The sequence below is a fragment of the Escherichia sp. WS1451 genome (assembly GCF_046487365.1).
GTDB classification, from domain to species: domain Bacteria; phylum Pseudomonadota; class Gammaproteobacteria; order Enterobacterales; family Enterobacteriaceae; genus Escherichia; species Escherichia coli.
Genome location: NZ_JBJQJP010000012.1, coordinates 113,358 through 171,028, shown reverse-complemented (window position 1 = coordinate 171,028; position 57,671 = coordinate 113,358). Strand labels below are relative to the sequence as shown.

General features: G+C 50.9%; 53 protein-coding genes, 4 tRNA genes and 1 pseudogene (1 of these 58 only partly in view). 32 read left to right on the top strand and 26 right to left on the bottom strand.

Annotation, left to right across the window (positions count from 1 at the left end; genetic code table 11):
• Positions 1-1,030, bottom strand: partial view of a sensor histidine kinase gene (locus ACJHX7_RS16555; RefSeq protein ID WP_094030451.1) — the 5' portion only. Its footprint begins 602 nt before the window's first position; the window shows 1,030 of its 1,632 coding nt (coding positions 1-1,030); it begins with the start codon at positions 1,028-1,030; its stop codon lies off the left edge, out of view.
• A 180-nt stretch (positions 1,031-1,210) separates the two neighbouring features.
• Between ACJHX7_RS16555 and yjdI the strand changes: the two genes are divergently transcribed.
• The 4 genes from yjdI to ghoT all read left to right on the top strand — a co-directional run bounded on the left by yjdI (position 1,211) and on the right by ghoT (position 2,450).
• Complete coding sequence (gene yjdI / locus ACJHX7_RS16550) at positions 1,211-1,441, top strand: 4Fe-4S mono-cluster protein YjdI (protein WP_094030452.1); 231 nt, start codon at positions 1,211-1,213, stop codon at positions 1,439-1,441.
• A gap of 11 nt (positions 1,442-1,452) precedes the next feature.
• Positions 1,453-1,725 (top strand): GNAT family N-acetyltransferase, encoded by a 273-nt coding sequence (locus ACJHX7_RS16545; RefSeq protein ID WP_000405647.1) that lies wholly within the window; start codon positions 1,453-1,455, stop codon positions 1,723-1,725.
• 227 nt (positions 1,726-1,952) lie between these two features.
• Positions 1,953-2,249 (top strand): type V toxin-antitoxin system endoribonuclease antitoxin GhoS, encoded by a 297-nt coding sequence (gene ghoS, locus ACJHX7_RS16540; protein ID WP_000398619.1) that lies wholly within the window; start codon positions 1,953-1,955, stop codon positions 2,247-2,249.
• 27 nt (positions 2,250-2,276) lie between these two features.
• Positions 2,277-2,450 (top strand): type V toxin-antitoxin system toxin GhoT, encoded by a 174-nt coding sequence (gene ghoT, locus ACJHX7_RS16535; RefSeq protein ID WP_001173343.1) that lies wholly within the window; start codon positions 2,277-2,279, stop codon positions 2,448-2,450.
• 118 nt (positions 2,451-2,568) lie between these two features.
• On the opposite strand, the gene lysS is transcribed toward ghoT, so the two are convergent.
• The 12 genes and pseudogenes from lysS to aspA all read right to left on the bottom strand — a co-directional run bounded on the left by lysS (position 2,569) and on the right by aspA (position 17,697).
• Positions 2,569-4,086 (bottom strand): lysine--tRNA ligase, encoded by a 1,518-nt coding sequence (gene lysS / locus ACJHX7_RS16530; protein ID WP_000003806.1) that lies wholly within the window; start codon positions 4,084-4,086, stop codon positions 2,569-2,571.
• Between the two features lie 236 nt (positions 4,087-4,322).
• Positions 4,323-5,780, bottom strand: coding sequence for a dipeptide/tripeptide permease DtpC (gene dtpC / locus ACJHX7_RS16525; RefSeq protein WP_094030453.1), 1,458 nt, complete (start codon positions 5,778-5,780; stop codon positions 4,323-4,325).
• Positions 5,781-5,838: 58 nt separating this feature from the next.
• Positions 5,839-7,986, bottom strand: coding sequence for a lysine decarboxylase CadA (gene cadA, locus ACJHX7_RS16520; RefSeq protein WP_001296667.1), 2,148 nt, complete (start codon positions 7,984-7,986; stop codon positions 5,839-5,841).
• 79 nt (positions 7,987-8,065) lie between these two features.
• Positions 8,066-9,400: a cadaverine/lysine antiporter gene (cadB, locus tag ACJHX7_RS16515; protein ID WP_000092909.1), complete on the bottom strand. Its 1,335-nt coding sequence runs from the start codon at positions 9,398-9,400 to the stop codon at positions 8,066-8,068.
• Between the two features lie 365 nt (positions 9,401-9,765).
• Positions 9,766-11,304 (bottom strand): lysine decarboxylation/transport transcriptional activator CadC, encoded by a 1,539-nt coding sequence (cadC, locus tag ACJHX7_RS16510; protein ID WP_094030454.1) that lies wholly within the window; start codon positions 11,302-11,304, stop codon positions 9,766-9,768.
• A 259-nt stretch (positions 11,305-11,563) separates the two neighbouring features.
• Positions 11,564-11,723 (bottom strand): annotated as a pseudogene (locus ACJHX7_RS16505) (integrase); the annotation flags it as partial.
• 197 nt (positions 11,724-11,920) lie between these two features.
• A tRNA-Phe gene (locus ACJHX7_RS16500) sits at positions 11,921-11,996 on the bottom strand.
• A 106-nt stretch (positions 11,997-12,102) separates the two neighbouring features.
• A complete protein-coding gene (locus ACJHX7_RS16495) occupies positions 12,103-12,678 on the bottom strand; it encodes a transcriptional regulator (RefSeq protein WP_001188520.1) in 576 nt (191 codons plus the stop codon).
• 36 nt (positions 12,679-12,714) lie between these two features.
• Positions 12,715-14,412 carry a protein-disulfide reductase DsbD gene (gene dsbD, locus ACJHX7_RS16490; RefSeq protein WP_000068927.1) on the bottom strand — a complete coding sequence of 566 codons (1,698 nt, stop codon included), beginning with the start codon at positions 14,410-14,412 and terminating at the stop codon, positions 12,715-12,717.
• On the bottom strand, positions 14,388-14,726 hold the full coding sequence (gene cutA, locus ACJHX7_RS16485; protein ID WP_000883400.1) for a divalent cation tolerance protein CutA: 339 nt from the start codon (positions 14,724-14,726) through the stop codon (positions 14,388-14,390). The genes dsbD and cutA overlap by 25 nt, the downstream gene beginning before the upstream one ends.
• A gap of 115 nt (positions 14,727-14,841) precedes the next feature.
• Positions 14,842-16,143 (bottom strand): anaerobic C4-dicarboxylate transporter DcuA, encoded by a 1,302-nt coding sequence (dcuA, locus tag ACJHX7_RS16480; RefSeq protein WP_410231661.1) that lies wholly within the window; start codon positions 16,141-16,143, stop codon positions 14,842-14,844.
• A gap of 117 nt (positions 16,144-16,260) precedes the next feature.
• On the bottom strand, positions 16,261-17,697 hold the full coding sequence (gene aspA, locus ACJHX7_RS16475; RefSeq protein WP_000069437.1) for an aspartate ammonia-lyase: 1,437 nt from the start codon (positions 17,695-17,697) through the stop codon (positions 16,261-16,263).
• Between the two features lie 336 nt (positions 17,698-18,033).
• Between aspA and ACJHX7_RS16470 the strand changes: the two genes are divergently transcribed.
• The gene (locus ACJHX7_RS16470) at positions 18,034-18,510 is read left to right on the top strand and encodes an FxsA family protein (protein ID WP_001558411.1); all 477 of its coding nucleotides are present in this window, start codon (positions 18,034-18,036) and stop codon (positions 18,508-18,510) included.
• Positions 18,511-18,525: 15 nt separating this feature from the next.
• On the opposite strand, the gene yjeH is transcribed toward ACJHX7_RS16470, so the two are convergent.
• A complete protein-coding gene (gene yjeH / locus ACJHX7_RS16465; RefSeq protein ID WP_000015844.1) occupies positions 18,526-19,782 on the bottom strand; it encodes an L-methionine/branched-chain amino acid transporter in 1,257 nt (418 codons plus the stop codon).
• Positions 19,783-20,057: 275 nt separating this feature from the next.
• On the opposite strand from yjeH, the gene ACJHX7_RS16460 reads away from it, so the two are divergent.
• The 3 genes from ACJHX7_RS16460 to ACJHX7_RS16450 all read left to right on the top strand — a co-directional run bounded on the left by ACJHX7_RS16460 (position 20,058) and on the right by ACJHX7_RS16450 (position 22,529).
• Entirely contained in the window at positions 20,058-20,351 is a 294-nt protein-coding gene (locus tag ACJHX7_RS16460; protein WP_001026276.1) for a co-chaperone GroES, read from the top strand.
• Between the two features lie 43 nt (positions 20,352-20,394).
• Positions 20,395-22,041: a chaperonin GroEL gene (gene groL, locus ACJHX7_RS16455; protein ID WP_000729117.1), complete on the top strand. Its 1,647-nt coding sequence runs from the start codon at positions 20,395-20,397 to the stop codon at positions 22,039-22,041.
• 134 nt (positions 22,042-22,175) lie between these two features.
• Entirely contained in the window at positions 22,176-22,529 is a 354-nt protein-coding gene (locus ACJHX7_RS16450) for a DUF4156 domain-containing protein (RefSeq protein ID WP_000558209.1), read from the top strand.
• A 49-nt stretch (positions 22,530-22,578) separates the two neighbouring features.
• On the opposite strand, the gene ACJHX7_RS16445 is transcribed toward ACJHX7_RS16450, so the two are convergent.
• Positions 22,579-23,448 (bottom strand): YjeJ family protein, encoded by an 870-nt coding sequence (locus ACJHX7_RS16445; protein WP_001008025.1) that lies wholly within the window; start codon positions 23,446-23,448, stop codon positions 22,579-22,581.
• 234 nt (positions 23,449-23,682) lie between these two features.
• On the bottom strand, positions 23,683-24,711 hold the full coding sequence (epmB, locus tag ACJHX7_RS16440; RefSeq protein ID WP_094030455.1) for an EF-P beta-lysylation protein EpmB: 1,029 nt from the start codon (positions 24,709-24,711) through the stop codon (positions 23,683-23,685).
• A gap of 41 nt (positions 24,712-24,752) precedes the next feature.
• On the opposite strand from epmB, the gene efp reads away from it, so the two are divergent.
• From efp to sugE, 4 genes are all read left to right on the top strand, one after another.
• Complete coding sequence (efp, locus tag ACJHX7_RS16435) at positions 24,753-25,319, top strand: elongation factor P (RefSeq protein WP_000257278.1); 567 nt, start codon at positions 24,753-24,755, stop codon at positions 25,317-25,319.
• 51 nt (positions 25,320-25,370) lie between these two features.
• The gene (ecnA, locus tag ACJHX7_RS16430) at positions 25,371-25,496 is read left to right on the top strand and encodes a lipoprotein antitoxin entericidin A (protein WP_000977754.1); all 126 of its coding nucleotides are present in this window, start codon (positions 25,371-25,373) and stop codon (positions 25,494-25,496) included.
• 110 nt (positions 25,497-25,606) lie between these two features.
• Positions 25,607-25,753: a lipoprotein toxin entericidin B gene (gene ecnB / locus ACJHX7_RS16425; RefSeq protein ID WP_000239596.1), complete on the top strand. Its 147-nt coding sequence runs from the start codon at positions 25,607-25,609 to the stop codon at positions 25,751-25,753.
• A 174-nt stretch (positions 25,754-25,927) separates the two neighbouring features.
• Positions 25,928-26,245 carry a quaternary ammonium compound efflux SMR transporter SugE gene (sugE, locus tag ACJHX7_RS16420; protein ID WP_000118475.1) on the top strand — a complete coding sequence of 106 codons (318 nt, stop codon included), beginning with the start codon at positions 25,928-25,930 and terminating at the stop codon, positions 26,243-26,245.
• Here the strand turns inward: sugE and blc are convergent.
• The 6 genes from blc to frdA all read right to left on the bottom strand — a co-directional run bounded on the left by blc (position 26,242) and on the right by frdA (position 31,371).
• Positions 26,242-26,775: a lipocalin Blc gene (gene blc, locus ACJHX7_RS16415; protein ID WP_094030456.1), complete on the bottom strand. Its 534-nt coding sequence runs from the start codon at positions 26,773-26,775 to the stop codon at positions 26,242-26,244. The two genes, sugE and blc, sit on opposite strands and share 4 nt — an antisense overlap.
• A gap of 88 nt (positions 26,776-26,863) precedes the next feature.
• Complete coding sequence (locus tag ACJHX7_RS16410) at positions 26,864-27,997, bottom strand: BlaEC family class C beta-lactamase (RefSeq protein WP_001361488.1); 1,134 nt, start codon at positions 27,995-27,997, stop codon at positions 26,864-26,866.
• A 62-nt stretch (positions 27,998-28,059) separates the two neighbouring features.
• Positions 28,060-28,419, bottom strand: a complete 360-nt coding sequence (gene frdD / locus ACJHX7_RS16405; RefSeq protein WP_000609663.1) for a fumarate reductase subunit FrdD — start codon at positions 28,417-28,419, stop codon at positions 28,060-28,062.
• 10 nt (positions 28,420-28,429) lie between these two features.
• Positions 28,430-28,825: a fumarate reductase subunit FrdC gene (frdC, locus tag ACJHX7_RS16400; protein WP_000208757.1), complete on the bottom strand. Its 396-nt coding sequence runs from the start codon at positions 28,823-28,825 to the stop codon at positions 28,430-28,432.
• Between the two features lie 10 nt (positions 28,826-28,835).
• Positions 28,836-29,570, bottom strand: coding sequence for a fumarate reductase iron-sulfur protein (frdB, locus tag ACJHX7_RS16395; protein WP_000829498.1), 735 nt, complete (start codon positions 29,568-29,570; stop codon positions 28,836-28,838).
• The gene (gene frdA, locus ACJHX7_RS16390) at positions 29,563-31,371 is read right to left on the bottom strand and encodes a fumarate reductase (quinol) flavoprotein subunit (protein ID WP_001192967.1); all 1,809 of its coding nucleotides are present in this window, start codon (positions 31,369-31,371) and stop codon (positions 29,563-29,565) included. The genes frdB and frdA overlap by 8 nt, the downstream gene beginning before the upstream one ends.
• A gap of 324 nt (positions 31,372-31,695) precedes the next feature.
• Here frdA and epmA point away from each other — a divergent pair, with 324 nt between their 5' ends.
• A complete protein-coding gene (gene epmA / locus ACJHX7_RS16385; RefSeq protein ID WP_094030457.1) occupies positions 31,696-32,673 on the top strand; it encodes an elongation factor P--(R)-beta-lysine ligase in 978 nt (325 codons plus the stop codon).
• A gap of 218 nt (positions 32,674-32,891) precedes the next feature.
• Positions 32,892-34,394: a glutamate/gamma-aminobutyrate family transporter YjeM gene (gene yjeM / locus ACJHX7_RS16380; RefSeq protein WP_001446769.1), complete on the top strand. Its 1,503-nt coding sequence runs from the start codon at positions 32,892-32,894 to the stop codon at positions 34,392-34,394.
• 150 nt (positions 34,395-34,544) lie between these two features.
• Here yjeM and mscM read toward each other — a convergent pair whose 3' ends face one another.
• The 3 genes from mscM to rsgA form a co-directional block, all read right to left on the bottom strand.
• Complete coding sequence (mscM, locus tag ACJHX7_RS16375; RefSeq protein ID WP_094030458.1) at positions 34,545-37,868, bottom strand: miniconductance mechanosensitive channel MscM; 3,324 nt, start codon at positions 37,866-37,868, stop codon at positions 34,545-34,547.
• Between the two features lie 21 nt (positions 37,869-37,889).
• Positions 37,890-38,858 carry an archaetidylserine decarboxylase gene (gene asd / locus ACJHX7_RS16370; RefSeq protein ID WP_000934927.1) on the bottom strand — a complete coding sequence of 323 codons (969 nt, stop codon included), beginning with the start codon at positions 38,856-38,858 and terminating at the stop codon, positions 37,890-37,892.
• A 95-nt stretch (positions 38,859-38,953) separates the two neighbouring features.
• Complete coding sequence (gene rsgA / locus ACJHX7_RS16365) at positions 38,954-40,006, bottom strand: small ribosomal subunit biogenesis GTPase RsgA (RefSeq protein WP_000041976.1); 1,053 nt, start codon at positions 40,004-40,006, stop codon at positions 38,954-38,956.
• Between the two features lie 94 nt (positions 40,007-40,100).
• On the opposite strand from rsgA, the gene orn reads away from it, so the two are divergent.
• The 5 genes from orn to ACJHX7_RS16340 all read left to right on the top strand — a co-directional run bounded on the left by orn (position 40,101) and on the right by ACJHX7_RS16340 (position 41,443).
• Positions 40,101-40,646: an oligoribonuclease gene (orn, locus tag ACJHX7_RS16360; protein ID WP_001295188.1), complete on the top strand. Its 546-nt coding sequence runs from the start codon at positions 40,101-40,103 to the stop codon at positions 40,644-40,646.
• A gap of 210 nt (positions 40,647-40,856) precedes the next feature.
• Positions 40,857-40,932: transfer RNA gene (locus ACJHX7_RS16355), tRNA-Gly, on the top strand.
• A 36-nt stretch (positions 40,933-40,968) separates the two neighbouring features.
• Positions 40,969-41,044, top strand: a tRNA-Gly gene (locus ACJHX7_RS16350).
• A gap of 35 nt (positions 41,045-41,079) precedes the next feature.
• Positions 41,080-41,155 (top strand) — tRNA-Gly (locus ACJHX7_RS16345).
• A 234-nt stretch (positions 41,156-41,389) separates the two neighbouring features.
• Positions 41,390-41,443: a hypothetical protein gene (locus tag ACJHX7_RS16340; protein WP_010723271.1), complete on the top strand. Its 54-nt coding sequence runs from the start codon at positions 41,390-41,392 to the stop codon at positions 41,441-41,443.
• Here the strand turns inward: ACJHX7_RS16340 and queG are convergent.
• Entirely contained in the window at positions 41,426-42,565 is a 1,140-nt protein-coding gene (gene queG, locus ACJHX7_RS16335; RefSeq protein ID WP_001294198.1) for a tRNA epoxyqueuosine(34) reductase QueG, read from the bottom strand. The genes ACJHX7_RS16340 and queG overlap by 18 nt on opposite strands.
• On the opposite strand from queG, the gene nnr reads away from it, so the two are divergent.
• From nnr to rnr, 13 genes are all read left to right on the top strand, one after another.
• Positions 42,564-44,111 carry a bifunctional ADP-dependent NAD(P)H-hydrate dehydratase/NAD(P)H-hydrate epimerase gene (nnr, locus tag ACJHX7_RS16330; protein ID WP_094030074.1) on the top strand — a complete coding sequence of 516 codons (1,548 nt, stop codon included), beginning with the start codon at positions 42,564-42,566 and terminating at the stop codon, positions 44,109-44,111. The genes queG and nnr overlap by 2 nt on opposite strands.
• Positions 44,083-44,544 carry a tRNA (adenosine(37)-N6)-threonylcarbamoyltransferase complex ATPase subunit type 1 TsaE gene (gene tsaE / locus ACJHX7_RS16325; RefSeq protein WP_000981977.1) on the top strand — a complete coding sequence of 154 codons (462 nt, stop codon included), beginning with the start codon at positions 44,083-44,085 and terminating at the stop codon, positions 44,542-44,544. Before nnr ends, tsaE begins: the two co-directional genes overlap by 29 nt.
• Positions 44,545-44,562: 18 nt before the next feature.
• Complete coding sequence (gene amiB, locus ACJHX7_RS16320) at positions 44,563-45,900, top strand: N-acetylmuramoyl-L-alanine amidase AmiB (protein ID WP_000990294.1); 1,338 nt, start codon at positions 44,563-44,565, stop codon at positions 45,898-45,900.
• Between the two features lie 9 nt (positions 45,901-45,909).
• Positions 45,910-47,757, top strand: a complete 1,848-nt coding sequence (gene mutL, locus ACJHX7_RS16315; RefSeq protein WP_094030075.1) for a DNA mismatch repair endonuclease MutL — start codon at positions 45,910-45,912, stop codon at positions 47,755-47,757.
• Positions 47,750-48,700, top strand: a complete 951-nt coding sequence (miaA, locus tag ACJHX7_RS16310; RefSeq protein ID WP_001280339.1) for a tRNA (adenosine(37)-N6)-dimethylallyltransferase MiaA — start codon at positions 47,750-47,752, stop codon at positions 48,698-48,700. The genes mutL and miaA overlap by 8 nt, the downstream gene beginning before the upstream one ends.
• Positions 48,701-48,785: 85 nt before the next feature.
• On the top strand, positions 48,786-49,094 hold the full coding sequence (gene hfq / locus ACJHX7_RS16305) for an RNA chaperone Hfq (RefSeq protein ID WP_001051883.1): 309 nt from the start codon (positions 48,786-48,788) through the stop codon (positions 49,092-49,094).
• Positions 49,095-49,170: 76 nt separating this feature from the next.
• A complete protein-coding gene (gene hflX / locus ACJHX7_RS16300; protein WP_000460360.1) occupies positions 49,171-50,451 on the top strand; it encodes a ribosome rescue GTPase HflX in 1,281 nt (426 codons plus the stop codon).
• 85 nt (positions 50,452-50,536) lie between these two features.
• Positions 50,537-51,796: an FtsH protease activity modulator HflK gene (gene hflK, locus ACJHX7_RS16295; RefSeq protein ID WP_000312479.1), complete on the top strand. Its 1,260-nt coding sequence runs from the start codon at positions 50,537-50,539 to the stop codon at positions 51,794-51,796.
• Between the two features lie 2 nt (positions 51,797-51,798).
• The gene (hflC, locus tag ACJHX7_RS16290; RefSeq protein ID WP_001232412.1) at positions 51,799-52,803 is read left to right on the top strand and encodes a protease modulator HflC; all 1,005 of its coding nucleotides are present in this window, start codon (positions 51,799-51,801) and stop codon (positions 52,801-52,803) included.
• An 81-nt stretch (positions 52,804-52,884) separates the two neighbouring features.
• Positions 52,885-53,082: a DUF2065 domain-containing protein gene (locus tag ACJHX7_RS16285; protein ID WP_001089295.1), complete on the top strand. Its 198-nt coding sequence runs from the start codon at positions 52,885-52,887 to the stop codon at positions 53,080-53,082.
• 103 nt (positions 53,083-53,185) lie between these two features.
• Positions 53,186-54,484, top strand: coding sequence for an adenylosuccinate synthase (gene purA / locus ACJHX7_RS16280; protein WP_000527968.1), 1,299 nt, complete (start codon positions 53,186-53,188; stop codon positions 54,482-54,484).
• Between the two features lie 204 nt (positions 54,485-54,688).
• The gene (gene nsrR, locus ACJHX7_RS16275) at positions 54,689-55,114 is read left to right on the top strand and encodes a nitric oxide-sensing transcriptional repressor NsrR (RefSeq protein WP_001177639.1); all 426 of its coding nucleotides are present in this window, start codon (positions 54,689-54,691) and stop codon (positions 55,112-55,114) included.
• 38 nt (positions 55,115-55,152) lie between these two features.
• Positions 55,153-57,594, top strand: coding sequence for a ribonuclease R (gene rnr, locus ACJHX7_RS16270; protein ID WP_094030076.1), 2,442 nt, complete (start codon positions 55,153-55,155; stop codon positions 57,592-57,594).
• Positions 57,595-57,671 lie beyond the last annotated feature (77 nt).

Sequence of the window (57,671 nt, the reverse complement as noted above, 5' to 3'; positions counted from 1 at the left end):
GTGCGTCAGCATAGTTGACCAGACCATCGAGTCGCTGCATCAGTTTACGTACTTCAGTTTTGTCCCTGAAGGTTGAAATGGCACCGATGATAACGCCATTACTGCGCACCGGAACGGTGTTGATCAGTAATAGTCGGTCCTTAATCGTAATCTCTTCGTCGCGGCGTGGGGTTCCGTCGCGTAACACTTCCGAGACATCTACCACCTGTGACCACGAGTGGCTTAGCGTCGACAGCTTCTCATCGTCCTGCGACTTACGGTAATTCAGCAATTCTTGTGCGGCATCGTTGATCAGCGTGACTTCACCGCGATCGTCCACGGCAACGACGCCTTCTTTGATGGACTGCAACATAGCCTGGCGTTGCTCAAACAGCGTGGAGATTTCGTAGGGTTCCAGGCCGAAAAGGATTTTTTTCAGTACCTTAACCAGAATGCAGGTGCCAATCAGCCCGACCAGCATGCCAAATAATACCGACCAGATAATGCTCCAGCGACTGTCATTGATCTGTTGGGTCACGCGACTTAACTCAAGGCCGATCGCCACCACGCCAATTTGTTTATGATTTTCATCGTAGATGGGGGTAAATACGCGTAAAGCCTGCGCCAGAAAACCGCGATTGATAGCGACATTTTCTTCGCCATTCAGCGCTTTAAGGATGTCATCACCTTTAAATGGCTGACCAATACGCTGGGCTTCAGGATGCGAGTAGCGGAGACTTTGCATATCGGTAACGACAATAAACAGCAGATCGTTGCGTTTGCGCACGGCTTCCGCGATGGCCTGGATTCCACTCTCCTGCGGTTTTTTCTGCAAGCCCTGACGGATTTCCGGCGAGTCGGCGAGGGTACGCGCTACTGCCAGTGCCTTGTTAGCTAGCCCGTCTCGCGTCATATCACTGATTTGCGAGAAGTAAATCAGATGCACCACCAATAGCACCGAGAACAGTACCGCGCTGACCATTAAGATCACAGTGGTACTCAATTTCATCGGACGTTTGCGTAATATGCGGTAGGGCAATGAATGTCTCATCAGCTTCCTTGTGTGACAAATTTCTTAAGCATTATCTCTGATGAGGCGGGTAATTCAAAGGGAGTAAGAATGATTGGCTATATAGGGGAAGAGACTCTGGCAACGGAAACTGCCAGTGCTGTATGAAGATTCCGGGGCTATGCTTATAGTGAAAACCATACTGATGAGAGAGGGAAGGTCATGGATCAGGCGCTACTGGACGGGGGTTATCGCTGTTATACCGGCGAAAATATCGATGTCTATTTTAACACTGCGATATGTCAGCATTCTGGCAATTGCGTACGTGGCAACGGCAAGTTATTTAATCTCAAACGTAAGCCGTGGATCATGCCGGATGAAGTCGACGTCGTCACTGTGGTTAAAGTGATTGATACGTGCCCGAGCGGCGCGCTGAAATACCGTCATAAATAAGCGAGGGTAAAATGGAAATACGCGAAGGCCACAATAAATTTTACATTAATGACGAACAGGGCAAGCAAATCGCTGAAATTGTCTTTGTGCCGACCGGAGAGAATTTAGCGATTATCGAACATACCGATGTCGATGAAAGCCTGAAAGGACAAGGGATTGGTAAACAGCTGGTTGCGAAAGTCGTGGAAAAAATGCGTCGGGAAAAACGAAAAATTATCCCACTATGCCCATTTGCGAAACACGAATTTGATAAAACACGGGAGTATGATGATATTCGCAGTTGATGGGAGAGTACAGAGTCACGATATTTTTCATGCTCTCCGCGGTGTGATGCAGGAGAGCATCTGAAGGGTAGGGGATGCACAAAGAATGGTCAGAGAGAGCGTTTTTTTGTCCCAAGTCATCCCCTTTACTGAGCAAAAAAAAAAGAATATCTCCTATATGAAAATCATCGATCGGGGTTAATAAGTTTTGCGTCCCCAGAGCGTTCAATATTGATAGGAGTCATATTATGGAAGGTAAAAACAAGTTCAATACTTATGTTGTTTCTTTTGATTATCCATCATCTTATTCCTCAGTGTTCTTAAGGTTAAGATCATTGATGTATGATATGAATTTCTCCTCTATCGTGGCTGATGAATATGGGATACCACGACAATTGAATGAAAATTCCTTCGCAATAACGACATCGTTAGCCGCAAGTGAAATCGAAGATTTAATCAGGCTTAAATGCTTAGACTTACCGGATATTGATTTTGACCTCAACATTATGACCGTTGATGACTATTTCCGTCAGTTTTACAAGTAGCCAGGAAGGATAAGAAGAACATAAAAAATGGCACTATTCTCTAAAATATTAATTTTTTATGTGATTGGTGTGAACATATCCTTTGTCATTATCTGGTTTATCTCACATGAGAAAACACATATTCGTTTACTTAGCGCATTCCTGGTCGGAATAACCTGGCCAATGAGTTTACCTGTGGCATTACTTTTTTCTCTCTTTTAGGAGTTGTAGTTGAGTGGACCCGCTGGTTATCTTGAAACGAAGCGTCTCTCCTCAAAACTGGATTTGCGGAACGACGAACGAAGCAGTCGCCTGACTGCTTCGTTCATTTAAGTGAAATTTATTTCTGTGGGCGCATCGCCGGGAAGAGAATAACGTCGCGAATAGTATGGCTGTTAGTAAACAGCATAATCATTCGGTCGATACCAATACCCAGACCAGCGGTTGGCGGCAGACCATATTCCAGCGCAGTCACGTAATCTTCGTCATAGAACATGGCTTCGTCGTCACCTGCAGCTTTAGCGTTAACCTGTTCCTGGAAACGTTCAGCCTGATCTTCTGCGTCGTTTAATTCGCTAAAACCATTACCAATTTCACGACCACCGATGAAGAATTCAAAACGGTCGGTGATTTCCGGGTTAACATCATTACGGCGCGCCAGCGGGGACACTTCTGCCGGATATTCCGTAATAAAGGTTGGCTGAATCAGATGTGCTTCTGCCACTTCATCAAAGATCTCCGTAACAATACGTCCCAGTCCCCAGCTTTTCTCTACCGTAATACCGATAGATTCAGCTAATGCTTTAGCAGCATCAAAATTATCCAGATCCGCCATATCGGTTTCTGGACGATATTTTTTGATTGCTTCGCGCATGGTGAGTTTTTCAAACGGTTTGCCGAAATCAAACACATGCTCGCCATAAGTGACTTTAGTGGTACCCAGTACCTCTTGTGCCAGGGTGCGGAACAGTGACTCCGTCAGTTCAATCAAATCATGGTAATCCGCATATGCCATGTAGAGTTCCATCATTGTGAACTCAGGATTATGGCGAACAGAAATACCTTCATTACGGAAGTTACGGTTGATTTCGAATACCCGTTCAAAACCGCCTACAACCAGACGTTTCAGATACAGCTCCGGCGCGATACGCAGGTACATATCTAAATCCAGAGCGTTATGATGGGTAATAAACGGGCGAGCAGATGCCCCACCTGGAATTACCTGCATCATCGGGGTTTCTACTTCCATAAAGCCGCGCGCGACCATGAACTGACGGATAGCGGCCAGAATTTTTGAACGGACAACAAACGTTTGACGGGATTTATCGTTAGCGATGAGGTCCAGATAACGTTGACGATAACGGACTTCCTGATCCTGTAAGCCATGGAATTTATCCGGCAATGGACGCAGTGCCTTAGTCAGCAGGCGTAACTCAGTACAGTGAATGGAAAGCTCACCCGTTTGCGTCTTAAACAGCGTACCGCGGGCACCGATAATGTCGCCGAGGTCCCATTTTTTAAACTGATCGTTATAAACACCTTCTGGCAGGCTATCTCTTGCAACGTACAGTTGAATACGGCCACCGACATCCTGCAACGTTACAAAGGAGGCTTTCCCCATAATACGACGGGTCATCATTCGGCCAGCAACCGAGACTTCAATGTTTAAGGATTCCAGTTCCTGGTTATCCTTCGCATCAAACTCTTCGTGCAACTGGTCAGAGGTATGGTCGCGGCGAAAATCATTGGGAAACGCCACACCTTGCTGACGTAGTGCCGCCAGTTTTTCGCGGCGATTTCTCAGTTCATCGTTAAAATCAATAGCCTCATTGGCTCCCCGTGTTTCTCGTTCAGACATTTTGGTTCCTCTAAATCCAGCTTTCAATTTAGCGTAGATAAAGAGACAGATCGGTACACTGTATTATCTGCCTCGACTATTAATAACTCAGTTTATCTTATCGAAACTAACGCTTACCTCAAGTTGATATCACTAATAAATAACCATAAAAATGGTTTAAATGACTTATTAATCTCGATTTGCTAGTGTGATAAACTGAAAGTTAATTTATTCATAACCAATTGTTTTTACGACAGTTAATCGTTGCTCTCCTGTATCATATTCGTCGGCGTGCTAAACAGAAAACGGGTAGCAAAGGCCAATACCACGATGATCGCGACACAAGCCAACGTCCACTCTCCCATCTGAGAAAAGAATCGCTGGTAAGCGGCAATTGCCATACCGCTAATTTGCGACTCTGTCGTCTGCTGTGCCACGACGCCTGCCAGCCAGTTGGCGACCGCGCCTGTTGCCAGCATATAAATACCGGTTAATACGCCAGACATTTTCAGACGCGTGATTTGCGCAATCGCCACCGGGTCAATAAAGAGTTCAGCAAAGCCCATTAGCGCCAGCCCGGATATCATCACGCCCATTGGCGCTTGACCGCTAGCCGCTGCATGTCGGGCATCAAATGCCAGCAACATAAAGCCACAAGCCATCAGCAGTAAGCCAAAAGCAAACTTCAGCCAGACGCGCAATGCTGAATTGCCGCGGCTTTCTGGCGACGCCAGCCAGGCCAGAACAACCCCAGCGAGCATCACCGCAATCGCATTCACCGACTGGAATAGTGCTGTAGGTACTTCAATATTGAATGCCTGACGATTCACAAAGCGATCGATAAACAAGCTGATGGTACTGCCGCCCTGTTGTGCCAGTACCCAGAACAACGTCCCGACAAACATCAACAATACAATTTGCCAAAGAGCACGGCGGTGTTCGGGGAATTTGATCATCATGCGGGCAATGATTTGTGCGGCAATGAGGCAAACGATCGCCAGCAAATATCCGGACCAGTCGTTCTCCAGCAGCAGGGTAAAAAATACTGGGGCTAAACAGAGCATCACCACTAACCAGCTCCATACTGGTAAGGCAAATTTCACGCTAGTGAGCGCTTTCTTATCCATACTACGCGTGGACTGGAAATGACGATGACCACTTAAGAAAATCAACAAACCGATAAACATGCCGCCTCCCGCAAGGGCAAAGCCAACATGCCATCCATACCACTGAGCAGCCAGGCCGCAGGCGATGGGGGCTGCGATAGAACCGATATTGCCCGCAGCATACAGCAGCGAAAAACCGCCATCACGTCGATGATCGTTCTCGTCGTAGAGCTCGCCAAGCAAACAGCTGATGTTTGATTTGAATAAACCGTAGCCACAAATAATGATTGCCAGCGCCAGATACAGGCTAAAGGTTGAATTTGTATCAATGCCCAGCACCACATGGCCAAGGGTCATTAACAGCGCGCCGGCAATCACTGCAGTGCGGTTGCCGAGCAGGCGGTCGGCAAGCCAGCCGCCGAGAATAGGGGTAACGTAAACCAGAGAAGCATATGCGCTGAACAGGCTGATGGCATGGTTATCATCAAAACCAAGCTGATGGGTGAGATAGAGAATGAGTAAGGCACGCATGCCGTAAAAACTGAAGTACTCCCAGATTTGGATCGCCACGATATAGTATATCGCGCGCGGCTGTGAGGGTGTTTTCATGTGTTCTCCTTATGAGCAAAAAAGGGAAGTGGCAAGCCACTTCCCTTGTACGAGCTAATTATTTTTTGCTTTCTTCTTTCAATACCTTAACGGTATAGCGGCCATCAGCCTGACGGTATGCACCGTGAATATCGGTTTCAAAGCCCGGATAGTGAGCGCCGATTTCACACAGCATCTGCAGGAACTCCAGAACCGGACGGCTTTCTTCGGTGATCATTTCACCCGGCATTACCAGAGGAACTCCCGGCGGATACGGAAGGATCATATTGGCGTTAATACGACCGACCATTTCGTCGAGGTAAACTTCTTCGGTCATACCGTGCAGCTCTTTCTGGAATGCAGCATACGGAGTCATTACCATCGTCGGCAGCACTTCAAATGCGCGATACATCAGATCCGGCAGATTGTGGTGAACAATCAGTTTGTGGATATTCTGAGCCAGTTCCTGAATACGCATGTTTTCATAGAATTCAGGATCTTCACGATACAGAGACGGCAGCATGTTTTTCACACGCAGGTTCAGGTCGAACGCACGTTTGAAGTCAGTCAGAGCACGCAGCAGGCTCAGTGCTTTGGTCTTATCGATACCGATGCTGAACAGGAACAGCAGGTTATACGGACCGGTTTTCTCAACAACGATGCCATGTTCGTCGAGGTATTTCGCCACGATGCTGGCCGGAATACCGAAGTCGCTCATGGTGCCGTCTTTTTCCATCCCCGGAGTCAGCAGGGTGACTTTGATCGGGTCAAGATACATGTGCTCGTTATCGATGTTTTTGAAGCCGTGCCAGGTGCTGTCAGAACGCAGCGGCCAGCATTCAGTGGTATCGATATGATCCGGCTGCCATACATCAAAGAACCAGCCATCAGATTCCGTTCTCAGACGTTTGATCTCTTTACGGAATTTGATCGCACGTTCAATGGAACCGTTGATCAGACGTTTACCTGCATTGCCTTTCATCATCGCCGCTGCGGTTTCAGTGGACGCCACGATACCGTAGTGCGGAGAGGTGGTGGTGTGCATCATGTAGGCTTCGTTAAAGGTTTCTTCGTTTACGTCACCTTTAACGTGGATCATGGAAGCCTGAGAGAACGCCGCCAGCAGTTTGTGAGTAGACTGGGTTTCGTAAATCACTTTCCCTTCTACACGGCCACCGCTCATACCGCATTTACCTTCGTAAATCGGTGAGAAGTTGGTGTAAGGCACCCACGCGGAGTCAAAGTGGATGGATTTTACATCCAGTGTTTTCTTGATGAAGTCGGTGTTGTACAGCAGACCATCATAGGTAGAGTTGGTAATTACGGCATGTACCGGCCAGGTCGCGTTTGGTGTTTCTTTCACGCGCTTAGCAATGGTAGCGTGCTGGAATTCACTCTGTGGGATACCACCAAGAATACCGTAAGCGTTACGGGTCGGGCGGAAATAGATTGGCGTAACATCGCTCATCATCATCAGGTGGGTCAGCGATTTGTGGCAGTTACGGTCAATCAGAATGGTGCTGCCTGCCGGAGCAGAGTACATACCAACAATTTTGTTCGCAGTGGAAGTACCGTTGGTCACCATGTAGCTGCGGTCTGCGTTAAATACGCGAGCGATATACTGTTCTGCTTCTTTGTGTGGACCACTGTGATCCAGCAGAGAACCCAGTTCAGATACTGAAATGGAAATATCAGATTTCATGGTGTTCGGACCAAAGAAATCATAGAACAGGCTACCTACCGGGCTTTTCTGGAATGCAGTACCGCCCATATGACCAGGAGTACAGAAAGTATATTTACCTTCACGAACATATTTAAACAGTGCTTTGGTCAGCGGAGGCAGAATAGTGTTGATATATTCGTCAGTGGTCTGCTTGATCTTGTTAGCAATATCATCAGCAGCACCCAGCGCATATTCAAAGAAGCTAATCTGTAAACGCAGGTCATTCAGGCTTACATCGAGAGTGGAATACGTATTAGCGAACGCGTACAACGGCAGGTTCTCGTTCATTTTGCTAATTTCTTCGCACAGCTCGAGATTATATTTATCCCAGTCAAAAATAACGCCGCACAGACGCGCATTGTTTTCGATCAGTTTTAATAAGTCGTCACGGTCGTTCGGGTAAACAATCTGGAAGTTCAGACGTTCAAGCGCGCGATGAAGTTCACGGATGGGTTCTTCTTTAAAATAAACCCCCATGTGATTCAATATTGCAATAACGTTCATAGTCATATCTCCAGGTAAAAAAGGCCCCTCCCAACACATGGGACAAAATGAAAGGAGGAGCCTCGGAAAATACTTTTAATTAATGTGCGTTAGACGCTGTGTGGTTATCCATTGAGTGGCTCTGGCGCTCGTGCATTTTGCGAGCGTAGAACATCAGGATAATCAGGCTGACGATGAAGGTACCTGCCAGCTCGAAGGAGCTTGCGCCCATCAGCGCGATGAAGCAGAACACGCAACCCAGTACAGAACAGATCAGGCTGACAAAGTTGCGGATGTTAACGCCTTCAAAACGAATCAGGTCAACGCAAGAGTAGAAGTACGGCAGCATAGTCAGCAGTACTGCGATACCGGTCAGTTCACCGAACAGGTCAGATGCTTTACCACCGGCAGAGTTCATCAGAGTGATGAGGATCATCAGGGCAGTCATTTTCACTGCAGCCAGCAGCAGACCTTTTTTCGGAATACCGTTGCTGTCGACTTCACCATAAACTTTCGGGAAGTTACCGTCGTTAGCGGCACGTACACCTGCCTGGCCTACCAACATCATCCAGGAGCCCAGAGAAGTCAGGCACGCAAAGGCGGTGAATGCAGAAACCAGCGGCGCAGCCCAGTTACCGAGGATAGTTGAAGCACTGATTGCAAACGGAGCACCGGAAGCTGCCATTACAGAAGACGGATACATACCGGAAAGCACCTGAGTCGCAGCGATATAAACAATACCTGCTAAACCAGTACCCAGCATGGTTGCCAGCGGAACGGTACGTTTCGGGTTTTTAACCATACCAGTACTTACAGCTGCGGATTCAACACCCACGAAGGCCCACAGGCAGAGCAGAATACTTTTAATGATCGCATGACCATCGGTGGTATCCGCAGTATTCCAGTTAGCAGCATAAGTCGCAGCATCAAACCAATGCCAGCCAACAATAGCTGTCATTACCACAGGAATAAGAACCAGCACCAGACCAATAGTGGTTAAACGGCTTACCCAGGTACCGCCGAGCATATTTACAAAGGTAAATACCCAGACGATAGCAATACAGGCGATACCCGCCGGAACAGGATCATTTAATACTGGGAAGAAGGTGGAAAGATAAGATACAGCGGTAATACCAATCGCCAGGTTACCAATCCAGTTAGCATGGTAATAAAGAACACCTGTCTGAAAACCAAATGCAGGGGAAATTTCTCCGGCATAAGCAATTGGGCCACCTTGTTGCGGGTTTTTTGTTGCCAGTCGGGCATATACATACGCCAGCGACATTGCACCAATAATAGAGATAATCCAACCCCAGATAGCAATACCACCGATACTTGCTAGGTTCGCAGGTAATAATGCAATACCGCTCCCCATCATATTACCGGCAACAACACCGGTACAGGCAAATAGCCCGATCTTCTTGGCAGAACTCATGCTCTTCTCCTAATTTCATTTTTGAATTTGGAGTCCGGGTCATGATGTATAACTATTTCCTGACCAGACCAAACTGGCGCTAAGAATACTCACGAAAAAAGGATTAGTCCTAAAGATTAGGTGAAATAACACAAAAGTTTCTGTAAGTGAGAACTTGAGGTTTTTTATTAACACATCAGGATCGCAAGTTGATATCATGAAAAGATAAACATTCAATGTTTACAATGGATTGCGGGACATTTTCTGGTTAAATTTATGTAATAAAAATTATGCGGCAAATAAATTACCGCAACATATTATACCAACAGAAACATACAAAAACTCAACAATAAATATTCCCGAGTATGAATCAACCTGGGAGTCACTTATTCTGAAGCGAGAAATTTGTCGAGATAAGGTACAACATAAGGAACAGAAGTCTGGAATATACCATTTTCAATCCAGTAAAGGGTGTTTGCCCCTGGGCGTAAATTAAAGGCGGTGAGATATGCATCAGCTGCTTCCCGGTTCATCCCCTTCATTTCATAAACCTTGCCAAGCAACACATAATTTAGCCAGGACATTTCAAGATCAATGCCAGTATTTATCGCCTGGTAAGACTCATCTGTTTTACCTTTTACCAGAGCACTGACCGCTTTTATTTGATATATAATGGACAGGTTATTCAATTCCGGCAGTGTAACAATGTTATCTATTTCTGTATTCAGTGCTGCTAATTGTTTTTCATCTAAAGGATGTTGAGAATGGCGCACGATATCAACTAATGCTTTTTCTGCTCTCGCGTAGGTAAATTCTGGGGATGATTGAACAATCTCACCTAATAATTCACTGGCACGATTCAATGATTTATCATCGCCATGCAGTAAATAATCATGAGCCTGATAAAAATTAGTTAATAACGCACCACGATGCGGCAAAATTTGCTGGAGCGTCTCCTGCATTCGTTGTGGCCACGGTTGGTTTAACGCTTTTGATAAACTCTCCAGTAAATCATTTTGAATCGCCAGCTGATTACCGTTAGTGATGACATAACGTTTATCCAGCATGGTTGAACCATCTGCATTGTCTACCAATTTTACCGACATAAAGCATTGTTGAGCACGGTATTGGCGCTGATTAACAAACGCAATAGATAATGTTTTACCGGAACTGCTCGGTTCATCAATGTTGTAGTTGATTTTGTCATGCACCATAAAGGTAGAGAAGGTGTTAAGTGATGTCGCCACCAAATCACCCACGCCTATCGCGTAAGAGAGCTGATACGGAGAACTCCAGCTGTTACAACTCTTATTAACCATATTAATGTCAATATCGCGTGGATTGAGCAAAATGCGCGATTTACTCATAGGAAGACGTGTTTCAAGACTTGAAAACGCTACCAGTGCTACACAGATACCTAACGACAACAGGAAAAAAAACCATACCCAAAAGGTAGTGAATCGTTTGCTTTTAACTGGGGATTGTTCAGGTGGCGCTGTGGTGTTTTGAATGTTAAGACTGTGGGAGGGAGAATCTGTGGCAGGAACCGCCTCTGGTATAGGGGGAGGCGAAGATAGCATTATTTCCTCTCCCTCTTCTTCGCTGTACCAGATAACCGGCACCATTAATTTATAGCCGCGCTTTGGTACAGTAGCGATATAGACAGGACTATCTTCATCATTATCTTTTAATGACTTACGTAGTTCTGAGATACTCTGCGTCACAACGTGATTGGTGACAATACTTCTCTTCCAGACATTATCGATAAGTTCATCCCTGCTAAGTACTTCGCCACTGTGTTGAGCAAAGAAAACCAGAAGATCGATTAATCTCGGCTCAAGGGTAAGTTGACGCCCATTGCGGCTAATTTGGTTTATGGACGGAGTAACAAGCCATTCGCCAACGCGAACTACAGGTTGTTGCATAATAGAAACTCATTCGAAAAGGGAATGATGCAATGATAATTGCCATAACCTATTTTTTCCATCTATAGATGGGTTTATTTACATATTATTGGTGAATGCAAGACGTTATTTTTACCCGCCATAAACTTCTTGATTACATAGTATTACGAAAGGATTTTACTGAGAACCAGAAGTAATATTCCTTATCATCAAAATTCATCATCTTTGCCAAAGAAAAATGTTCAGAAAATAATCCATGAAAAATTGTCCGGAGCGCTTACTATTTTAATGGATTGTTAGTCTTTGCATGAGCAAGTGGACCGATACATTTCTCTTTGTTCTCATTCAGAAAATCTTATCAGTCGGCGTTCAGACCGATGTTGTGCTTTATGGATGCGTTACGCTCCTGATGACGTCATTTGACGTTCAACAGCATCACGGGGCCGCACGACATTTCACGTCAGTCAGTGCTATAGCTCAGAAACAAATTTTCCCGAATTGGGATATGCCCGCAAATTGCTGGTGATGTGGGGAGAATCTGGTTGAGTTCGGTAGAATTGATTTGGAGGCAGAACGCTTAAATCGTGGCGTCCTGAAACGAAAAACGGACCTCCGTGGAGGTCCGTTTATATGAATTTGGTGCCCGGACTCGGAATCGAACCAAGGACACGGGGATTTTCAATCCCCTGCTCTACCGACTGAGCTATCCGGGCAACGGGGCGCATTAAACCGTAATCTGCACATCTCGTCAACCTAATTTCAGTAAAAGCGATTCAACTGCTTAAGATTGCGGCAAATCGCTTCTTTTCTGTGTTTCTGTCAGGTCAGTGCACCACCCTGACGGCAGCGGGCGAAGCGCAGGATATCTTCCGCCAGCCGATGTGCGGTGTCGACATCCGCCTGGCTACGATTCACCAGCATTCGGCTTAAACAGCCTTCCAGCACCAGTTCCATCTGCTTTGCTACCATCGCCGGATCGTCAACTTCCAGCGTGGTTAACAGTTCGTGGGTGAAATCGTAGGCCGCGCTTTTTTGCTGATCGGCCAGTTGATGAATAGGGTGGCCAGGATCGGGATAAAACGTACAGGCAGCGATAAACAGACAGCCCGGATAGCGGTTGTTTTTAACGCACTCCGATAACGCCTGATAACGTGCCAGCAACTTTTGTTCGGCGGTTTGCGTTTCGTCCAGCATCAGCTGACGACGCCAGACATCTATCTGTTGGCTAAGATAACGCAGCGCATCGTAGAGGATTGCCTCTTTGTCTGGCCAGAAGCGGCGTAGCTCGTCCAGTGGATAATCCACACGTTCAGCAACCATCTCCAGCGTGGTGTTGGCAATCCCTTGTAATTCTAATAATTTCAGGGCTTCTCCCAGTACATCTTCACGTTGCACGCTATTTTCCTCCGTCTTTCCCACTGCAAGTGTCGTTCACGGTTGGCGATCGCGCAAATGTGCGCTGAAGGTTTCAGCATCCATAAAGCCCGTGACGCGTTCTTGTGGATGCTCCTGGCCTTGTCCGTCAAAAAAGAGAATTGTCGGTAGGCCAAGGACATTAAGATGCTTTAACAGCGCCACATCTTGGGCGTCGTTGGCAGTGACGTTAGCCTGAAGTAAGACCGTGTCTGCTAACGCTTTTTGCACCTGCGGGTCGCTGAAGGTGTATTTCTCAAACTCTTTACAGGCGACGCACCAGTCGGCATAGAGATCTAACATCACTGGTTTGCCTTTGGCTTCAACGAGCGCCTGATTTAACTCATCTACCGTTTTGATTTGTGTAAAGTTGAGATGCGTCTGAGTTTGCACGGTATGCGTCGCACCAAATGCCCAATCCTGAAGTGGGCGCACGCTAACCAATGCCGCTGCCAGCAGGATTATTTGCACCACGCGCATCCAGCCGCGTTTGGCCTGTAGGCTGGTGATAAAGGCCCAGCCAAAGAATGCGACACCAAGCGCCGACCACAAGCGTAATCCCCATATATCACCAATCACTCGCTCCAGCAGGAAGACCGGCAGTGCGAGGATCACAAAACCAAACGCGGTTTTGACTTGTTCCATCCACGGGCCGCTTTTCGGCAGCAGGCGGTTACCAAAGACGGTTATTAGCATCAGCGGCAGGCCCATGCCCAACGCATAGAGATAAAGCGTGCCGCCCCCCAGCCACATGTTCCCGCTTTGGGCGATATACAACAGAATCGCGCTAAGCGGTGCGGTGGTGCATGGTGAACAGATCAGTCCGGCAATCGCTCCCATAACAAACACACCGCCAGGTGAGCCGCCCTGTTGGCGATTGCTCATCAGCGTGAGGCGCGTTTGCAGCGAAGAGGGGAGTTGCAGGGTAAACAAACCAAACATTGACATCGCCAGCAAGGTAAAGACGATAGCGAGGCCAATGAGCACGTATGGGTGCTGTAGCGCCGCCTGGAACTGTAACCCTGCGGCGGCAACTACCAGACCCAGCGCCGTGTAAGTCAGTGCCATCCCCTGCACATAAATAAAGGTCAGCAACAATGCTCTGGCAGTGGAGAGCCGCTGTTTACCACCCAGCACGATGCCAGAAATCAGTGGGTACATTGGCAGCACGCATGGCGTAAAGGCGATACCAATACCGATCAACAACGCCCAGAGCGCGGAAAAGGGCAATTGCGCGGTGTGCTGCTCTTGCTGCGGAACAGACACAGGCTGTGACGCTGCGTTGTTGGCGACCACTTCGCTTAACGGAACGGTTTTGGTTTCTGGCGGATAACAGAAACCGGCATCAGCACAGCCCTGGTAGGTGACAGTTAACGTCGCTCCCGCACTCGCCTGGTTGATGGTTACGGGAAGCGTCAGCCGATCGCGGTAAATCTCGCTTTTGCCGTAAAACTCATCTTCATGCCAGACGCCTTGTGGCAGCTGCACGTCGGCAATTTTCGCGTGTTCCGGCGTAATGCGGATCTGTTTACGGTAGAGGTAGTAACCGTCTTTGATCTGCCAGGTCAGATTCAGATCATGTTGGTTTTGCTGAAAATCAAAAGCAAAGGCTTGATCCGCGGGGACAAATTGTGAACGTCCCGGCGCGTCGAATAATCCGGCAAAAACGGAAGTGCTGCAAAGTAGCAGGATCAGCGTAAAGATGCGTTGAGCCATGAGAGGTAATCTGTGTCTCCGTGTGTAACAGGTAAAACCAGAAGTTCCGGGGTTTGATATGGATGATGAGACTTCAGGCATTCCAGCAGTGCCTGCTGGTGAGATACGGTAGTTTTTAAAATCATCTGCACTTCGTATTCTTGCTCCAGCTTACCTTCCCAGTAATAGAGAGAGGTAGCGCCGGGGATCAAGGTCGCGCAGGCCGCCAGTTTTTCCGCCAGCACTTTGGCGGCTAAATCCTGGGCTGTCGCTTCATCCGGTGCGGTACATAGCACCACGACAGACGCGGTATTCGAACTTTTTTCATCAAGCATAAACACCTCGCAAGAACAGATGGAACCGCAAGAGAGAGGTCACTATACAACGGACGGGGGAAGGATGTTAGTCGGCGGGAAAGAAAGCGGGGCGTGAACGCCCCGCGATTGATCATTACAGCATGAAGCTACCCAGCACGAAGCCGAAGCAAACGGCCAGGGCAACACCCAGAGTACCCGGGATGAAGAACGGATGGTTGAAGACGAATTTACCGATACGGGTAGTACCCGTGTCATCCATCTGTACCGCAGCAACCAGCGTCGGGTAGGTCGGCAGAATGAACAGACCAGACACCGCAGCGAAAGAAGCAACAGCGGTCAGCGGAGAAACGTTCAGTGCCAGAGCCATCGGCATCAGTGCTTTTGCGGTTGCAGCCTGAGAGTACAGCAGAGCAGAAGCAAAGAAGAAGATGACGGCCAGCAGCCACGGATGACCCTGAATCACTTCACCAGCGGTATCTTTGATCCAGTCGATGTTGTTGGAAACGAAAGTATCGCCCAGCCACGCAACACCCAGGATACAAATACAGGCGCTCATACCTGCTTTGAAGGTGCTGGAGTTGAGGATGTTGTCGGTATCGACTTTACAGATAACGGTGGTCAGAGTTGCAACGCTGAGCATGATGATCAGGATTGCGTTGGTGGTGTTCATCAGCGGTTTTTCAACCAGACCCATGCTTGGGCTGTTGATGATTGCATAGATAACCACGCCAACTACGCCCAGCAGGAACAGCCAGACGGACGTTTTTGCACCGGATTTGATTTCAATCTGCTTTTCACCGCGCAGTTCAACCAGGCCCTCTTCCAGACGCTTGCGATAAATCGGATCGTCAGAGAGTTTGGAGTTGAACAGCATAGTGACCAGGAAGGACATCACCAGAACCGCCAGCAGGGTGGACGGGATGACCACGGAGAGCAGATGGAGGTAGCTGATGCCATGACCTTCCATCACGGAAGACATGTAAACCTCTGCTGCTGAGATTGGCGATGCGGTGATCGCAATCTGCGCGGATACCACTGCAGTAGACAGCGGACGGCAAGGTTTAACGCCTTGTTCCTTCGCAACTTCAGCGATAACTGGCAGTGTCGCCAGAGAGATGTTGCCAGTACCAGCAAAGATAGTCAGGAAATAGGTCACGATCGGTGCGAGGATCGTGATGTATTTCGGGTTACGGCGCAGCAGCTTTTCTGTCTGATGAACCAGATAGTCCAGACCGCCAGCAACCTGCATGGCAGAAATAGCGGCGATAACCGCCATGATAATGGAAATGACATCGAACGGGATGTTACCGGGTTTAACGCCAATAGCGGCAAGAACCAGCACCCCCAATCCGCCTGCAAAACCAATACCTATTCCCCCCAATCTGGCGCCCAAGAAGATCGCCAGCAAAACTATGATGAGTTCTACAACTAGCATATTAGCCTTCCTTGTTTTTTAACAAGTTGATATTAGATTGTTATTTTTAAGTTACTGCTCACAAGAAAAAAGGCACGTCATCTGACGTGCCTTCTTTATTTGTACTACCCTGTACGATTACTGTTCGCTTTCATCAGTATAGCGTTTTGCTTTGTAAGCCGGGTGCATCAGATTCTGTACGGAGAAAATATCGTCAAGTTCCGCTTCAGTCAACAGACCGCGTTCCAGAACGACTTCACGTACACTCTTACCGGTTTCGGCACAGATTTTACCCACGATGTCACCGTTGTGGTGACCGATGAACGGGTTCAGGTAAGTAACGATACCGATAGAGTTGTAAACGTAACCTTCGCACACTTCTTTGTTAGCAGTGATGCCGTTAATGCATTTTTCCAGCAGGTTGTAGCAAGCGTTGGTCAGAATGTGAACGGATTCAAACATGGCCTGGCCAATGACCGGCTCCATAACGTTCAACTGCAGCTGACCTGCTTCTGCTGCCATGGTAACAGTGGTGTCGTTACCGATGACTTTGAAGCATACCTGGTTAACCACTTCCGGAACAACCGGGTTTACTTTAGCTGGCATGATGGAAGAGCCCGCCTGCAGTTCCGGCAGGTTGATCTCGTTCAGGCCGGCACGTGGGCCAGAAGAGAGCAAGCGCAGGTCGTTACAGATTTTGGACATCTTCACAGCCAGGCGTTTCAGCGCGCCGTGAACCATAACATAAGCGCCGCAGTCAGAGGTCGCTTCGATCAGGTCTTCAGCCGGTACGCATGGGAAGCCAGTGACTTCAGCCAGTTTTTTCACTGCCAGCGGAGAGTACTCTTTCGGCGTGTTCAGACCAGTACCGATTGCTGTTGCGCCAAGGTTAACTTCCAGCAGCAGTTCAGCGGTACGTTGGATGTTTTTAACTTCTTCTTTCAGCAGGATGCTGAAAGCGCGGAATTCCTGGCCGAGGGTCATCGGTACTGCGTCCTGCAGCTGTGTACGACCCATTTTCAGGATGTCCTGGAATTCGACAGCTTTACGTTCAAAGCCTTCACGCAGTTGGTTAATCGCATCTACCAGCTTAATCAGGGAAGAGTAAACTGCGATACGGAAACCGGTCGGGTAGGCGTCGTTAGTGGACTGACATTTGTTAACATGGTCGTTCGGGTTCAGGTACTGATATTCACCTTTCTGGTGACCCATCAGTTCCAGACCGATATTGGCCAGCACTTCGTTGGTGTTCATGTTTACGGAAGTACCTGCGCCGCCCTGGTAGACGTCTACCGGGAACTGATCCATGCATTTTCCGTTGTTCAGGACTTCATCACATGCGGCAATGATGGCATTCGCTACACTTTTAGGAATGGTTTGCAGCTCTTTGTTTGCCATAGCTGCGGCTTTTTTAACCATTACCATACCGCGAACAAATTCAGGAATATCACTGATTTTGTTGTTGCTGATATAGAAGTTTTCAATCGCTCTCAGAGTGTGAACACCATAGTAGGCATCAGCTGGAACTTCCCTGGTACCCAACAGATCTTCTTCGATACGAATGTTGTTTGACATGTGAACCTTCTTTTTCAAGCTGCCAATGATTTGCTTTAAACACACAGAATATATGTGGTTTCGAATGTTTTTCGACCGACGATTATCCCCTGCATCGACCGAATACCCGAGATCATATGCTGCTTGAGGATTTCTACCGTAATCTGGATCACTTTAAGTGTCGGTTTTTACCCCTTAATTATTAATTTGTGAAATAGATCACCGCTTTGGGATTACTACCAAAAATAGTTGCGCAAACATCTTGAAATTTTGCTAATGACCACAATATAAGCTGAACGCGATTCGCAACCCATTCAGGTAGCCGGGGTTAACCGGCTGCTATTACAGGAGAAACCTTTGCGCTGGTTACCTTTTATTGCCATTTTCCTTTATGTCTATATTGAGATTTCAATCTTTATTCAGGTTGCCCATGTATTGGGGGTATTGCTGACCCTCGTGCTGGTTATATTCACGTCAGTTATCGGTATGTCACTGGTACGCAACCAGGGCTTTAAGAATTTCGTGCTGATGCAGCAAAAAATGGCGGCGGGTGAAAACCCAGCGGCGGAGATGATTAAAAGTGTTTCGCTGATCATTGCCGGTTTGCTGCTTTTATTACCTGGCTTTTTCACCGACTTCCTCGGTCTTCTGCTTTTATTGCCGCCGGTGCAAAAGCATCTGACAGTGAAGTTGATGCCGCATTTGCGCTTTTCTCGCATGCCAGGCGGCGGTTTTAGCGCCGGGACCGGTGGCGGTAATACTTTTGAGGGTGAGTACCAGCGAAAGGATGATGACCGCGACCGCCTTGATCATAAAGACGATCGCCAGGATTAATGTCGAAACGCCGGATTATGTGGTTATGCCATTTTCCGGCGTTTTTCGTTTTGGCAGAAACAGCCATAACCCCGCCAGCATAATCAGCGCATAGAGACTTTTCCAGCCGACCATTGCCAGTAACAGAACGCATAACAGCCCGCCAACCACCGCCAGTAGTCGATAACGTCCTTGCAATAATTTACAACCTGCCAGCATGCATAACAGATAAATCATAATAAAGATGCCATTGGCATAGATGATAAGTGCGTCCAGATTGATCCCTAAAGCATGAATCACCAGCGTGCTCACCACGCAGCAGCCGAGCACCGCATTGAGGGCATTATTCGGGATATGACGAGAAGAGAGGCGTGCCAGGTAGTGGTCAGGATTATGTTGCGCCTGCGACCAGACCAGGCGGGCGAAGCTCTGTATATAAATGTTGAGACTGGCAAAGCAGGCCAGATAGCCAATCACGCAGGCAATCCATAACGCTCCTACACCGAACAGTTGCACTACAATTTTTGGAAGCGATGCTGCCGCGGCCATTTGTTCACCATAGGCGTCGAAGTGTAAGACGACTACCGTACAGCCCCAGTAGACTAATCCTGCCAGCAGCAGACCAATCATCAAAGCACGAGGAAAATCACGCTCTGGATTTTTAAATTCCGAGGCAAGATGGGCAAATGCCTCCAGACCGACAAAGCACCAGAACATCACTGATAACGCAGCAAATAACCCGGTAAGTTCGATATTACCAGGTGCAGGGAAGGGGATATTCGCAGGTTTGATATCGCCCGCCCACCAGATAGCGACAATCAGCGCGACGATAAGTCCGGCAATAACTGTTTGTAGATTAGCACTGGAACTAGCACCGCGAGTACCGATATACCACACCAGCGCCAGCGTACCGAGTTCTGCCAACAACAGTTGCCAGCTATGCCAGCCAAACATTGCCTGGCCGAACCCGGCGGCAATTTGTAGCGCGGCAGGCAAACCCACGGGAATGACCGATAAAAACAACCAGCCGGTGACTCGCTCAAGCCGCGAACCAAACGCCATACCGACGAAGTGCGCGACACCGCCTGCGCTGGGATAGTGGCGACCCAGAATCGCAAACACAATCGCAATCGGGAACACTAAGATAATCAAAACGGGCCACGCCCACAGGCTGTTATTGCCCGCTACCAGCGCAGCTAACGCAGGAACGGCAAACACGCCAGTGCCTAATAATGACGTCGATAGCAGGCCAATGCCCTGGGCCAGCCCCAGTTCTTGTTTGAGTCCACTCATGGGTTGATGTCCGATTGCGCCCAAATTATGGGCAACTGCGTAGATTTTCGATGGTAGCACAATCAGATTCGCTTATGACGGTGATGAAGAAATTGCGATGAAATGTGAGGTGAATCAGGGTTTTCACCCGATTTTGTGCTGATCAGAATTTTTTTTCTTTTTCCCCCTTGAAGGGGCGAAGCCTCATCCCCATTTCTCTGGTCACCAGCCGGGAAACCACGTAAGCTCCGGCGTCACCCATAACAGATACGGACTTTCTCAAAGGAGAGTTATCAATGAATATTCGTCCATTGCATGATCGCGTGATCGTCAAGCGTAAAGAAGTTGAAACTAAATCTGCTGGCGGCATCGTTCTGACCGGCTCTGCAGCGGCTAAATCCACCCGCGGCGAAGTGCTGGCTGTCGGCAATGGCCGTATCCTTGAAAATGGCGAAGTGAAGCCGCTGGATGTGAAAGTTGGCGACATCGTTATTTTCAACGATGGCTACGGTGTGAAATCTGAGAAGATCGACAATGAAGAAGTGTTGATCATGTCCGAAAGCGACATTCTGGCAATTGTTGAAGCGTAATCCGCGCACGACACTGAACATACGAATTTAAGGAATAAAGATAATGGCAGCTAAAGACGTAAAATTCGGTAACGACGCTCGTGTGAAAATGCTGCGCGGCGTAAACGTACTGGCAGATGCAGTGAAAGTTACCCTCGGTCCGAAAGGCCGTAACGTAGTTCTGGATAAATCTTTCGGTGCACCGACCATCACCAAAGATGGTGTTTCCGTTGCTCGTGAAATCGAACTGGAAGACAAGTTCGAAAATATGGGTGCGCAGATGGTGAAAGAAGTTGCCTCTAAAGCGAACGACGCTGCAGGCGACGGTACCACCACTGCAACCGTACTGGCTCAGGCTATCATCACTGAAGGTCTGAAAGCTGTTGCTGCGGGCATGAACCCGATGGACCTGAAACGTGGTATCGACAAAGCTGTTACCGCTGCAGTTGAAGAACTGAAAGCGCTGTCCGTACCGTGCTCTGACTCTAAAGCGATTGCTCAGGTTGGTACCATCTCCGCTAACTCCGACGAAACCGTAGGTAAACTGATCGCTGAAGCGATGGACAAAGTCGGTAAAGAAGGTGTTATCACCGTTGAAGACGGTACCGGTCTGCAGGACGAACTGGACGTGGTTGAAGGTATGCAGTTCGACCGTGGCTACCTGTCTCCTTACTTCATCAACAAGCCGGAAACTGGCGCAGTAGAACTGGAAAGCCCGTTCATCCTGCTGGCTGACAAGAAAATCTCCAACATCCGCGAAATGCTGCCGGTTCTGGAAGCTGTTGCCAAAGCAGGCAAACCGCTGCTGATCATCGCTGAAGATGTTGAAGGCGAAGCGCTGGCAACTCTGGTTGTTAACACCATGCGTGGCATCGTGAAAGTTGCTGCGGTTAAAGCTCCGGGCTTCGGCGATCGTCGTAAAGCTATGCTGCAGGATATCGCAACCCTGACTGGCGGTACCGTAATCTCTGAAGAGATCGGTATGGAGCTGGAAAAAGCAACCCTGGAAGACCTGGGTCAGGCTAAACGTGTTGTGATCAACAAAGACACTACCACCATCATCGATGGCGTGGGTGAAGAAGCTGCAATCCAGGGCCGTGTTGCTCAGATCCGTCAGCAGATTGAAGAAGCAACTTCTGACTACGACCGTGAAAAACTGCAGGAGCGCGTAGCGAAACTGGCAGGCGGCGTTGCAGTTATCAAAGTAGGTGCTGCTACCGAAGTTGAAATGAAAGAGAAAAAAGCACGCGTTGAAGACGCCCTGCACGCGACCCGTGCTGCGGTAGAAGAAGGCGTGGTTGCTGGTGGTGGTGTTGCGCTGATCCGCGTAGCGTCTAAACTGGCTGACCTGCGTGGTCAGAACGAAGACCAGAACGTGGGTATCAAAGTTGCACTGCGTGCAATGGAAGCTCCGCTGCGTCAGATCGTCCTGAACTGCGGCGAAGAACCGTCTGTTGTTGCTAACACCGTTAAAGGCGGCGACGGCAACTACGGTTACAACGCAGCAACCGAAGAATACGGCAACATGATCGACATGGGTATCCTGGATCCAACTAAAGTAACCCGTTCTGCTCTGCAGTACGCGGCTTCTGTGGCTGGCCTGATGATCACCACCGAGTGCATGGTTACCGACCTGCCGAAAAACGATGCAGCTGACTTAGGCGCTGCTGGCGGTATGGGCGGCATGGGTGGCATGGGCGGCATGATGTAATTGCCCTGCACCTCGCAGAAATAAACAAACCCCCGGGCAGAAATGTCTGGGGGTTTTTCTTTTAGTCATCTTTTTAGTATAAGATTCACACACAGACGCGAGTGGCGTCCAGCTCATTGATTATGGGGAATAACATGCACGTAAAATACTTAGCAGGGATTGTCGGTGCCGCGCTACTGATGGCGGGTTGTAGCTCCAGCAACGAATTGAGTGCTGCCGGTCAGAGTGTACGCATTGTGGACGAGCAGCCAGGCGCAGAGTGCCAGCTGATTGGTACTGCGACAGGTAAGCAAAGCAACTGGCTTTCCGGGCAACACGGTGAAGAAGGCGGTTCTATGCGCGGCGCAGCAAACGATCTGCGCAACCAGGCGGCTGCAATGGGCGGTAACGTGATTTATGGCATCAGCAGCCCGTCGCAGGGAATGTTGTCCAGTTTTGTCCCGACGGATAGCCAGATTATCGGCCAGGTATATAAGTGCCCGAACTGATGGGATCCAGAGGCTGGATACTTCCAGCCTCGTAGTAAAACAGATGGGATTATTTCGCCTGCGGTGCAGTTTTGCTGGTGGATTGAACACGTAAGTGATGCAGCGCGCGTAAGCATTGATCCTGGGTTAGCGGTTGGGCGTTATTTGCCGCTACGGTGCGAACATAGACCTGACATGGCACACCCGCGAGTTTTTTCAGTCGGGGGCTGAAATCAAGCATTCGGCGAGTGATCGCCTCCACTTCTTTACCCGGCGTTGCTTCACGCGTTTTCACCACTGCGCCGCTAAATTGTTCTTTGCCACTTTCATCTTTAAAGCGGTAAAGCACCGCCAGATAATGGTTGAACAAGTTATGTTTCCATTCCGGTTGGGAATAGGTGTCATATTCCAGATTGCCATTGTCCTGGCAGTCAACGTCGTATAACGGCAGGAAATCTAACAGTGAGGTAATACGTAATGCCAGTTCACGCATTTCCGCATTATTAATTGCATGAATGATTGCTCGCGCCAGCATTTCAATCTGCAATTCATTGATGACTAACTCACATTTGCTACCGTCATGTAGCGTTAATACGAAGGTAAGATTTTCGCCCTGATTATCGGTAAGTTCCAGCGTGTTAACCCGACGATTAATATCGGCATTTTTAAGCTCATCAACCAGAATTTCTGGGATATTTTCTGCCATTTTCTTAATGACTTTATCGCGAGCTTGCTCATACTGAAGGCGTGCAGCAGCATCCAGTTTATGCTTTTGATGCAGACGGCTTTCCAGCGCAATCAGAAGGTCGCGCAGTTCCATGACAGACAGAAAGAACAACGATTCTTTATTGCGAGGCTCTTTAATTTTCAGCGCCAGTGCAATGAAATTATTACTCTTGCGAATAACACCGGTATTAACACCCTTGATGCTTATGGCCATGTAGGTTCTCCCTAACCATTTCTCAATTAAATAATTAATTTTAATTTATAAGCCAGATAAATGGGCTTGGTAGTAATAGTTGTTAAAATAACATAAATAGCCGTGCTCACTCTATATAAACAGAAAAGAAAGGTTAATTATTGGTGTTGGTTATATAAAAAGTAATAACAGCAATTTATATGAATAATTAAAGGTTATGCAACGTGCAAAGATTAAACTTCCCTGTTTAATCAGTTACTGCTGGCGTAGCTGGAGATCCAGCGGCGTTTTGCTGGGTTCGCCGCCAATTTCTCGCGCCAGTTTAGGCACCAGATATCCCGACACCAGTGTCAGCAACTCACGCATAATCTGCCGTGCTTCGTCATCACTCACCATAAAATGCGCCGCGCCCTGAACTTTATCGAGCACATGCAGGTAATACGGCATCACGCCCGCATCGAACAACGCATTACTCAGGTTTGCCAGCGTTTGTGCGTTATCGTTCACATCACGTAACAGAACGCTCTGGTTCAGCAAAGTAACGCCCACCCGGCGCAACTTAGCCATCGCCTGACGGAATGTTTCATCTACCTCATTGGCATGGTTGATGTGATTCACCAGCAAGATTTGCAGCGTAGAATGAGAAAAGCGTTCAACCAGCGCATCTGTGATGCGTGCCGGGATCACAATCGGCAGACGGCTGTGAATCCGCAGACGTTTGATATGCGGGATGGCTTCCAGTTGTGTGAGCAACCAGTCCAGCTCGTGATCTTTCGCCATCAGCGGATCGCCGCCGGAGAAAATCATCTCGTCCAGTTCCGGATGCGCAGCAACATACTCAAGTGCAGTTTGCCAGTTACGCTTGTTGCCCTGATTTTCGGCATAGGGGAAGTGGCGACGGAAGCAATAGCGGCAATTTACCGCGCAGCCGCCTTTGACCAGCAAAAGCGCCCGGTTGTGGTATTTATGCAACAAACCAGGCACTACGCTGTGTTGTTCTTCCAGTGGGTCGGTGGAGAATCCGGGCGCGACGACAAACTCATCTTGCGAGGTAAGTACCTGACGCAAAAGAGGATCGTCCGGATTGCCTTTCTCCATGCGATCGATAAATGAGCGGGGCACACGCAGGGCAAAAAGCTTTTTGGCGCTGCGTCCGGCCAACAGTTTTTCGTCCGCGTCTATATTCAAAAGACGCAGAAGTTCATCAGGATCGGTCACAACATCGGCAAGTTGCGTTAACCAATCTTCTCTGGATGGGGTATTTAGGGTTACAATATGCGCCATTTTGTGGCTTAGCTACCAATTAACAAATTTCAGAGGGCCTTATGGCAACGTACTATAGCAACGATTTTCGTGCTGGTCTTAAAATCATGTTAGACGGCGAACCTTACGCGGTTGAAGCGAGTGAATTCGTAAAACCGGGTAAAGGCCAGGCATTTGCTCGCGTTAAACTGCGTCGTCTGCTGACCGGTACTCGCGTAGAAAAAACCTTCAAATCTACTGATTCCGCTGAAGGCGCTGATGTTGTCGATATGAACCTGACTTACCTGTACAACGACGGTGAGTTCTGGCACTTCATGAACAACGAAACTTTCGAGCAGCTGTCTGCTGACGCAAAAGCAATTGGCGACAACGCGAAATGGCTGCTTGATCAGGCAGAGTGTATCGTAACTCTGTGGAATGGTCAGCCGATCTCCGTTACTCCGCCGAACTTCGTTGAACTGGAAATCGTTGATACCGATCCGGGCCTGAAAGGTGATACCGCAGGTACTGGCGGCAAACCAGCTACCCTGTCTACTGGCGCTGTGGTTAAAGTTCCGCTGTTCGTGCAGATCGGCGAAGTCATCAAAGTGGATACCCGCTCTGGTGAATACGTCTCTCGCGTGAAGTAATGCGGTTGTGGTGCGGCCTGCAGGCTGCACCATCACTTTTTCAGGTCAGAGATGATGAAACGCCTTATCGTTCTTGTTTTGCTTGCCAGCGCGCTGCTCACGGGCTGTAACACCGCTCGCGGTTTTGGTGAAGACATTAAACATCTCGGTAATTCCATCTCCCGCGCTGCCAGCTAATTTTTCTTCTCTTCCGAAAAATCATCAGATTTCCATCATTTTTGGTGATGTTGTCTATTATTAATTTGCTATAGGCAAACATAAATAACATTACCTAAAAGGAAGACGTTATGGTGAAGAAGACAATTGCAGCGATCTTTTCTGTTCTGGTGCTTTCAACAGTATTAACTGCCTGCAACACCACGCGTGGCGTTGGTGAAGACATTTCTGATGGCGGTAACGCGATTTCTGGCGCAGCAACGAAAGCGCAGCAGTAAGCAATAACGGTACGACAGTTATGTCGTGCCGTTTGTTTTTTTGCGATAGTCACAAAGGTAATAGTTGAAATTCCCCTGCCACCTGGCAAAATATCCGTTCAACCATCAGCTTTGCAGGACGACCTGCAAACGCCTCTTTTCACCGGGGACGGCCCCAATTCTCCGGAGCCTGATATGTCCTGGATTATCTTAGTTATTGCTGGTCTGCTGGAAGTGGTATGGGCCGTTGGCCTGAAATATACCCACGGCTTTAGTCGTTTGACGCCAAGTGTTATTACCGTGATGGCGATGATTGTCAGTATGGCGCTACTTGCCTGGGCGATGAAATCGTTACCAGTAGGGACGGCTTATGCCGTGTGGACGGGTATTGGCGCAGTCGGCGCGGCCATCACCGGCATTGTGCTGCTCGGTGAGTCCGCTAACCCGATGCGCCTGGCGAGTCTGGCGTTAATCGTATTGGGGATTATTGGTCTGAAACTCAGCACTCATTAACTACCGGGCTGCTGTACCCAAATAAACTTACTGACATCAAACCCTTCCCGGGTCGCGACTGCCAGCATCTCCTGTTTCACTTCGTCAGAAATGATTGGCGTGCGGGAGAGTATCCACAGGTAGTCGCGGTCCGGGCCGCAAACCAGCGCATGGCGGTATTCCCGATCGAGTGCAATAACGTTATAACCGCCATAGAAAGGACCAAAGAATGACACTTTCAGCGCAGCGCGAGTTGGTGCGCCGGTAAAGTACGCTTTCCCTTCACTCTGCTGCCACATTCCTCTGTCAGGGTTATAGCCTTTATTAATGACATTCAGGCCGCCGTCATCACGCAGGCTGTATGTTGCGGTGACTTTTTCCAGTCCACGTTCAAAGCGGTGATCAAAACGGGCAATCTCATACCAGGTGCCGAGATAGCGTTTAGCGTCGAAATTATTCACTACGGTCACGCCACGCGGCGGCGTAGGAGAACTGCAGGCAACGACCAGAAATGCAGCTGTCGCTGCGGCAACGAGAGGGAGCAGGCGCATAAATGTTTCCTTACTGGTTTTTTTCTAAGTGTAGATGACAGCAAGGAAAAGCGGAGAAAAGGTCCGAAAATTCGGACCCGATGAAATTTTACTGTAGAGCGTTGAGAATCTGCCAGGCGGCGGCGACTCTCGCTGGATTGGGATAGTTTTTGTTAGCCAGCATCACGATACCCAGCTCTTTTTCTGGAATAAACGCGACATAGCTACCAAATCCGCCGGTCGCCCCCGTTTTATGTACCCATGATGCGCGTACTGCAGGAGTTGGGGGCGTAATCGGTTTTACGGGGCGTGCTGCCAGTGCAATTTTATTGTCACTGCCGTTAATGATGATGTCAGGATTTAGCGGCCAGTCCAGCATTTCCCAGCCCAGACCCTGATACATATCGCCGGTTTGCCAGTAGCGAGATTGTGCCAGTTGTATCCCTTGTTGAAGTGTTTTCTCATTGATATCAAATGGTTTTAAATTGCTTTGCACCCAGCGGGCCATATCTTCAATGGTCGACTTCACACCATAAGCTTCAGCATCTAACGCCCCTGGCGAAACATGTACTGCCTTACCTTCGCGATATCCCCAGGCGTAGTTCTTTTCTTCTGCGGACGGTACATTAATCCACGTATGATTGAGTTTGAGTGGCTGGAAGACACGAGTTTTCATCGCCTGCTCAAAACTCAAACCAGACGGCTTCACAGCCAGTGCGCCGAACAAACCGATACTGGAGTTGGCATACAGACGTTGTGTTCCTGGAGCCCATGCAGGCTGCCAGTTTTGATAGAAGCGCAGCAAGTCGCTTGAGGATTTCACCTCATCCGGCACCTGCAATGGCAGGCCGCCAGCGGTGTAGGTTGCGAGATGTAATAGTGTGATCCCATTCCACTGTTTAGCGGTAAGTTCAGGCCAGTATTTTGTTGTGGGATCGCTTAACTTGATTTCCCCTCGAGCAATAGCGTCGCCACCAAGCACGCCCGTAAATGTTTTGCTGACCGAACCTAACTCAAACAACGTTTGCTGTGTGACGGGCTGCTTTTTGGCGATGTCCGCATAGCCCCAGGTAAAGTAATAAGGTTTACCCTGATAAATTACCGCCACCGCCATACCGGGGATCTTTTGTTGCTCTATAAGCGGGGTAATTGTGCGATGCACAATATCGTTGATTTGTTGAGGTGCGGCAAATGTGGAGCAAGAGGCGGTAATTAATAAGGTGCAGAGCGTCGTTTTGAACATAGGGTCTGGTTTCCATACAAAACGGCCCGCCATAGGCGGGCCGGATTTACATTGGCGATGCGTTAGATTGTAACGACACCAATCAGCGTGACAACTGTCAGGATAGCAGCCAGACCGTAGAAAACCCATTTGCCCGCAGGTACGTGGATTTTCAGATCGTGCATCGCGTGGTGCATACGGTGTAAACCACACCACAGCGGCAGAACGATCATCAGGAACAGGAATACGCGACCAATGAAGCTCTGCGCGAACGCCAGAACGCGCTCGTAGCTCAGCGCATCACCCGGAAATAGCCCCAGTGGCAGCAGAATACCAACCAGCAGGATCATCACCGGCGCAATAATTGCGCTCCACATACCACCGGCCCCGAAGAGGCCCCAGAATACCGGTTCGTCAGAACGCTTTGGATTTGGATTAATCATCTCAGGCTCCTTACCAGTACAGGGCAACAAACAGGATTACGATGGTGGCAACCACAGTTACCGCCCAGAGACTTTTGATAATTGGCTCTGGTCCCATTTTTTCGTCTTTTACAATGATATTGGCTGCTTTTGGTGCCAGCTCAAACCAGGTTTTGGTGTGCAGCAGGGCTGCCGCCAGAGTGATCAGGTTAATGATCACGATAACCGGGTTTTGTAAAAAGTCGACGAATCCCGCCCAGGCTTCCGGGCCATTTTTCAGGGCAAACAGCCCGAAAATCAGTTCAATGCTGAACCACACAGCCGGAACCGCCGTGCCTTCGCGCAGCATGTAAAAGCGATAAAACGGCAATTTTTTCCACCAGGTGGACGTCATTGGCCGTACATACGGTTTACGTTTAGTCGTCATGTTGCACTCCTTAGCGTGGTTTCAGGGTCGCGATAAGAAAGTCTTTCGAACTTTCTACTTTGCCCTGCTGAATGGCCGCAGCCGGATCGACGTGTTTCGGGCAGACTTCGGAGCAGTAGCCCACGAAAGTACAGCTCCATACGCCGTTCTGGCTGTTCAACTGCGCCATACGCTCCTTCTTACCGTGGTCGCGGCTATCTTCGTTATAACGATGCGCCAGCGTAATGGCAGCCGGACCGATGAACTCTGGGTTCAGGCCAAACTGCGGGCACGCGGCGTAGCACAGACCACAGTTGATGCAACCGGAGAACTGGTGATACTTCGCCATCTGCGCCGGGGTCTGGATGTTAGTACCCTGATCCGCGGTGCGGGAGTTGCCGATGATGTACGGTTTGATCGCTTCCAGACTTTCGATGAAGTGGGTCATATCGACCACCAGATCGCGTTCAATCGGGAAGTTAGCTAACGCTTCAACCTTCATACCGTCGGTGTAATCACGCAGGAAGGTTTTACATGCCAGTTTTGGCACGTTGTTAACCATCATGCCGCAGGAACCACAAATCGCCATACGGCAGGACCAGCGGTAGCTCAGGTCCGGTGCCAGGTTGTCTTTGATGTAGCCCAGCGCATCCAGTAATGAGGTAGTTGCGTCATAAGGCACTTCATAGAATGCGCTATGCGGTGCGGTATCGACTTCCGGGTTATAGCGCACCACCTCAATTTTCAGGTTTTTCATCTCAGCCATTCGCCTTCTCCTTCTTATTGGCTGCTTCCGCCTTATCGGCTGCATCCGCTTCGCCACCGTAAACGCGTTTAGCTGGCGGCAGCGTAGTAATCTTCACGTCGCTGTACTCCAGGCGAGTCGTGCCATCAGCATCGCGGAAGGCGAGGGTGTGTTTGAGGAAGTTGACGTCGTCACGCTCGGTGCAACCTTCGTCCAGACGCTGGTGCGCGCCGCGGGACTCTTTACGTGCCATTGCGGAGTGCGCCATACATTCAGCAACGTTCAGACCGTGACCCAGTTCAATGGTGTAGAGCAGGTCGGTGTTGAACACGCTGGAAGTGTCGGTGATGCGCACGCGCTTGAAGCGTTCCTGCAATTCTGCCAGCTTGTCGATGGTTTTCTGCATCAGTTCTGGCGTACGGTAGATACCGCAGCCTTCTTCCATGGCCATGCCCATTTCGTCGCGGATCTTAGCCCAGTTTTCGCCGCCATCCTGGTTAACCAGATCTTTCAGGCGCTGTTCAACGCCAGCAACCTGAGCATTGATTGCTGCATCGTTGCCATTACCGGCAGTAGATGCGCGTTCCATAGCTTGCTCACCGGCCAGACGACCGAAGACCACCAGTTCCGCCAGCGAGTTGGAGCCCAGACGGTTCGCACCGTGCAGACCAACAGAGGAACATTCACCCACGGCGAACAGACCTTTAATGCGGGTTTCACAGTTCTGATCGGTTTCGATACCGCCCATGGTGTAGTGTGCGGTCGGACGTACCGGAATCGGTTCTTTAACCGGATCGACGCCAACGTACGCTTTCGCCAGTTCGCAGATGAACGGCAGACGTTCATGCAGTTTTTTCTCGCCGAGGTGACGCAGGTCGAGATAAACCACATCGCCACGTGGCGTGGAGATGGTGTTGCCTTTACGCCATTCGTGCCAGAAGGCCTGAGAAACTTTGTCGCGTGGACCCAGTTCCATATATTTGTTTTTCGGCTCGCCCAGCGGAGTTTCCGGGCCCATGCCGTAATCTTGCAGATAACGGTAGCCATTTTTGTTGACCAGAATACCACCTTCACCGCGGCAGCCTTCGGTCATCAGGATACCGGAACCTGGTAGACCGGTTGGGTGATACTGAACGAATTCCATGTCACGCAGCGGAACGCCGTGGCTTAGCGCCATACCCATACCGTCACCGGTAACGATGCCGCCGTTGGTGTTGTAACGATAAACGCGACCCGCACCGCCGGTAGCCATAACGACCGCGTTAGCACGGATCTGCACCAGCGTGCCTTCCATCATGTTCATTGCTACCAGGCCGCGAACATGACCATCATCAACCAGAATATCCAGCACGAAATGTTCGTCAAAACGCTGGATCTGCGGGAATTGCAGAGAGGTCTGGAACAGCGTGTGCAGCATATGGAAGCCGGTCTTATCGGCGGCGAACCAGGTACGCTCGATTTTCATGCCGCCGAAGCGACGTACGTTGACGCTACCATCCGGGCGACGGCTCCATGGGCATCCCCACAGTTCCAGTTGGGTCATTTCGGTTGGGCAGTGGTGGACGAAATAATCCACGACATCCTGCTCACACAACCAGTCGCCACCCGCTACTGTATCGTGAAAGTGATATTCGAAGCTGTCATGATCCTGCGCGACAGCGGCGGAGCCCCCTTCTGCAGCAACGGTATGGCTACGCATCGGGTATACTTTTGAGATTAGTGCGATTTTTGCATTTGGATTTGCCTGCGCGGCAGCAATTGCAGCACGTAATCCCGCGCCACCGGCGCCTACAATGGCAAGATCGGCTTGAAAGGTTTGCACGACATTCCTCCAGATTGTTTTTATCCCACAGCCCCGTACTTCAGGGTAAGTGCCTGAAAGTTACGGTCTGCGAACGCTATTCCACTGCTCCTTTATAGGTACAACAGTATAGTCTGATGGATAAGTCTGAAATTTGACGAGATCGATTTTTTTAGTGCGCAAGAGGGCTAAATTATCACTGAAGATGATTAATTTAATTACTAAACCATCAGATCGTGCTTTTTTTAGTCACTGCCCACCGTTGTTTGATTCCTGCGTAAAATTTGTCTCGCCGTCGCGTTGCGAGTAGACTTCGTGCCCTTGTCAAAAACTGGAGATTTAACTATGAGCGAAACGGCATCCTGGCAGCCGAGCGCATCCATTCCTAACTTATTAAAACGCGCGGCGATTATGGCGGAGATCCGTCGTTTCTTTGCCGATCGTGGAGTGCTGGAGGTGGAGACGCCTTGTATGAGCCAGGCGACGGTAACCGATATTCATTTGGTCCCGTTTGAGACACGTTTCGTTGGCCCCGGGCATTCGCAGGGGATGAATCTCTGGTTAATGACCAGCCCGGAATACCATATGAAGCGCCTGCTGGTTGCCGGTTGTGGGCCGGTATTCCAGCTGTGCCGCAGCTTCCGTAATGAAGAGATGGGGCGTTATCACAACCCTGAGTTCACTATGCTTGAGTGGTATCGACCGCACTATGATATGTACCGATTGATGAACGAGGTGGACGATCTCTTGCAACAGGTGCTGGACTGTCCGGCAGCAGAAAGCCTTTCTTATCAACAAGCTTTCTTGCGTTATCTGGAAATTGACCCACTCTCTGCCGACAAAACGCAACTGCGGGAAGTGGCAGCGGAACTGGATTTGAGCAACGTTGCCGATACTGAAGAAGACCGCGACACGCTTCTACAATTGCTGTTTACCTTTGGCGTAGAGCCAAATATTGGCAAAGAAAAACCGACCTTTGTGTACCACTTTCCAGCCAGCCAGGCATCACTGGCGCAAATCAGTACCGAAGATCATCGGGTCGCTGAACGCTTTGAGGTTTATTATAAAGGTATTGAGCTGGCGAATGGTTTCCATGAATTGACGGATGCCCGTGAGCAGCAACAACGCTTTGAACAAGATAACCGTAAGCGCGCGGCGCGCGGTTTGCCGCAGCACCCCATTGACCAGAATCTGATTGAAGCCTTGAAAGTCGGTATGCCTGACTGTTCCGGCGTGGCATTAGGCGTTGATCGTCTGGTGATGTTGGCGCTGGGCGCGGAGACACTGGCTGAAGTCATCGCCTTTAGCGTTGACCGGGCATAATTCTGAAAAATTACTGAATTAACCGCGAAGAATGGCGTGATAAGCGCCATTCTGTAGCATATGTTTTCATTTTTCCGCTAAAGGCCACAATTTAAGACTGGATATTTGATATCATCCAGGTATCAATTCTGTATTGGTTTTTACGCTGCCCGCTCAATGTTGGGCAGTGCAGTTCAGTGGGCGCGTTTTATACACGCGCTGAAATGAAGGATGGTTTCATGCCTCACACGATAAAAAAGATGAGTCTGATAGGACTCATATTGATGATCTTTACTTCCGTATTTGGATTTGCCAATAGCCCATCGGCTTATTACTTAATGGGTTATAGTGCGATTCCCTTTTATATATTTTCTGCATTGTTATTCTTTATTCCATTCGCCTTAATGATGGCTGAAATGGGAGCTGCTTATCGCAAAGAAGAAGGCGGTATCTATTCCTGGATGAATAATAGTGTCGGACCACGTTTTGCCTTCATTGGTACATTTATGTGGTTTTCCTCTTATATCATCTGGATGGTGAGTACCTCCGCGAAAGTTTGGGTACCGTTCTCAACATTCCTCTATGGTAGCGACATGACCCAGCACTGGCATATTGCCGGACTGGAGCCTACGCAGGTGGTTGGTCTGCTGGCAGTGGCATGGATGATTCTGGTCACCGTCGTTGCTTCTAAGGGGATTAATAAAATTGCTCGCATTACTGCGGTGGGCGGTATTGCAGTAATGTGTCTGAATTTAGTATTGCTGTTAGTAAGCATTACTATTTTGTTATTAAATGGTGGGCATTTCGCGCAGGATATTAATTTCCTTGCATCACCGAACCCAGGTTATCAGTCCGGTCTGGCGATGCTATCGTTTGTGGTATTTGCCATTTTTGCCTATGGCGGAATTGAAGCGGTGGGTGGTCTGGTCGATAAAACGGAAAATCCAGAAAAGAACTTTGCCAAAGGTATTGTTTTTGCCGCTATTGTTATTTCAATCGGTTATTCGCTGGCAATATTTTTATGGGGCGTCAGCACAAACTGGCAGCAGGTATTAAGTAATGGTTCCGTTAACCTCGGCAATATTACCTATGTGCTGATGAAGAGCCTCGGGGTGACGCTGGGTAACGCACTGCATTTGTCACCTGAAGCGTCATTGTCGCTGGGCGTATGGTTTGCGCGTATTACCGGACTTTCGATGTTCCTCGCTTATACCGGTGCGTTCTTTACGCTTTGCTATTCACCGCTGAAAGCCATCATCCAGGGGACGCCGAAAGCGTTGTGGCCAGAACCGATGACGCGCCTGAATGCGATGGGGATGCCGTCTATCGCCATGTGGATGCAGTGCGGGCTGGTTACTGTCTTCATCCTGCTGGTTTCGTTTGGCGGTGGCACCGCATCGGCGTTCTTTAACAAACTGACTCTGATGGCGAACGTGTCTATGACGCTTCCTTACCTGTTCCTCGCGCTGGCTTTCCCATTCTTTAAAGCACGTCAGGATCTCGACAGACCGTTTGTGATTTTCAAAACGCGTATGTCGGCAATGATTGCGACGGTGGTTGTCGTACTGGTGGTGACATTTGCGAACGTCTTCACCATCATTCAACCTGTGGTTGAAGCCGGAGACTGGGACAGCACATTGTGGATGATTGGCGGCCCTGTCTTCTTCTCGCTGTTAGCGATGGCGATTTACCAGAACTATTGCAGTCGCATGGCGAACAAACCTGAGTTAGCTCTCGACTGATCATATGAAATCCTGCAACTCATCGTCTCTCCGGCGATGAGTTGTCAGGAAGTAATGCGTATGGATGATACTCTCCGGGGCCAGTGATAACTGAAGATGATGTTAAGCTGCTAAATGAGCCACGTTGACATCATTTGGCAGCTTCATGCATTACAAACTTCCCGTCTGACGACCTTTACCCACAGAAGTTAATGTTCTCCCCGTTTGCTTACCGTTGAGGCTTTCCAGACGCATCTGGAAGGGCGGGAATGGCATATCGATACCGTGGGCATGGAAACCTGCCAGAATTAGCTGGTGGATCTCATGGCGTAGCGGCATACGGTGACCCATCTCAGCGGCGTAAATACGCAGCTCGAAAATCTGAATCCCCTGTTGCAGATCCACCAGGAAGACTTCCGGTGCCGGGTTGTCGATCACCAGCGAGCAGCGACGCGCTGCGGTGAGCAGGATTTCCGTCACTTCTTCACTGTTGGCATCGGCAGGGGCCGGAATCGTCAACACCACGCGCGTGACCGAGTCAGAGAGCGACCAGTTGATAAACTGCTCGGTAATAAACGCCTTGTTCGGCACGATTATCTCTTTACGGTCCCAGTCGCTGATGGTGGTGGCGCGGGTGTTAATTTTCGTCACGCTACCAGTAAGATCGCGGATCGTTACCGTATCGCCAATGCGAATCGGTTTTTCGAACAGGATGATCAGGCCAGAGATAAAGTTGGCGAAAATTTCCTGCAAACCAAAACCGAGACCAACACCGAGCGCGGCAACCAGCCACTGCAATTTCGACCACTCAATACCAATCATCGAGAAGCCGACCAGCCCGCCAATCAGCATCAGCAGATATTTGGTGATGGTGGTGATGGCGTAGCCCGTACCCGGCGTTAAATCCAGGTGCTGCAAAATCGCCAGTTCCAGCAGCGCGGGCAGGTTGCGCACCAGCTGCGTGGTGATGATAAACACCAGAATGGCAATCAGCACCGCACCGAGGGTAATCGGCTCCAGACTTTCCACGCCCTGTACCGTGGAAGTGACATCCCACAACGAAATATTTTCGAGGAAGCCGAAAGCGGAATGGATTTCTGACCACAGCACAATGACCGAAAGCAGGGCGATCAACATCAAAATTGAGCGCACCAGCCGCAAGGATTGCGCACTGATAGCATCGAGATCGACTTCGCTTTCATCGACTTCAATTGCTCCTTCCGGGCTACTGTGATGATGCGCTTCCTCTTCGCCACGCGCACGTTGCGCTAACATCTCTGCCCGGCGATGCTTCGCCCGGTCAAACGCCAGCCTGCGGCGCTGGATCAGCATCCAGCGGCGGATAACGTGATAAACCACCAGTAGCAGGAACCAGATGGCAACCGAGGTTTCAAGCCTCGCTAACAGTGCCTGCGCCGTTGCCAGATAACCCACCGCCGACGCCAGAATAGCGACCAGCGGTGCGCTAATCATCATGTTCCACAGCATATGGTTGGTAATGTTGTCGCCGCTGCCTTCTTTGTTGAGATACAGCGGGATCCCGGCCTTTTTCAGGCTGAGGGTGACCACCGCCAGCGCACCGCAAATGAGGATAAAGCAAAGCCGTCCCAGCGAACCGGAGAATTCACGGTCGTCGAGGTTATCGAACATCATCAGCGCCATAATCAGTGGCACAATAAGCCCGATGCTCATCAGGTAGTAGCGCATCCCACGGGAAACCCGTTCGCGAGGCCAGCCAAAATGAGCGATAAACAAGCCGTTCGGGCGGGCAAAGGTGGCGCAAATCATCACTACCCACAGCAGCGGCACTGTGGCCGTTACGCCATCACCAATCGCGACCGCCAGCGGATAAGGCCACGCCTCGCGCAAGCCGTAACCCAGTGTCATCCACAGCACAGGCAGCGGTGACGCGACGAGAATCGACCAGAAAAGAGTGCGTAACGTCAGCCAGAAGTGATCCTGAGTCACTTTGCCGACTTTCGCCGCCGAACGTTCAAGAAAACGGGTAAAATAGCGGCGCGAGTAAATACTGCAACCGACCAGAATCAACGCGCCAAACAGCGGCAAAATCGTCTCTTTACTGGTCAGCATCATCACACTGGCTTTGCCCAACTGACTGAAGGTGTCCAGCGAAATGAGACGACGCAGATCCTGGGCGATTTCCAGCGGCCAGGCGATGGTCATCGGGCGCACGTCAGAGGTCCAGAACAGATAGCGGTGCGTCGCTTCATTCACCTCTTTCAGCGCATCCTCCAGTTGCCCGTTGGAGACTTTCAGCTTGGTCAGTTCCAGTAGTAGCGTGTCTCCACCCTGCAACAATGAGTTCAGCAACTCACGCTGAGTGCGTAGCTGTGCTTCCAGAATACGGTTTTGCTCGGCGGTCAGCGGCTGACCGTCGGCCTGATGAATTTGCCTTAGCTGCGGCTGTTTATTAAGCAGATCCTCATAACGTAACCGTTGCACACGCAACTGCGCCATTTCGGTATCAAGTTGTTGTGGTTTTGGCATTTCCGGCAGCCGTGCCACCTGCGCCCGCAACGCTTCGCCGAGCAGGTTGGACGAGCCCAGCCATTGCGACTGTTCACGCAGCGTATTCAACGCCTGCCGGACCTGTAACGTCTGGCTGGCAGCCTGACGCTGTTGCGAGGCAACGAGATCCATCCGCTGCGCCTGTTGATTCAGCGCTGCCGATAGTTCGCGGTTAATTTTGAATTGCGCGACGATATCTTTCGGCAAATCGGCACTGTTTTCTGCCAGTAATTCGGTACTTTCCAGCGCCCGCTCCGCCTCAAGCTGACGTTGGCTGTTCAACTGATTACGTAAGGCCTGCAAATATGCATCCAGTTGCTGGCTCTCTTTTTCCGCCAGCTCTGAGCGTAAACGCGCTAATTCCTGGCGGTTATTGGCGGACAGCTGCGCCAGTTCCAGTTCATCGACGAGCGCTTTCAGGCGTGCGGAGTCAGACTGCAACGCGAAATTTTGTGCCTGATTGAGCGGGGAATTGCCGGTAAGCGTCCCCAGGCGGCGCTCGATTTCATTTAACTGACGGCGGGCATCGGTTTGCTGTTGCGGCAGTTGATTCAGCGAATCGGCAATCTCGCGGGCGCGTTCCTGCTCTTGCTGGGCCTGACGGCTTTTATCCAGCAACTGGCTGCTGACCTGGAGAATTTCCTGATTCAGCGCGTCGGTAGACATTCCCGGTGACACGCTGCGCGGCTCGTCACGCATGTTGTTTAATTGCGCGCGCAGAGTAGCTGAGAGTTTCGGATAATTATCAATGACTTCTTGATATTGCTTGATGCGCTCAAGGGAACCTTTTCGTTCCTCAAGCGCATTTAAGGCAGACTGGAGCGCCTCTACGACTTCCGGTTGCGCGGGTTTCGCCGCTTTTGCCTGCTCCAGTTCTTGTGAGATTTGTTTGCTATCGGGGGCCGTCGCGGCGTACGCCCCCCAACTGAGGCACCAGGCCATCAGAAAAGTGATAATCAGGCGCACGTCAGCGTTTCCTTTGATGGATTAGACCTGGTCTTTTTTGTCGTCAACCAATGGGCTGGCGTCGTGTTCTGCTTCGATCTCTTCAGCAGGAAGCGGGGAGGGTTCAGCGTCTGGCGTAACAAAGGTTTCGGTAGATACTGCCAGCGGCTGGCCAATTTTCGTGACAGACAGGCTTTCCAGTTGCTCAACCAGATTCACTTTACCCGGTGCAAACAGGTTGATAACGGTGGAACCGAGTTTAAAGCGACCCATTTCCTGGCCTTTCAGCAGTGCCACAGAACCGTCGTTTTCCCCGGCAGGCCAGGTCCAGCGCTTGATGATACCTTCGCGCGGCGGCGTAATGGTGCCCGCCCAGACCGTCTCAATGCTGCCAACAATCGTCGCCCCGACCAGAATCTGCGCCATTGGGCCAAATTCGGTATCGAACAGGCAGATCACGCGTTCGTTACGGGCAAACAGATTCGGCACGTTCTGAGCGGTGAGATGGTTAACGGAAAAGAGATCGCCCGGCACGTAGATCATCTCACGCAGAATACCGTTGCACGGCATGTGTACGCGGTGGTAGTCACGCGGGGAGAGGTAAGTGGTCACAAACGTACCGTTGCGGAACAGGTCCGCCATCAGATAGTTGCCTGCCAGCAGGGCTTCGAGGCTGTAGTTGTGGCCTTTGGCTTGCAGGATTTTATCTTCTTCGATTTTACCCAACTGGCTGATAACGCCATCGGCAGGCATAACCAGTACATTCGGATCGGTATCGATTGGGCGTACTTCGTCACGCAGCGGACGGACAAAGAATTCGTTAAAGGTGCGGTAGCTGGCGGTATCCGGCTTTTGCGCCTCTTTCATGTCGACCTTGTAGTATTTAACGAACAGATCGATAACCAGTTTTGTCAGCCATCCTGCCCGCTTGCTTGCGCCCCAACCCGCCAGGCGAGTAAGCCATAGTTTCGGCAGAATGTACTGTAGCGAAAGTTTAAATGAATTTAACAAGGTAGCCTCCAGGCCATTGTTTTGTCGTTCCTGATCCGGCCTACATGCCGGATCCTGAAAAAAGGGGACGATTCTAACGACGGTTAGCTTAATTGTCAGTCATCCGTATCAGAAAAGTTTTTACGCGTTTTTACCTGCGCCATGCTTTCCAGAATACGGTGATAGTTTTCGAAACGGGTTTCCGCGATTTTCCCTTCCTCAACCGCTTCCCGGATAGCGCAGCCCGGATCGGTATCGTGTTTGCAATCGCGATATTTACACAGACCTAAGTAGTCATGGAATTCGACAAAGCCCTGAGTGATTTGTTCCGGCTCCAGGTGCCAGAGGCCGAACTCACGCACTCCTGGGGAGTCAATCACATCACCGCCGTGCGGGAAGTGATACAGCCGAGCGGCGGTCGTGGTGTGCTGACCGAGACCCGAGTTGTCAGAGACATCGTTGGTCAGGATCTCTTTTTGCAGCCCCAGCAGCGCGTTCAGCAGGCTGGATTTACCGACGCCAGACTGCCCGGCAAAAATGCTGATGCGCCCGGTCAACGCCTCTTCCAGCGGTTTCAGCCCATCCTGAGTATGACTGGAAACCATCAATACGCGATAACCGATATTGCGGTAGATATCCATCTGCTCGTTGACGAACTCCATGCCTTCGTCGTCCAGCAGGTCTATCTTGTTGAGCACAATAATCGGCTCAATCTGCAAGGTTTCGCAGGCCACCAGGTAACGGTCGATAATATTGAGCGACAGCTCCGGCAAAATGGCGGAGACAATGACAATCTGGTCGATGTTGGCGGCAATAGGTTTCACGCCGTCGTAGAAATCCGGACGCGTCAACACCGAGGTGCGCTCATGCACCGCTTCCACGATCCCTTTGACATTTACGCCTTCCGCCGCCGGTTTACCCGGACGCCAGACTACGCGGTCGCCGGTCACCAGCGAACGGATGGTACGGCGAATATTGCAGCGGTGAACGTCGCCATCTGCGGATTCCACATCAGCGTGCATACCAAAGCGGCTGATGACGATACCTTCATCAGGCTCGCCAAACAGATTGTCGTCGTAGTCGGGCTTCTCCTTAGACGTTTTAAGACGACGCTGGTGATTGGCGTTCACGCGGCGCTGCTGGCCTTTGGAGAGTTTATTTTTACTCAATCGTACAGACTCCTGGTCGCCCCTGATGGGCAAAACATCTATGATACACGCAATTGTGGATCAATATAGTCACTGTGAATGGGTGGAAAATAGCATGAGTGCCAATGAAAACAACCTGATTTGGATCGATCTTGAGATGACCGGTCTGGATCCCGAGCGCGATCGCATTATTGAGATTGCCACGCTGGTGACCGATGCCAACCTGAATATTCTGGCAGAAGGGCCGACCATTGCAGTACACCAGTCTGATGAACAGCTGGCGCTGATGGATGACTGGAACGTGCGCACCCATACCGCCAGCGGGCTGGTGGAGCGCGTGAAAGCGAGCACGATGGGCGATCGTGAAGCTGAACTGGCAACGCTCGAATTCTTAAAACAGTGGGTGCCTGCGGGAAAATCGCCGATTTGCGGTAACAGCATCGGCCAGGATCGTCGCTTCCTGTTTAAATACATGCCGGAGCTGGAAGCCTACTTCCACTACCGCTATCTCGATGTTAGCACCCTGAAAGAGCTGGCGCGCCGCTGGAAGCCGGAAATTCTTGACGGCTTTACCAAGCAGGGGACGCATCAGGCGATGGATGATATCCGTGAATCGGTGGCGGAGCTGGCTTACTACCGCGAGCATTTTATCAAGCTGTAAAATTTTTCCTGGTCACGTAAGCGCCGGAATCCACTTGCGGCGGCGTGATTTTGACGCTAAATTGAACGTCTTGCTGATAATTTCAGCACTTGAGATAAAAACTCAAAAAAAATTTTTTAGGGGGGTTGCAGAGGGAAAGATTTCTCGTATAATGCGCCTCCCGTAACGACGCAGAAATGCGAAAATTACGAAAGCAAAATTAAGTAGTACGCGGGAATAGCTCAGTTGGTAGAGCACGACCTTGCCAAGGTCGGGGTCGCGAGTTCGAGTCTCGTTTCCCGCTCCAAAATTTGAAAAGTGCTACAAAGCACAGACCACCCAAGCGGGAATAGCTCAGTTGGTAGAGCACGACCTTGCCAAGGTCGGGGTCGCGAGTTCGAGTCTCGTTTCCCGCTCCAAAATTTGAAAGTGCTGTAAAGCACAGACCACCCAAGCGGGAATAGCTCAGTTGGTAGAGCACGACCTTGCCAAGGTCGGGGTCGCGAGTTCGAGTCTCGTTTCCCGCTCCAAATTCTTCTCTCAATAAAATATCCACAGCGACGCGATGCGTTATTGCTGGTTTTTGTTGTCTCTGACAAACTCTTGTAAACAGAGTTATCCACAGCCTCAGGCCGTAATCTTAATTTCAAAGAAACTTCGCACGGTGAATAGTATTTTTTTTAACCTATTGATAGATAAGTTAAAAATTAAGATTTCGTTTTGTCGTATCGATCACTTGACGATTTTTTCCGGCTTGAATTGCAATGCGTTTTTATTTTTATTCACAAGCTGTGGATGAATCAGGCGTCACGCGGTAACCCTTTTTCAATCACCCGAACCAGACGCTGTTTTTTCGGTAATTGCACTTCGACCACGCACGCATTTCGCCTCTCGATTTGCTGCGCAATCGCCCACGCTATGTGCTCATCAAGAAGTGGGTGCTCACCTTTACGACTTTCCAGCGCTGTCAAAATCGTTTCATCCCAGGGCGCATTGCCTAAGGCTACGGCAATATTACGCAGCCAACGCAGGTGACCTATACGGCGAATCGCCGAACCTTCCGTGACTTTTAAAAACTTCTCTTCACTCCAGGCGAATAACTCAATGAGTTCCGGTGCGTGTAGCGGCTTACGCGGGCTGAAATCGTCTTCTGTAGTGAGTTGCGAATAGCGATTCCACGGGCAGATAAGCTGGCAGTCATCGCAACCGTAAATACGGTTTCCCATTAACGGTCGCAACTCTTCCGGGATCGCCCCTTCCAGTTCGATGGTGAGATAAGAGATACAGCGGCGAGCATCGACGGTATATGGCTCGACGATGGCACCGGTCGGGCAAATCGTCATACAGGCCACGCATTTACCGCATCCTTCCTCGACTGGTTGATCCACGGGTAGCGGAATATCGACCAGCAATTCGCCTAAAAAGAAGAACGAACCGGCCTCGCGATTGAGGATAAGTGAGTGCTTACCTGTCCAGCCAAGACCTGCTTTTTCAGCTAACGGGCGCTCGAGAATAGGCGCAGAATCGACAAACGGTCTAAAATTCAGCGAAACACAATGTTGCTGAATCATCTCGCCCAGCTTTTTGAGTCGGTTGCGCAGAAGCTTGTGATAGTCACGGCCCAGCGCATAACGGCTAACATAGCCGAGTTTGGGATTTTTCAGCGTGCTGGCAAATGCGGCGTTAGCAGGAAGGTAATTCATCCGCACGCTGATCACGCGCAGCGTACCGGGCAATAATTCGTGAGGACGAGCACGCAGCATACCGTGACGCGCCATCCAGTCCATTTCGCCGTGGTATTGTTTGTCCAGCCATGCTTGCAGTTTGGGCTCGGACGCGCTGAGATCGGTATCGGTAATACCTACCTGCTGAAAGCCCAGTTCCAGCCCCCACTGTTTAATTTTTTGCGCTAACTGATTGAGATCGAGGGGCTCTGACATGACGGACCATACAATGAAGAAAAACCCCGTAAGTATACCACACACCGTCTGGCACGCCGACGATATCCGCCGCGGAGAACGCGAGGCGGTAGATGCGCTGGGGCTCACACTCTATGAGCTGATGCTTCGCGCTGGCGAAGCCGCATTCCAGGTGTGTCGTTCGGCTTATCCTGACGCCCGCCACTGGCTGGTGCTGTGCGGTCATGGTAATAACGGCGGCGATGGCTACGTGGTCGCGCGACTGGCAAAAGCGGTCGGTATTGAGGTCACGCTGCTGGCCCAGGAAAGTGACAAACCGTTGCCGGAAGAGGCCGCGTTGGCGCGCGAAGCATGGTTAAACGCGGGAGGCGAGATCCATGCTTCGAATATTGTCTGGCCCGAATCGGTAGATCTGATTGTTGATGCGCTGCTCGGTACCGGATTACAGCAAGCGCCTCGTGAATCCATTAGCCAGTTAATCGACCACGCTAATTCCCATCCTGCGCCGATTGTGGCGGTTGATATCCCTTCCGGCCTGCTGGCTGAAACTGGCGCTACGCCAGGCGCGGTGATCAACGCCGATCACACCATCACTTTTATTGCGCTGAAACCAGGCTTGCTCACTGGAAAAGCGCGGGATGTTACAGGACAACTGCATTTTGACTCACTGGGGCTGGATAGCTGGCTGGCAGGTCAGGAGACGAAAATTCAGCGGTTTTCGGCAGAACAACTTTCTCACTGGCTGAAACCGCGTCGCCCGACTTCGCATAAAGGCGATCACGGGCGGCTGGTGATTATCGGTGGCGATCACGGCACGGCGGGGGCTATTCGTATGACGGGGGAAGCGGCGCTACGTGCTGGTGCTGGTTTAGTCCGAGTACTGACCCGCAGTGAGAACATTGCGCCGCTGCTGACTGCACGACCAGAATTGATGGTGCATGAACTGACTATGGACTCTCTTACCGAAAGCCTGGAATGGGCCGATGTGGTGGTGATTGGTCCCGGTCTGGGCCAGCAAGAGTGGGGGAAAAAAGCCCTGCAAAAAGTTGAGAATTTTCGCAAACCGATGTTGTGGGATGCCGATGCATTGAACCTGCTGGCAATCAATCCCGATAAGCGTCACAATCGCGTGATCACGCCGCATCCTGGCGAGGCCGCACGGTTGTTAGGCTGTTCCGTAGCAGAAATTGAAAGTGACCGCTTACATTGCGCCCAACGTCTGGTACAACGTTATGGCGGCGTAGCGGTGCTGAAAGGTGCCGGAACCGTGGTCGCCGCCCATCCTGACGCTTTAAGCATTATTGATGCCGGAAATGCAGGCATGGCGAGCGGCGGCATGGGCGATGTGCTCTCTGGTATTATTGGCGCATTGCTTGGGCAAAAACTGTCGCCGTATGATGCCGCCTGTGCAGGCTGTGTCGCGCACGGTGCGGCAGCTGACGTACTGGCGGCACGTTTTGGATCCCGCGGGATGCTGGCAACCGATCTCTTTTCCACGCTACAGCGTATTGTTAACCCGGAAGTGACTGATAAAAACCATGATGAATCGAGTAATTCCGCTCCCTGATGAGCAGGCAACATTAGACCTGGGCGAGCGGGTAGCGAAAGCCTGCGATGGCGCAACCGTAATCTATCTGTATGGCGATTTAGGCGCAGGTAAAACCACCTTTAGCCGGGGCTTTTTACAAGCTCTGGGTCATCAGGGTAATGTCAAAAGCCCCACTTATACGTTGGTCGAACCCTATACGCTCGACAATTTAATGGTTTATCACTTTGATTTGTACCGCCTTGCCGATCCCGAGGAGCTGGAGTTTATGGGGATCCGCGATTATTTTGCCAACGATGCCATCTGCCTGGTGGAGTGGCCACAACAAGGTACAGGTGTTCTTCCTGACCCGGATGTCGAAATACACATTGATTATCAGGCACAAGGCCGTGAGGCGCGCGTGAGTGCGGTTTCCTCTGCGGGTGAATTGTTGCTGGCGCGTTTAGCCGGTTAACCTTTGAAAGGTGGCGGGATGATGTATCGCATCAGAAATTGGTTGGTAGCGACGTTGCTGCTGCTGTGCGCGCAGGTGGGTGCCGCGACGCTCTCTGATATTCAGGTTTCTAACGGCAACCAACAGGCGCGGATAACGTTGAGTTTTATTGGCGATCCTGATTATGCGTTTAGCCATCAAAGCAAACGCACCGTGGCGCTCGATATCAAACAAACGGGCGTGATTCAGGGACTGCCGTTGTTGTTCAGCGGCAATAATCTGGTGAAGGCGATTCGCTCTGGAACGCCTAAAGATGCACAAACGCTACGGCTGGTGGTCGATCTTACCGAAAATGGTAAAACCGAAGCGGTGAAGCGGCAGAATGGCAGCAATTACACTGTCGTCTTTACGATTAACGCCGATGCGCCGCCACCGCCTCCTCCGCCGCCTGTGGTTGCGAAACGCGTTGAAACGCCTGCGGTTGTCGCACCGCGCGTCAGCGAACCGGCGCGCAATCCGTTTAAAACGGAAAGTAACCGCACTACGGGTGTTATCAGCAGTAATACGGTAACGCGTCCGGCAGCGCGCGCGACGGCTAACACTGGCGATAAAATTATCATCGCTATTGATGCCGGACACGGCGGTCAGGATCCTGGCGCTATCGGCCCCGGTGGTACGCGGGAGAAAAATGTCACCATCGCCATCGCGCGTAAATTGCGTACTTTGCTCAATGACGATCCGATGTTTAAAGGCGTTTTAACCCGTGACGGGGATTACTTTATCTCGGTGATGGGGCGCAGCGATGTGGCACGTAAGCAAAACGCCAATTTCCTCGTGTCGATTCACGCTGATGCCGCACCGAACCGCAGTGCGACTGGCGCTTCCGTATGGGTGCTCTCTAACCGTCGTGCAAACAGCGAGATGGCAAGCTGGCTGGAGCAGCACGAGAAACAGTCGGAGCTGCTGGGTGGGGCGGGCGATGTGCTGGCGAACAGTCAGTCTGACCCCTATTTAAGCCAGGCGGTGCTGGATTTACAGTTCGGTCATTCCCAGCGGGTAGGGTATGATGTAGCGACCAGTATGATCAGTCAGTTGCAACGCATTGGCGAAATTCATAAACGTCGACCAGAACACGCCAGCCTTGGCGTTCTGCGCTCGCCGGATATCCCATCAGTACTGGTCGAAACCGGTTTTATCAGCAACAACAGCGAAGAACGTTTGCTGGCGAGCGACGATTACCAACAACAGCTGGCAGAAGCCATTTATAAAGGTCTGCGCAATTATTTCCTTGCGCATCCGATGCAATCTGCGCCGCAGGGTGCAACGGCACAAACTGCCAGTACGGTGACGACGCCAGATCGTACGCTGCCAAACTAAGGACGATTGATGCCAATACAGGTCTTACCGCCACAACTGGCGAACCAGATTGCCGCAGGTGAGGTGGTCGAGCGACCTGCGTCGGTAGTCAAAGAACTGGTGGAAAACAGCCTCGATGCAGGTGCGACGCGCATTGATATTGATATCGAACGTGGCGGGGCGAAACTTATCCGCATTCGTGATAACGGCTGCGGTATCAAAAAAGATGAGCTGGCGCTGGCGCTGGCTCGTCATGCCACCAGTAAAATCGCCTCTCTGGACGATCTCGAAGCCATTATCAGCCTGGGCTTTCGCGGTGAGGCGCTGGCGAGTATCAGTTCGGTTTCCCGCCTGACGCTCACTTCACGCACCGCAGAACAACAGGAAGCCTGGCAGGCCTATGCCGAAGGGCGCGATATGGACGTGACGGTTAAACCGGCGGCGCATCCTGTGGGGACGACGCTGGAGGTGCTGGATCTGTTCTACAACACCCCGGCGCGGCGCAAATTCCTGCGCACCGAGAAAACCGAATTTAACCACATTGATGAGATCATCCGCCGCATTGCGCTGGCGCGTTTCGACGTCACGATCAACCTGTCGCATAACGGTAAAATTGTGCGTCAGTACCGCGCAGTGCCGGAAGGCGGGCAAAAAGAACGGCGCTTAGGCGCGATTTGCGGCACCGCTTTTCTCGAACAAGCGCTGGCGATTGAATGGCAACACGGCGATCTCACCCTGCGCGGCTGGGTGGCCGATCCGAATCACACCACGCCCGCCCTGGCAGAAATTCAGTATTGCTACGTGAACGGTCGCATGATGCGCGATCGCCTGATCAATCATGCGATCCGCCAGGCCTGTGAAGACAAACTGGGGGCCGATCAACAACCGGCATTTGTGCTGTATCTGGAGATCGACCCACATCAGGTGGACGTCAACGTGCACCCCGCCAAACACGAAGTGCGTTTCCATCAGTCGCGTCTGGTGCATGATTTTATCTATCAGGGCGTGCTGAGCGTGCTACAACAGCAACTGGAAACGCCGCTACCGCTGGACGATGAACCACAACCTGCACCGCGCGCCATCCCGGAAAACCGCGTGGCGGCGGGGCGCAATCACTTTGCTGAACCGGCAGTTCGTGAGCCAGTAGCTCCGCGTTACACTCCTGCGCCAGCCTCAGGCAGTCGTCCGGCTGCCCCCTGGCCGAATGCGCAGCCAAGCTACCAGAAACAGCAAGGTGAAGTGTATCGCCAGCTTTTGCAAACGCCCGCGCCGATGCCAAAACCAAAAGCGCCAGAACCGCAGGAACCTGCACTTGCGGCGAACAGTCAGAGTTTTGGTCGGGTACTGACTATCGTCCATTCCGACTGTGCGTTGCTGGAGCGCGACGGCAACATTTCACTTTTAGCCTTGCCAGTGGCAGAACGTTGGCTGCGTCAGGCGCAACTGACGCCGGGTGAAGCGCCAGTTTGCGCCCAGCCGCTGCTTATTCCGTTGCGGCTAAAAGTTTCTGGCGAAGAAAAATCGGCATTAGAAAAAGCGCAGTCTGCCCTGGCGGAATTGGGTATTGATTTCCAGTCAGATGCACAGCATGTGACCATCAGGGCCGTGCCTTTACCCTTACGCCAACAAAATTTACAAATCTTGATTCCTGAACTGATAGGCTACCTGGCGAAGCAGTCCGTATTCGAACCTGGCAATATTGCGCAGTGGATTGCACGAAATCTGATGAGTGAACATGCGCAGTGGTCAATGGCACAGGCCATAACCCTGCTGGCGGACGTGGAACGGTTATGTCCGCAACTTGTGAAAACGCCGCCGGGTGGTCTGTTACAATCTGTTGATTTACATCCGGCGATAAAAGCCCTGAAAGATGAGTGATATCAGTAAGGCGAGCCTGCCTAAGGCGATTTTTTTGATGGGGCCGACGGCCTCCGGTAAAACGGCGTTAGCCATTGAGCTGCGTAAAATTTTACCAGTAGAGTTGATAAGCGTTGATTCTGCCCTTATTTACAAAGGGATGGATATCGGGACGGCGAAGCCGAACGCTGAAGAGTTACTCGCCGCGCCGCACCGATTGCTGGATATTCGCGATCCGTCGCAGGCTTACTCGGCTGCTGATTTTCGCCGCGATGCGCTGGCGGAAATGGCCGATATCACCGCAGCGGGGCGGATCCCACTGTTAGTGGGCGGTACGATGTTGTATTTCAAGGCATTGCTGGAAGGGTTGTCGCCGCTACCGTCGGCAGACCCGGAAGTGCGGGCCAGAATTGAGCAACAGGCGGCAGAGCAAGGTTGGGAGTCATTGCATCGTCAACTTCAGGAGATCGATCCGGTTGCGGCAGCAAGGATTCATCCAAATGATCCACAAAGGCTTTCCCGGGCACTGGAAGTTTTTTTCATTTCGGGTAAAACTTTAACGGAACTGACGCAAACGTCAGGAGACGCTCTACCGTATCAGGTGCATCAGTTCGCCATCGCCCCGGCGAGCCGTGAACTGCTCCATCAACGAATTGAGCAGCGTTTTCATCAGATGTTGGCTTCAGGTTTTGAAGCAGAAGTCCGGGCGCTTTTTGCCCGAGGAGATTTGCATACGGACTTGCCTTCCATTCGTTGCGTGGGTTATCGCCAGATGTGGTCTTACCTTGAAGGCGAAATCTCATACGATGAAATGGTTTATCGAGGTGTTTGCGCCACGAGACAGTTGGCGAAGCGGCAGATAACCTGGCTGCGTGGTTGGGAAGGGGTTCACTGGCTTGACAGTGAAAAACCAGAACAAGCGCGTGACGAAGTATTACAGGTTGTTGGTGCTATCGCAGGCTGAATGTGTACAATTGAGACGTATCGTGCGCAATTTTTTCAGAATCGAAAGGTTCAAAGTACAAATAAGCATATAAGGAAAAGAGAGAATGGCTAAGGGGCAATCTTTACAAGATCCGTTCCTGAACGCACTGCGTCGGGAACGTGTTCCAGTTTCTATTTATTTGGTGAATGGTATTAAGCTGCAAGGGCAAATCGAGTCTTTTGATCAGTTCGTGATCCTGTTGAAAAACACGGTCAGCCAGATGGTTTACAAGCACGCGATTTCTACTGTTGTCCCGTCTCGCCCGGTTTCTCATCACAGTAACAACGCCGGTGGCGGTACCAGCAGTAACTACCATCATGGTAGCAGTGCGCAGAATACTTCCGCGCAACAGGACAGCGAAGAAACCGAATAAGGTTTCGGGCTGTTTTTTTTACACGGGGAGCCAGCGATCCTGCGTTCCCCGCTGATCTATTTAGAGGGTTATACGCTTGTTTGACCGTTATGATGCTGGTGAGCAGGCGGTACTGGTACACATCTATTTTACGCAAGACAAAGATATGGAAGACCTCCAGGAGTTTGAATCTCTGGTCTCTTCCGCCGGTGTCGAAGCATTGCAGGTGATTACCGGTAGCCGTAAAGCGCCGCACCCAAAGTATTTTGTAGGTGAAGGTAAAGCAGTTGAAATTGCGGAAGCTGTCAAAGCGACGGGTGCTTCGGTCGTTCTTTTTGACCATGCCCTGAGCCCGGCGCAAGAGCGTAACCTGGAGCGTTTGTGCGAGTGTCGTGTTATCGACCGCACCGGCCTTATTTTAGATATTTTCGCCCAACGTGCGCGTACCCATGAGGGTAAGTTGCAGGTTGAGCTGGCGCAGTTGCGCCATCTGGCTACGCGCCTGGTGCGTGGCTGGACCCACCTTGAAAGACAGAAAGGCGGGATCGGTTTGCGTGGTCCGGGTGAAACCCAGCTCGAAACCGACCGTCGTTTGTTGCGTAATCGCATCGTGCAGATACAGTCGCGCCTGGAAAGAGTTGAAAAGCAGCGTGAGCAGGGGCGGCAATCGCGTATCAAAGCCGACGTTCCTACTGTTTCGCTGGTGGGATATACCAACGCCGGTAAATCTACCCTTTTCAATCGCATCACCGAAGCGCGGGTCTACGCGGCAGACCAGTTGTTTGCCACCCTCGACCCGACGTTGCGGCGTATTGACGTCGCGGATGTCGGTGAAACCGTACTTGCAGATACCGTAGGGTTTATTCGCCACCTGCCGCACGATCTGGTGGCGGCATTTAAAGCCACGTTACAAGAGACGCGGCAAGCCACATTACTGCTGCACGTCATTGACGCGGCGGATGTGCGTGTACAAGAAAACATCGAAGCGGTGAATACGGTTCTTGAAGAGATCGACGCTCACGAGATCCCAACCCTGCTGGTGATGAACAAGATCGATATGCTGGAAGATTTCGAACCGCGTATTGATCGGGACGAAGAGAACAAACCGATCCGTGTCTGGCTTTCCGCACAGACCGGAGCGGGGATACCACAGCTTTTTCAGGCTTTGACGGAGCGGCTTTCCGGCGAGGTGGCGCAGCATACATTGCGTCTGCCACCGCAGGAAGGGCGTCTGAGAAGTCGTTTTTATCAGCTTCAGGCAATAGAAAAAGAGTGGATGGAGGAGGACGGCAGCGTAAGTCTGCAAGTTCGTATGCCGATCGTTGACTGGCGTCGCCTCTGTAAACAAGAACCGGCGTTGATCGATTACCTGATCTAACGGCGTAGCGTCTGAAGCGTGGAGTCATATCCTCTGGCGTCGAAAGACAACAGGGATCACCGCATAACAAATATGGAGCACAAACATGGCGTGGAATCAGCCCGGTAATAACGGACAAGACCGCGACCCGTGGGGAAGCAGCAAACCTGGCGGCAACTCTGAGGGAAATGGAAACAAAGGCGGTCGCGATCAAGGGCCACCTGATTTAGATGATATCTTCCGCAAGCTGAGCAAAAAGCTCGGTGGTCTGGGCGGCGGTAAAGGCACCGGATCTGGCGGTGGCAGTTCATCGCAAGGCCCACGCCCGCAGCTTGGCGGTCGTGTCGTTACCATCGCAGCGGCAGCGATTGTCATTATCTGGGCGGCCAGTGGTTTCTATACCATTAAAGAAGCCGAACGTGGCGTGGTAACACGCTTTGGTAAATTCAGCCATCTGGTTGAGCCGGGTCTGAACTGGAAACCGACGTTTATCGACGAAGTCAAACCGGTGAACGTGGAAGCCGTGCGTGAACTGGCAGCTTCTGGTGTGATGCTGACGTCGGACGAGAACGTAGTGCGCGTTGAGATGAACGTGCAGTACCGCGTCACCGATCCGGAAAAATATCTGTATAGCGTGACCAGCCCGGATGACAGTCTGCGTCAGGCTACCGACAGCGCCCTGCGCGGGGTTATCGGTAAATACACCATGGACCGCATTCTGACGGAAGGTCGTACCGTGATTCGTAGCGATACCCAGCGCGAACTGGAAGAGACGATTCGTCCGTATGACATGGGCATCACTCTGCTGGACGTCAACTTCCAGGCTGCTCGTCCGCCGGAGGAAGTAAAAGCGGCGTTTGACGATGCGATTGCCGCGCGTGAAAACGAACAGCAATACATTCGTGAAGCAGAAGCGTATACCAACGAAGTTCAGCCGCGTGCGAACGGTCAGGCGCAACGTATCCTCGAAGAGGCACGTGCGTACAAGGCCCAGACCATCCTGGAAGCTCAGGGTGAAGTGGCGCGCTTTGCTAAACTTCTGCCGGAATATAAAGCTGCGCCGGAAATTACTCGCGAGCGTCTGTATATCGAGACGATGGAAAAAGTGTTGGGTAACACCCGCAAAGTGCTGGTTAACGACAAAGGTGGCAACCTGATGGTTCTGCCGTTAGACCAGATGCTGAAAGGTGGTAACGCCCCTGCGGCGAAGAGCGATAACGGTGCCAGCAATCTGCTGCGTCTGCCGCCAGCCTCTTCCTCCACAACCAGTGGAGCAAGCAACACGTCGTCCACCAGTCAGGGCGATATTATGGACCAACGCCGCGCCAACGCGCAGCGTAACGACTACCAGCGTCAGGGGGAATAACGATGCGTAAGTCAGTTATAGCGATTATCATCATCGTGCTGGTAGTGCTTTACATGTCTGTCTTTGTCGTCAAAGAAGGTGAGCGCGGTATTACGCTGCGTTTTGGTAAGGTACTGCGTGACGATGACAACAAACCTCTGGTTTATGAGCCGGGTCTGCATTTCAAGATACCGTTCATTGAAACGGTGAAAATGCTCGACGCACGTATTCAGACCATGGACAACCAGGCCGACCGCTTTGTGACCAAAGAGAAGAAAGACCTGATCGTCGACTCTTACATCAAATGGCGCATCAGCGATTTCAGCCGTTACTATCTGGCAACGGGTGGTGGCGACATTTCGCAAGCGGAAGTGCTGTTGAAACGTAAGTTCTCTGACCGTCTGCGTTCTGAAATTGGTCGTCTGGACGTGAAAGACATCGTCACCGATTCCCGTGGTCGTCTGACCCTCGAAGTACGTGACGCGCTGAACTCCGGTTCTGCGGGTACAGAAGATGAAGTTACTACCCCTGCAGCAGATAACGCCATTGCCGAAGCGGCAGAGCGCGTAACGGCTGAGACGAAGGGCAAAGTTCCGGTCATCAACCCGAACAGTATGGCGGCGCTGGGTATTGAAGTTGTCGATGTGCGAATTAAGCAGATCAACCTGCCGACCGAAGTGTCTGAAGCGATCTACAACCGTATGCGCGCCGAGCGTGAAGCGGTAGCGCGTCGTCACCGTTCACAAGGTCAGGAAGAAGCGGAAAAACTGCGTGCAACTGCCGACTATGAAGTGACCAGAACGCTGGCAGAAGCTGAGCGTCAGGGCCGCATCATGCGCGGTGAAGGCGATGCCGAAGCAGCCAAACTGTTTGCTGATGCATTCAGTAAAGATCCGGACTTCTACGCATTCATCCGTAGCCTGCGTGCTTATGAGAACAGCTTCTCTGGCAATCAGGACGTGATGGTCATGAGCCCGGACAGCGATTTCTTCCGCTACATGAAGACGCCGACCTCCGCAACGCGTTAATATAACGACTGCGGTACAGGTCAATAAAGCCACCGCATCCTCAGGGATGTCGGTGGTTTTCTTTTTCTATAAGGATAATGAATGAATTCGACAATCTGGCTGGCGCTTGCCCTGGTTTTGGTACTGGAAGGTTTAGGGCCGATGCTTTACCCGAAGGCATGGAAGAAGATGATCTCTGCGATGACCAATTTGCCCGATAATATTTTACGTCGTTTTGGCGGTGGACTTGTGGTTGCGGGCGTTGTGGTCTACTACATGTTGAGGAAAACGATTGGCTGAACAAAAAACAGACTGATCGAGGTCATTTTTGAGTGCAAAAAGTGCTGTAACTCTGAAAAAGCGATGGTAGAATCCATTTTTAAGCAAACGGTGATTTTGAAAAATGGGTAACAACGTCGTCGTACTGGGCACCCAATGGGGTGACGAAGGTAAAGGTAAGATCGTCGATCTTCTGACTGAACGGGCTAAATATGTTGTACGCTACCAGGGCGGTCACAACGCAGGCCATACTCTCGTAATCAACGGTGAAAAAACCGTTCTCCATCTTATTCCATCAGGTATTCTCCGCGAGAATGTAACCAGCATCATCGGTAACGGTGTTGTGCTGTCTCCGGCTGCGCTGATGAAAGAGATGAAAGAACTGGAAGACCGTGGCATCCCCGTTCGTGAGCGTCTGCTGCTGTCTGAAGCATGTCCGCTGATCCTTGATTATCACGTTGCGCTGGATAACGCGCGTGAGAAAGCGCGTGGCGCGAAAGCGATCGGCACCACCGGTCGTGGTATCGGGCCTGCTTATGAAGATAAAGTGGCACGTCGCGGTCTGCGTGTTGGCGACCTTTTCGACAAAGAAACCTTCGCTGAAAAACTGAAAGAAGTGATGGAATATCACAACTTCCAGTTGGTTAACTACTACAACGCTGAAGCGGTTGATTACCAGAAAGTTCTGGATGATACGATGGCTGTTGCCGACATCCTGACTTCTATGGTTGTTGACGTTTCTGATCTGCTCGACCAGGCGCGTCAGCGTGGCGATTTCGTCATGTTTGAAGGTGCGCAGGGTACGCTGCTGGATATCGACCACGGTACTTATCCGTACGTAACTTCTTCCAACACCACTGCTGGTGGCGTGGCGACCGGTTCCGGCCTGGGCCCGCGTTATGTTGATTACGTTCTGGGTATCCTCAAAGCTTACTCCACTCGTGTGGGTGCAGGTCCGTTCCCGACTGAACTGTTTGATGAAACTGGCGAGTTCCTCTGCAAGCAGGGTAACGAATTCGGCGCAACTACGGGTCGTCGTCGTCGTACCGGCTGGCTGGACACCGTTGCCGTTCGTCGTGCGGTACAGCTGAACTCCCTGTCTGGCTTCTGCCTGACCAAGCTGGACGTTCTGGATGGCCTGAAAGAGGTGAAACTCTGCGTGGCTTACCGTATGCCGGATGGTCGTGAAGTGACTACCACTCCGCTGGCAGCTGACGACTGGAAAGGTGTAGAGCCGATTTACGAAACCATGCCGGGCTGGTCTGAATCCACCTTCGGCGTGAAAGATCGTAGCGGCCTGCCGCAGGCGGCGCTGAACTACATCAAGCGTATTGAAGAGCTGACCGGTGTGCCGATCGATATCATCTCTACCGGTCCGGATCGTACTGAAACCATGATTCTGCGCGACCCGTTCGACGCGTAATTCTGGAACGCCTGGCAGATATTTTGCCTGCCGGGCTAACAGTGTGATACATTGCTGTGTCGGGTAAGCCATTACGCTATCCGACACAGTGTTAAATCCTCGCTTTTTTCCTTCCCCGAACTGAAATAAATTAGCGACACAGCTTGTGGCTGGTTTATCATCAATATAAATGTATTTTTTCCCGATTTCCCTTTTGAGGTTGATGTGCAGTTAACGAGTTTCACTGATTACGGATTACGTGCGCTGATCTACATGGCGTCATTGCCAGAAGGGCGGATGACCAGTATTTCTGAAGTGACTGACGTCTACGGCGTCTCCCGTAATCATATGGTCAAAATAATCAATCAACTTAGTCGTGCCGGCTACGTGACTGCTGTTCGTGGAAAAAATGGCGGCATTCGTCTGGGTAAACCGGCGAGTGCGATACGTATTGGTGATGTGGTGCGCGAGCTGGAGCCCTTATCGCTGGTGAATTGCAGCAGTGAGTTTTGCCACATTACACCTGCCTGTCGGTTGAAACAGGCACTTTCTAAGGCCGTGCAAAGTTTTCTTACGGAACTGGATAACTACACGCTTGCCGATTTGGTTGAAGAGAATCAACCGCTTTATAAATTATTGCTGGTGGAGTGACGAAAATCTTCATCAGAGATGACAACGGAGGAACCGAGATGTCACAAGATCCTTTCCAGGAACGCGAAGCTGAAAAATACGCGAATCCCATCCCTAGTCGGGAATTTATCCTCGAACATTTAACCAAACGTGAAAAACCGGCCAGCCGTGATGAGCTGGCGGTAGAACTGCACATTGAAGGCGAAGAGCAGCTTGAAGGCCTGCGTCGCCGCCTGCGCGCGATGGAGCGCGATGGTCAACTGGTCTTCACTCGTCGTCAGTGCTATGCGCTGCCGGAACGCCTCGACCTGGTGAAAGGTACCGTTATTGGCCACCGTGATGGCTACGGCTTTCTGCGGGTTGAAGGGCGTAAAGATGATTTGTATCTCTCGAGCGAGCAGATGAAAACCTGCATTCATGGCGATCAGGTGCTGGCGCAGCCGCTGGGCGCTGACCGTAAAGGTCGTCGTGAAGCGCGTATTGTCCGCGTACTGGTGCCAAAAACCAGCCAGATTGTTGGTCGCTACTTTACCGAAGCGGGCGTCGGCTTTGTGGTTCCTGACGACAGTCGTTTGAGCTTCGATATCTTAATCCCGCCCGATCAGATCATGGGCGCGCGGATGGGCTTTGTGGTGGTGGTTGAACTGACCCAACGCCCGACTCGCCGTACCAAAGCGGTGGGTAAAATCGTCGAAGTACTTGGCGACAATATGGGCACCGGCATGGCGGTTGATATCGCTCTGCGTACCCATGAAATTCCGTATATCTGGCCGCAGGCTGTTGAGCAACAAGTTGCCGGGCTGAAAGAAGAAGTGCCGGAAGAAGCAAAAGCGGGCCGTGTCGATTTGCGCGATTTACCGCTGGTCACCATTGATGGCGAAGACGCCCGTGACTTTGACGATGCAGTTTACTGTGAGAAAAAACGCGGCGGCGGCTGGCGTTTATGGGTCGCGATTGCCGACGTCAGCTACTATGTGCGTCCGCCAACACCGCTGGACAGAGAAGCGCGTAACCGTGGTACGTCGGTGTACTTCCCTTCGCAGGTTATCCCGATGCTGCCGGAAGTGCTCTCTAACGGCCTGTGCTCGCTCAACCCGCAGGTAGACCGCCTGTGTATGGTGTGCGAGATGACGGTTTCGTCGAAAGGCCGCCTGACTGGCTACAAATTCTATGAAGCGGTAATGAGCTCTCACGCACGTCTGACCTACACCAAAGTCTGGCATATTCTGCAGGGCGATCAGGATCTGCGCGAGCAGTACGCCCCGCTGGTTAAGCATCTCGAAGAGTTGCATAACCTCTATAAAGTGCTGGATAAAGCCCGTGAAGAACGCGGTGGGATCTCATTTGAGAGCGAAGAAGCGAAGTTCATTTTCAACGCTGAACGCCGTATTGAACGTATCGAACAGATTCAGCGTAACGACGCCCACAAGTTAATTGAAGAATGCATGATTCTGGCGAATATCTCGGCGGCGCGTTTCGTTGAGAAAGCCAAAGAACCAGCACTATTCCGTATTCACGATAAGCCGAGCACCGAAGCGATTACCTCTTTCCGTTCAGTGCTGGCGGAGCTGGGGCTGGAACTGCCGGGCGGTAACAAGCCGGAACCGCGTGATTACGCGGAGTTGCTGGAGTCGGTTGCCGATCGTCCTGACGCAGAAATGCTGCAAACCATGCTGCTGCGCTCGATGAAACAGGCGATTTACGATCCGGAAAACCGTGGTCACTTCGGTCTGGCATTGCAGTCCTATGCGCACTTTACTTCGCCGATTCGTCGTTATCCTGACCTGACGCTGCACCGCGCCATTAAATATCTGCTGGCGAAAGAGCAGGGGCATCAGGGCAACACCACTGAAACCGGCGGCTACCATTATTCGATGGAAGAGATGCTGCAACTGGGTCAGCACTGTTCGATGGCGGAACGTCGTGCCGACGAAGCAACACGCGATGTAGCTGACTGGCTGAAGTGTGACTTCATGCTCGACCAGGTAGGTAACGTCTTTAAAGGCGTAATTTCCAGCGTCACTGGCTTTGGCTTCTTCGTCCGTCTGGACGACTTGTTCATTGATGGTCTGGTCCATGTCTCTTCGCTGGACAATGACTACTATCGCTTTGACCAGGTAGGGCAACGCCTGATGGGTGAATCCAGCGGCCAGACTTATCGCCTGGGCGATCGCGTGGAAGTTCGCGTCGAAGCGGTTAATATGGACGAGCGTAAAATCGACTTTAGCCTGATCTCCAGCGAACGCGCACCGCGCAACGTCGGTAAAACGGCGCGCGAGAAAGCGAAAAAAGGCGATGCAGGTAAAAAAGGCGGCAAGCGTCGTCAGGTCGGTAAAAAGGTAAACTTTGAGCCAGACAGCGCCTTCCGCGGTGAGAAAAAAACGAAGCCGAAAGCGGCGAAGAAAGACGCGAGAAAAGCGAAAAAGCCATCGGCGAAAACGCAGAAAATAGCCGCAGCGACCAAAGCGAAGCGTGCGGCGAAGAAAAAAGTGGCAGAGTGATCAATACCCTCTTTAAAAGAAGAGGGTTAGATTGCTGACAAAATGCGCTTTGTTCATGCCGGATGCGGCGTGAACGC

Coding starts and splice junctions, on each gene's coding strand:
- yjdI (WP_094030452.1), top strand. CDS start 1,211: ATGGATCAGGCGCTACTGGACGGGGGTTATCGCTGTTATACCGGCGAA.
- ACJHX7_RS16545 (WP_000405647.1), top strand. CDS start 1,453: ATGGAAATACGCGAAGGCCACAATAAATTTTACATTAATGACGAACAG.
- ghoS (WP_000398619.1), top strand. CDS start 1,953: ATGGAAGGTAAAAACAAGTTCAATACTTATGTTGTTTCTTTTGATTAT.
- ghoT (WP_001173343.1), top strand. CDS start 2,277: ATGGCACTATTCTCTAAAATATTAATTTTTTATGTGATTGGTGTGAAC.
- lysS (WP_000003806.1), bottom strand. CDS start 4,086: ATGTCTGAACGAGAAACACGGGGAGCCAATGAGGCTATTGATTTTAAC.
- dtpC (WP_094030453.1), bottom strand. CDS start 5,780: ATGAAAACACCCTCACAGCCGCGCGCGATATACTATATCGTGGCGATC.
- cadA (WP_001296667.1), bottom strand. CDS start 7,986: ATGAACGTTATTGCAATATTGAATCACATGGGGGTTTATTTTAAAGAA.
- cadB (WP_000092909.1), bottom strand. CDS start 9,400: ATGAGTTCTGCCAAGAAGATCGGGCTATTTGCCTGTACCGGTGTTGTT.
- cadC (WP_094030454.1), bottom strand. CDS start 11,304: ATGCAACAACCTGTAGTTCGCGTTGGCGAATGGCTTGTTACTCCGTCC.
- dsbD (WP_000068927.1), bottom strand. CDS start 14,412: ATGGCTCAACGCATCTTTACGCTGATCCTGCTACTTTGCAGCACTTCC.
- cutA (WP_000883400.1), bottom strand. CDS start 14,726: ATGCTTGATGAAAAAAGTTCGAATACCGCGTCTGTCGTGGTGCTATGT.
- dcuA (WP_410231661.1), bottom strand. CDS start 16,143: ATGCTAGTTGTAGAACTCATCATAGTTTTGCTGGCGATCTTCTTGGGC.
- aspA (WP_000069437.1), bottom strand. CDS start 17,697: ATGTCAAACAACATTCGTATCGAAGAAGATCTGTTGGGTACCAGGGAA.
- yjeH (WP_000015844.1), bottom strand. CDS start 19,782: ATGAGTGGACTCAAACAAGAACTGGGGCTGGCCCAGGGCATTGGCCTG.
- ACJHX7_RS16460 (WP_001026276.1), top strand. CDS start 20,058: ATGAATATTCGTCCATTGCATGATCGCGTGATCGTCAAGCGTAAAGAA.
- groL (WP_000729117.1), top strand. CDS start 20,395: ATGGCAGCTAAAGACGTAAAATTCGGTAACGACGCTCGTGTGAAAATG.
- ACJHX7_RS16450 (WP_000558209.1), top strand. CDS start 22,176: ATGCACGTAAAATACTTAGCAGGGATTGTCGGTGCCGCGCTACTGATG.
- ACJHX7_RS16445 (WP_001008025.1), bottom strand. CDS start 23,448: ATGGCCATAAGCATCAAGGGTGTTAATACCGGTGTTATTCGCAAGAGT.
- epmB (WP_094030455.1), bottom strand. CDS start 24,711: ATGGCGCATATTGTAACCCTAAATACCCCATCCAGAGAAGATTGGTTA.
- efp (WP_000257278.1), top strand. CDS start 24,753: ATGGCAACGTACTATAGCAACGATTTTCGTGCTGGTCTTAAAATCATG.
- ecnA (WP_000977754.1), top strand. CDS start 25,371: ATGATGAAACGCCTTATCGTTCTTGTTTTGCTTGCCAGCGCGCTGCTC.
- ecnB (WP_000239596.1), top strand. CDS start 25,607: ATGGTGAAGAAGACAATTGCAGCGATCTTTTCTGTTCTGGTGCTTTCA.
- sugE (WP_000118475.1), top strand. CDS start 25,928: ATGTCCTGGATTATCTTAGTTATTGCTGGTCTGCTGGAAGTGGTATGG.
- blc (WP_094030456.1), bottom strand. CDS start 26,775: ATGCGCCTGCTCCCTCTCGTTGCCGCAGCGACAGCTGCATTTCTGGTC.
- ACJHX7_RS16410 (WP_001361488.1), bottom strand. CDS start 27,997: ATGTTCAAAACGACGCTCTGCACCTTATTAATTACCGCCTCTTGCTCC.
- frdD (WP_000609663.1), bottom strand. CDS start 28,419: ATGATTAATCCAAATCCAAAGCGTTCTGACGAACCGGTATTCTGGGGC.
- frdC (WP_000208757.1), bottom strand. CDS start 28,825: ATGACGACTAAACGTAAACCGTATGTACGGCCAATGACGTCCACCTGG.
- frdB (WP_000829498.1), bottom strand. CDS start 29,570: ATGGCTGAGATGAAAAACCTGAAAATTGAGGTGGTGCGCTATAACCCG.
- epmA (WP_094030457.1), top strand. CDS start 31,696: ATGAGCGAAACGGCATCCTGGCAGCCGAGCGCATCCATTCCTAACTTA.
- yjeM (WP_001446769.1), top strand. CDS start 32,892: ATGCCTCACACGATAAAAAAGATGAGTCTGATAGGACTCATATTGATG.
- orn (WP_001295188.1), top strand. CDS start 40,101: ATGAGTGCCAATGAAAACAACCTGATTTGGATCGATCTTGAGATGACC.
- nnr (WP_094030074.1), top strand. CDS start 42,564: ATGACGGACCATACAATGAAGAAAAACCCCGTAAGTATACCACACACC.
- queG (WP_001294198.1), bottom strand. CDS start 42,565: ATGTCAGAGCCCCTCGATCTCAATCAGTTAGCGCAAAAAATTAAACAG.
- tsaE (WP_000981977.1), top strand. CDS start 44,083: ATGATGAATCGAGTAATTCCGCTCCCTGATGAGCAGGCAACATTAGAC.
- amiB (WP_000990294.1), top strand. CDS start 44,563: ATGATGTATCGCATCAGAAATTGGTTGGTAGCGACGTTGCTGCTGCTG.
- mutL (WP_094030075.1), top strand. CDS start 45,910: ATGCCAATACAGGTCTTACCGCCACAACTGGCGAACCAGATTGCCGCA.
- miaA (WP_001280339.1), top strand. CDS start 47,750: ATGAGTGATATCAGTAAGGCGAGCCTGCCTAAGGCGATTTTTTTGATG.
- hfq (WP_001051883.1), top strand. CDS start 48,786: ATGGCTAAGGGGCAATCTTTACAAGATCCGTTCCTGAACGCACTGCGT.
- hflK (WP_000312479.1), top strand. CDS start 50,537: ATGGCGTGGAATCAGCCCGGTAATAACGGACAAGACCGCGACCCGTGG.
- hflC (WP_001232412.1), top strand. CDS start 51,799: ATGCGTAAGTCAGTTATAGCGATTATCATCATCGTGCTGGTAGTGCTT.
- ACJHX7_RS16285 (WP_001089295.1), top strand. CDS start 52,885: ATGAATTCGACAATCTGGCTGGCGCTTGCCCTGGTTTTGGTACTGGAA.
- purA (WP_000527968.1), top strand. CDS start 53,186: ATGGGTAACAACGTCGTCGTACTGGGCACCCAATGGGGTGACGAAGGT.
- rnr (WP_094030076.1), top strand. CDS start 55,153: ATGTCACAAGATCCTTTCCAGGAACGCGAAGCTGAAAAATACGCGAAT.